This window comes from Clostridioides sp. ES-S-0006-03, from assembly GCF_020662275.1.
Classification (GTDB): Bacteria; Bacillota; Clostridia; order Peptostreptococcales; family Peptostreptococcaceae; genus Clostridioides.
The window spans coordinates 1-57,671 of record NZ_JADGMM010000015.1; the positions used below are offsets into that span (position 1 = coordinate 1).

At 27.3% G+C, this 57,671-nt stretch carries 51 protein-coding genes (1 of these 51 running past the window's edge); 8 read left to right on the top strand and 43 right to left on the bottom strand.

Going from position 1 to position 57,671, the window contains the following annotated elements; translation table 11 throughout:
• Positions 1–265 precede the first annotated feature (265 nt).
• The 18 genes from IR151_RS16605 to IR151_RS16690 form a co-directional block, all read right to left on the bottom strand.
• Positions 266–1,240, bottom strand: coding sequence for a glucosaminidase domain-containing protein (locus tag IR151_RS16605; RefSeq protein WP_227436607.1), 975 nt, complete (start codon positions 1,238–1,240; stop codon positions 266–268).
• A gap of 121 nt (positions 1,241–1,361) precedes the next feature.
• Complete coding sequence (gene wecB, locus IR151_RS16610) at positions 1,362–2,471, bottom strand: non-hydrolyzing UDP-N-acetylglucosamine 2-epimerase (RefSeq protein ID WP_227436609.1); 1,110 nt, start codon at positions 2,469–2,471, stop codon at positions 1,362–1,364.
• A 57-nt stretch (positions 2,472–2,528) separates the two neighbouring features.
• Positions 2,529–3,614, bottom strand: a complete 1,086-nt coding sequence (locus IR151_RS16615; RefSeq protein WP_227436611.1) for a glycoside hydrolase family 113 — start codon at positions 3,612–3,614, stop codon at positions 2,529–2,531.
• Positions 3,615–3,651: 37 nt separating this feature from the next.
• A complete protein-coding gene (locus IR151_RS16620) occupies positions 3,652–5,733 on the bottom strand; it encodes a cellulose biosynthesis cyclic di-GMP-binding regulatory protein BcsB (RefSeq protein WP_227436613.1) in 2,082 nt (693 codons plus the stop codon).
• Between the two features lie 22 nt (positions 5,734–5,755).
• Complete coding sequence (locus IR151_RS16625; protein WP_227436615.1) at positions 5,756–7,012, bottom strand: glycosyltransferase; 1,257 nt, start codon at positions 7,010–7,012, stop codon at positions 5,756–5,758.
• 49 nt (positions 7,013–7,061) lie between these two features.
• Positions 7,062–8,726 (bottom strand): polysaccharide deacetylase family protein, encoded by a 1,665-nt coding sequence (locus IR151_RS16630; RefSeq protein ID WP_227436617.1) that lies wholly within the window; start codon positions 8,724–8,726, stop codon positions 7,062–7,064.
• Positions 8,716–9,564, bottom strand: coding sequence for a diguanylate cyclase domain-containing protein (locus tag IR151_RS16635; protein ID WP_227436619.1), 849 nt, complete (start codon positions 9,562–9,564; stop codon positions 8,716–8,718). Before IR151_RS16635 ends, IR151_RS16630 begins: the two co-directional genes overlap by 11 nt.
• 342 nt (positions 9,565–9,906) lie before the next feature.
• Positions 9,907–10,959 (bottom strand): spermidine/putrescine ABC transporter substrate-binding protein, encoded by a 1,053-nt coding sequence (locus IR151_RS16640; protein WP_227436621.1) that lies wholly within the window; start codon positions 10,957–10,959, stop codon positions 9,907–9,909.
• Positions 10,959–11,633 carry an ABC transporter permease gene (locus IR151_RS16645; RefSeq protein ID WP_227436781.1) on the bottom strand — a complete coding sequence of 225 codons (675 nt, stop codon included), beginning with the start codon at positions 11,631–11,633 and terminating at the stop codon, positions 10,959–10,961. Before IR151_RS16645 ends, IR151_RS16640 begins: the two co-directional genes overlap by 1 nt.
• Before the next feature lie 104 nt (positions 11,634–11,737).
• Entirely contained in the window at positions 11,738–12,574 is an 837-nt protein-coding gene (locus IR151_RS16650) for an ABC transporter permease (RefSeq protein ID WP_227436623.1), read from the bottom strand.
• Position 12,575: 1 nt separating this feature from the next.
• The gene (potA, locus tag IR151_RS16655) at positions 12,576–13,619 is read right to left on the bottom strand and encodes a spermidine/putrescine ABC transporter ATP-binding protein (protein WP_227436625.1); all 1,044 of its coding nucleotides are present in this window, start codon (positions 13,617–13,619) and stop codon (positions 12,576–12,578) included.
• Positions 13,620–13,637: 18 nt separating this feature from the next.
• Positions 13,638–14,177, bottom strand: a complete 540-nt coding sequence (locus IR151_RS16660) for a helix-turn-helix domain-containing protein (protein WP_021383760.1) — start codon at positions 14,175–14,177, stop codon at positions 13,638–13,640.
• A gap of 430 nt (positions 14,178–14,607) precedes the next feature.
• A complete protein-coding gene (locus tag IR151_RS16665) occupies positions 14,608–15,297 on the bottom strand; it encodes a YczE/YyaS/YitT family protein (RefSeq protein WP_227436626.1) in 690 nt (229 codons plus the stop codon).
• 306 nt (positions 15,298–15,603) lie between these two features.
• Positions 15,604–15,894, bottom strand: a complete 291-nt coding sequence (locus IR151_RS16670) for an ABC transporter permease subunit (protein WP_413927372.1) — start codon at positions 15,892–15,894, stop codon at positions 15,604–15,606.
• 386 nt (positions 15,895–16,280) lie between these two features.
• Positions 16,281–18,161 carry a CotH kinase family protein gene (locus IR151_RS16675; protein WP_227436628.1) on the bottom strand — a complete coding sequence of 627 codons (1,881 nt, stop codon included), beginning with the start codon at positions 18,159–18,161 and terminating at the stop codon, positions 16,281–16,283.
• Between the two features lie 16 nt (positions 18,162–18,177).
• Positions 18,178–18,852, bottom strand: a complete 675-nt coding sequence (locus IR151_RS16680; protein ID WP_407812130.1) for a DUF4956 domain-containing protein — start codon at positions 18,850–18,852, stop codon at positions 18,178–18,180.
• 77 nt (positions 18,853–18,929) lie between these two features.
• Positions 18,930–19,619: a polyphosphate polymerase domain-containing protein gene (locus IR151_RS16685; protein ID WP_227436630.1), complete on the bottom strand. Its 690-nt coding sequence runs from the start codon at positions 19,617–19,619 to the stop codon at positions 18,930–18,932.
• A gap of 344 nt (positions 19,620–19,963) precedes the next feature.
• Positions 19,964–20,551, bottom strand: coding sequence for a LysE family transporter (locus tag IR151_RS16690; protein WP_227436633.1), 588 nt, complete (start codon positions 20,549–20,551; stop codon positions 19,964–19,966).
• 106 nt (positions 20,552–20,657) lie between these two features.
• Between IR151_RS16690 and IR151_RS16695 the strand changes: the two genes are divergently transcribed.
• Positions 20,658–21,545 (top strand): LysR family transcriptional regulator, encoded by an 888-nt coding sequence (locus IR151_RS16695; RefSeq protein ID WP_227436635.1) that lies wholly within the window; start codon positions 20,658–20,660, stop codon positions 21,543–21,545.
• Between the two features lie 53 nt (positions 21,546–21,598).
• Here the strand turns inward: IR151_RS16695 and IR151_RS16700 are convergent, their stop codons facing one another.
• Together IR151_RS16700 and IR151_RS16705 are read right to left on the bottom strand one after the other, a co-directional pair.
• Positions 21,599–23,461: an ABC transporter ATP-binding protein gene (locus IR151_RS16700; RefSeq protein WP_227436637.1), complete on the bottom strand. Its 1,863-nt coding sequence runs from the start codon at positions 23,459–23,461 to the stop codon at positions 21,599–21,601.
• Between the two features lie 35 nt (positions 23,462–23,496).
• Positions 23,497–25,224 (bottom strand): ABC transporter ATP-binding protein, encoded by a 1,728-nt coding sequence (locus tag IR151_RS16705; protein ID WP_227436639.1) that lies wholly within the window; start codon positions 25,222–25,224, stop codon positions 23,497–23,499.
• 72 nt (positions 25,225–25,296) lie between these two features.
• On the opposite strand from IR151_RS16705, the gene IR151_RS16710 reads away from it, so the two are divergent.
• Complete coding sequence (locus IR151_RS16710; protein WP_227436641.1) at positions 25,297–26,127, top strand: MerR family transcriptional regulator; 831 nt, start codon at positions 25,297–25,299, stop codon at positions 26,125–26,127.
• 161 nt (positions 26,128–26,288) lie between these two features.
• Here IR151_RS16710 and IR151_RS16715 read toward each other — a convergent pair whose 3' ends face one another.
• A complete protein-coding gene (locus IR151_RS16715) occupies positions 26,289–26,912 on the bottom strand; it encodes a hypothetical protein (protein ID WP_227436643.1) in 624 nt (207 codons plus the stop codon).
• Between the two features lie 54 nt (positions 26,913–26,966).
• Entirely contained in the window at positions 26,967–28,046 is a 1,080-nt protein-coding gene (locus IR151_RS16720; RefSeq protein ID WP_227436645.1) for an amidohydrolase family protein, read from the bottom strand.
• Between the two features lie 206 nt (positions 28,047–28,252).
• Here IR151_RS16720 and IR151_RS16725 point away from each other — a divergent pair, with 206 nt between their 5' ends.
• From IR151_RS16725 to IR151_RS16740, 4 genes are all read left to right on the top strand, one after another.
• Complete coding sequence (locus IR151_RS16725) at positions 28,253–29,818, top strand: PucR family transcriptional regulator (RefSeq protein ID WP_227436647.1); 1,566 nt, start codon at positions 28,253–28,255, stop codon at positions 29,816–29,818.
• Between the two features lie 97 nt (positions 29,819–29,915).
• Positions 29,916–30,323, top strand: coding sequence for a helix-turn-helix domain-containing protein (locus tag IR151_RS16730; RefSeq protein ID WP_227436649.1), 408 nt, complete (start codon positions 29,916–29,918; stop codon positions 30,321–30,323).
• A 14-nt stretch (positions 30,324–30,337) separates the two neighbouring features.
• Complete coding sequence (locus IR151_RS16735; RefSeq protein WP_227436650.1) at positions 30,338–30,670, top strand: hypothetical protein; 333 nt, start codon at positions 30,338–30,340, stop codon at positions 30,668–30,670.
• Positions 30,671–30,679: 9 nt separating this feature from the next.
• Positions 30,680–31,084, top strand: coding sequence for a DUF2185 domain-containing protein (locus tag IR151_RS16740; RefSeq protein WP_227436652.1), 405 nt, complete (start codon positions 30,680–30,682; stop codon positions 31,082–31,084).
• 187 nt (positions 31,085–31,271) lie between these two features.
• Here the strand turns inward: IR151_RS16740 and IR151_RS16745 are convergent, their stop codons facing one another.
• The 3 genes from IR151_RS16745 to IR151_RS16755 form a co-directional block, all read right to left on the bottom strand.
• Positions 31,272–32,885 carry a sensor domain-containing diguanylate cyclase gene (locus tag IR151_RS16745; RefSeq protein WP_227436655.1) on the bottom strand — a complete coding sequence of 538 codons (1,614 nt, stop codon included), beginning with the start codon at positions 32,883–32,885 and terminating at the stop codon, positions 31,272–31,274.
• 216 nt (positions 32,886–33,101) lie between these two features.
• Entirely contained in the window at positions 33,102–34,589 is a 1,488-nt protein-coding gene (locus tag IR151_RS16750; protein ID WP_227436656.1) for a sensor histidine kinase, read from the bottom strand.
• Positions 34,579–35,295, bottom strand: a complete 717-nt coding sequence (locus IR151_RS16755; protein ID WP_227436658.1) for a response regulator transcription factor — start codon at positions 35,293–35,295, stop codon at positions 34,579–34,581. Before IR151_RS16755 ends, IR151_RS16750 begins: the two co-directional genes overlap by 11 nt.
• A gap of 480 nt (positions 35,296–35,775) precedes the next feature.
• Between IR151_RS16755 and IR151_RS16760 the strand changes: the two genes are divergently transcribed.
• A complete protein-coding gene (locus tag IR151_RS16760) occupies positions 35,776–36,195 on the top strand; it encodes a hypothetical protein (RefSeq protein ID WP_227436660.1) in 420 nt (139 codons plus the stop codon).
• Between the two features lie 89 nt (positions 36,196–36,284).
• On the opposite strand, the gene nagB is transcribed toward IR151_RS16760, so the two are convergent.
• The 3 genes from nagB to IR151_RS16775 form a co-directional block, all read right to left on the bottom strand.
• On the bottom strand, positions 36,285–37,034 hold the full coding sequence (nagB, locus tag IR151_RS16765; RefSeq protein WP_227436662.1) for a glucosamine-6-phosphate deaminase: 750 nt from the start codon (positions 37,032–37,034) through the stop codon (positions 36,285–36,287).
• Positions 37,035–37,136: 102 nt separating this feature from the next.
• Positions 37,137–38,270 (bottom strand): N-acetylglucosamine-6-phosphate deacetylase, encoded by a 1,134-nt coding sequence (gene nagA, locus IR151_RS16770; RefSeq protein ID WP_227436664.1) that lies wholly within the window; start codon positions 38,268–38,270, stop codon positions 37,137–37,139.
• Between the two features lie 9 nt (positions 38,271–38,279).
• On the bottom strand, positions 38,280–39,014 hold the full coding sequence (locus tag IR151_RS16775) for a GntR family transcriptional regulator (protein WP_227436666.1): 735 nt from the start codon (positions 39,012–39,014) through the stop codon (positions 38,280–38,282).
• A 292-nt stretch (positions 39,015–39,306) separates the two neighbouring features.
• Between IR151_RS16775 and IR151_RS16780 the strand changes: the two genes are divergently transcribed.
• Positions 39,307–40,149 carry a S1-like domain-containing RNA-binding protein gene (locus IR151_RS16780; RefSeq protein ID WP_227436668.1) on the top strand — a complete coding sequence of 281 codons (843 nt, stop codon included), beginning with the start codon at positions 39,307–39,309 and terminating at the stop codon, positions 40,147–40,149.
• 88 nt (positions 40,150–40,237) lie between these two features.
• On the opposite strand, the gene IR151_RS16785 is transcribed toward IR151_RS16780, so the two are convergent.
• From IR151_RS16785 to IR151_RS16855, 15 genes are all read right to left on the bottom strand, one after another.
• The gene (locus tag IR151_RS16785; protein ID WP_227436669.1) at positions 40,238–41,053 is read right to left on the bottom strand and encodes an ABC transporter permease; all 816 of its coding nucleotides are present in this window, start codon (positions 41,051–41,053) and stop codon (positions 40,238–40,240) included.
• An 11-nt stretch (positions 41,054–41,064) separates the two neighbouring features.
• Positions 41,065–41,751, bottom strand: a complete 687-nt coding sequence (locus IR151_RS16790) for a response regulator transcription factor (RefSeq protein ID WP_227436672.1) — start codon at positions 41,749–41,751, stop codon at positions 41,065–41,067.
• Positions 41,752–41,918: 167 nt separating this feature from the next.
• Positions 41,919–42,350, bottom strand: coding sequence for a hypothetical protein (locus IR151_RS16795; RefSeq protein WP_227436674.1), 432 nt, complete (start codon positions 42,348–42,350; stop codon positions 41,919–41,921).
• Between the two features lie 116 nt (positions 42,351–42,466).
• Positions 42,467–42,730 (bottom strand): zinc ribbon domain-containing protein, encoded by a 264-nt coding sequence (locus tag IR151_RS16800; RefSeq protein WP_227436676.1) that lies wholly within the window; start codon positions 42,728–42,730, stop codon positions 42,467–42,469.
• 182 nt (positions 42,731–42,912) lie between these two features.
• Positions 42,913–44,094 carry an NADP-dependent malic enzyme gene (locus IR151_RS16805; RefSeq protein WP_227436677.1) on the bottom strand — a complete coding sequence of 394 codons (1,182 nt, stop codon included), beginning with the start codon at positions 44,092–44,094 and terminating at the stop codon, positions 42,913–42,915.
• A gap of 71 nt (positions 44,095–44,165) precedes the next feature.
• Positions 44,166–44,714 (bottom strand): Fe-S-containing hydro-lyase, encoded by a 549-nt coding sequence (locus IR151_RS16810; RefSeq protein WP_227436679.1) that lies wholly within the window; start codon positions 44,712–44,714, stop codon positions 44,166–44,168.
• 13 nt (positions 44,715–44,727) lie between these two features.
• Positions 44,728–45,567 carry a fumarate hydratase gene (locus tag IR151_RS16815; RefSeq protein WP_227436681.1) on the bottom strand — a complete coding sequence of 280 codons (840 nt, stop codon included), beginning with the start codon at positions 45,565–45,567 and terminating at the stop codon, positions 44,728–44,730.
• Between the two features lie 183 nt (positions 45,568–45,750).
• On the bottom strand, positions 45,751–46,230 hold the full coding sequence (gene ybaK, locus IR151_RS16820) for a Cys-tRNA(Pro) deacylase (protein ID WP_227436683.1): 480 nt from the start codon (positions 46,228–46,230) through the stop codon (positions 45,751–45,753).
• A 120-nt stretch (positions 46,231–46,350) separates the two neighbouring features.
• Complete coding sequence (locus IR151_RS16825) at positions 46,351–47,049, bottom strand: ABC transporter ATP-binding protein (protein ID WP_227436685.1); 699 nt, start codon at positions 47,047–47,049, stop codon at positions 46,351–46,353.
• Positions 47,037–47,822, bottom strand: coding sequence for an ABC transporter permease (locus IR151_RS16830; RefSeq protein ID WP_227436688.1), 786 nt, complete (start codon positions 47,820–47,822; stop codon positions 47,037–47,039). Before IR151_RS16830 ends, IR151_RS16825 begins: the two co-directional genes overlap by 13 nt.
• A complete protein-coding gene (locus IR151_RS16835) occupies positions 47,794–48,789 on the bottom strand; it encodes an ABC transporter substrate-binding protein (RefSeq protein ID WP_227436690.1) in 996 nt (331 codons plus the stop codon). The genes IR151_RS16830 and IR151_RS16835 overlap by 29 nt, the downstream gene beginning before the upstream one ends.
• A gap of 122 nt (positions 48,790–48,911) precedes the next feature.
• On the bottom strand, positions 48,912–50,846 hold the full coding sequence (locus tag IR151_RS16840; RefSeq protein ID WP_227436692.1) for a YgiQ family radical SAM protein: 1,935 nt from the start codon (positions 50,844–50,846) through the stop codon (positions 48,912–48,914).
• Positions 50,847–51,079: 233 nt separating this feature from the next.
• Positions 51,080–54,628, bottom strand: a complete 3,549-nt coding sequence (locus IR151_RS16845) for a diguanylate cyclase domain-containing protein (protein ID WP_227436695.1) — start codon at positions 54,626–54,628, stop codon at positions 51,080–51,082.
• An 879-nt stretch (positions 54,629–55,507) separates the two neighbouring features.
• The gene (locus IR151_RS16850) at positions 55,508–56,758 is read right to left on the bottom strand and encodes a DUF1015 domain-containing protein (protein WP_227436697.1); all 1,251 of its coding nucleotides are present in this window, start codon (positions 56,756–56,758) and stop codon (positions 55,508–55,510) included.
• A gap of 31 nt (positions 56,759–56,789) precedes the next feature.
• Positions 56,790–57,671, bottom strand: partial view of a D-2-hydroxyacid dehydrogenase gene (locus tag IR151_RS16855; protein WP_227436698.1) — the 3' portion only. The gene runs 60 nt beyond the window's last position; the window shows 882 of its 942 coding nt (coding positions 61–942); its start codon lies off the right edge, out of view; it ends in the stop codon at positions 56,790–56,792.

Below are 57,671 nucleotides of genomic sequence, written 5' to 3' on the forward strand. Positions count from 1 at the left end.
AGCCAGGATCAAACTCTCAAATAAAAGTTTATCAGGCTCAGATACTATTGTTATCTAAATATCTGGCTTTATGGTTTGTTTCTTGTTTTATAAATTAACCTACTGTTTAATTTTCAAAGTTCATTTTGTTCTCTTTCGAGTACAGTAATAATAATATCACCTTTCAAATAACAAGTCAATACATTTTTTTATGTTTTTTTACATTTTTTCTATTCTTTTGTATAAAACAAATTTATCTTGTTACACTTTCATGTAGAATTAATCCTTATTTTGTTTCCACTTTATTATCTATTAATTGTAAGTTATAGCTTCTAATAACCTCTATTAGTAGTTCTGCATATATACGATTCCCACTTTTATCTTCAGCTGTACTATATCCAGCATCTTCTAATGCTTGTGCCTGACTAATATAGTCTTTTGCTTCAAACAATCCATTTTTTCTATACCTTTTATTATTTACTAAAAATAAACCATGGTCTTTTACAGAGTCCTCTAATGAACCATATGACCTAAAACTTGCTACAATTTTTTCATTATAATGTTCAGAAGTTGAAATTGCTACACTTTTTCCCTTCCACGCTTTATCTGCCTTTATACCAAATAAATTATTACTTTGCTTTGTAAGTTTAGAATTGCCCCACCCAGATTCTAATATTGCTTGTCCAATTGTTATAGATGGTAATATACCATAATCGATATACTCTCTTATAGCTGAGTCTTCTAATTTCTTTATAAACTTAATTTTTTCATCACTATCTTTTAGTTCCTTATTTCCAAGATATGTGTATTCTAAATCCTTCATGTATTTTTTTGCTCTACTTTTTTGAGAAGCGTCAAATTTCAATTCATTCAATACTTTCTTAAACTTTTTTACCTTGTATACTTTTTCTCCTTTATCATTTTTGTCTTCTACTATAAATTTTTCACCAACATTTAATGTATCTTTCTTTTTTATATTACTTAAATCTTCATCATAAATTACCATATCTATAGCAAGTAACTCCTTCCAGCTTAATTGAACTTTTCCGCCCCCTGCTTCATCAGCTACATCCATATAGTATTCAATTTTAGTAGTTTTTATATCTCTTACCTTATATAAGTCTTCAAAATATTTTGTTATATTAAAAACAGCTATTATACTTGCTATTATAAACACAGTAATAAATACCTTCTTAAATACAAGCTTTAACCTTCTTACAGCTTTATTTTTGCCTAAATTTTTTATACATTTTCTAGCCATATTATTCCCCCTTGCTAATTGTATTCCTTATCTTATCATAATTTTTATATTAAGTCGTTATATTTTAATTCTGTCTTATATAAAATTTAAATTAAGCTAACAAAAGCTAATTTAAGTATCTTCAATTAAATTTTTTTACTATTATATCCACTATATACTTGCTTGCATTTCCATCCCCATATGGATTTGAAGCTTTACTCATTTGAATATAATTATTTCTATTTGTTAATAATTGTTTTACAGAATTATATATATTTTCTTCATTTGTACCTATTAATTTAAGTGTTTTTGCTTCAATACCTTCTATTCTTTCTGTCTTTTTTCTTAACACAAGTACTGGTTTCCCTAGCGATGGAGCCTCTTCTTGTATTCCACCACTATCAGTCATTATCATATATGATTTGTTTAAAAAATTGTGAAAATCAACTACCTCCAAAGGCTCTATAATGTGAATTTTTTTAGTGTTTTTCCCAAATACTTCACTGGCTATACTACGTATTTCAGGATTTAAATGTATAGGATATACTACCTGTACATCTTCAAATTCATCTACTATTCGCTTTACAGCTCTAAATATATTTCTCATAGGTTCTCCTAAGTTTTCCCTCCTATGAGAAGTCAATAAAATCATTCTGTCATCACCAAGCTTATCCATTATAGGGTGAGTATAATTTTCTCTTATTGTCATCTTTAATGCATCAATTGCAGTATTGCCTGTTACAAATATATTGTCTTCAGACTTTCCTTCTGAAATTAGGTTTTGTTTTGCCAAATTAGTAGGAGCAAAGTGTATATCAGCAATAATTCCTGTAAGTTGTCTATTTAGTTCTTCTGGAAATGGAGAATATTTATCATAAGTTCTAAGTCCTGCTTCTATATGACCTACTAGAACTTTACTATAAAATGCAGTTAAACTAGTAGCTAGAGTTGTCGTTGTATCTCCATGTACTAAGATTACGTCTGGCTTTTCTTTATCTATAATCATGGGAAGTTCATTTAAAACTTTACATGTTATATCATTTAAACTTTGCCCTTTTTTCATTATGTCTAAATCATAGTCTACATTTATATTGAAAGTTTCTATAACCTGGTCAAGCATTTCTCTATGTTGTGCTGTCACACACACAATACTTTTTATATGCTCTCTTTTTTCAAGTTCCTTAATTAAAGGAGCTACTTTGATAGCTTCAGGTCTAGTTCCAAATACAGTCATAACCTTGATGTCATCCATTTATATCTCTCCTAATCAACTATTTATATACTATAATTGTCTATTTATATAACAAATTTATTTATACCAAGATTTAATAATCTTTATACTCTCTTTTGATGGATAAAAGTTTTTTTCTTCATCAATTTTACCTACACAAAACACAGAAAAACCATTTATCCAATCCTCTTTTTCAAAAACTCTCCTATATGCTTCAAAGCATCTCGCTTGTTCTTCATCATTTATAATTTCTGAAGGAACATGATTCCATGGTTGAGAACTTGCATTTTCTCTATTTGAAAAGCCTAATTCTCCAAAAAATATCGGTTTACGATGAACCTTATAAAGATTATATAGTTCTTCTTTTATATTTTGTCCTCTATTATTCACAGTAGATGAATGTAAAGCAGAAACCAATTCATCAACTGTATTGACAGATTTATCACTTAACTCAAAATACGCTGCTATGGATATAAAGTCTAACTTATCAAAAAAATTATTATTTAGTTTTTGTTCATAAGATAATTTACTATTTAAATCACCTTTTCTTGTATACCACCAATTAGTTCTATATGTTACAAGACCATCAAATTTTGATTGTACAAAATCTATTATTTCACCCCAATTTTGTTGATATTCTTCTAGGTATACAAAATTAGAGCCTACATTTAAAACCTTTACATCCAATGGATTTGCTACATCTTCTATAAGTTCATTTAATACAGTATTTTGCCAGTTATAAAAAAATCTTTTTTTATTCATAGGATTCCAATCTGTCTCATACAACTCTCCATTTTTTATCCATGGATATGCTTCCAATATTGTGGAAATACCCTGCTTGTTTAATTTTTTTATTAGTTTGATTGCCTTTTTTTTGCTATTAGTATCTATTGACATGATATCAGAATTAATATCATCTACAGTTATAACTATAGGTACATTTATTGTATTCAATCCTAGCTTATCTATATCCTTCATAACTTGATTTATTTCATAATCTATAGATAAATTGGCTGATTTAATCTTGCCCTCATACTGGCTATCTACTAAACTTCTATTTTTTAATTCAATATTTACAAAATAAATTATAAATACAAAAGTTAAAATAATTCCTAAGATTAAAATATTTTTCTTAAATTTAAATTTGTTTATATTTTTATTCAAATCATATACCTCATTTTAAAATAATAAGTTTACTGTATTATCTTCTTTTATATTTCTTGATAAATAATATTGATAGAATTATAGCTACAGTTATAACAATAAAAGAAACAACAAAAAAAACTTTAGCTGTTTTACTTATATTCAATTCTCTACTTGAATCTTTTATTTCTTTATTTATTTTTGTATTGTAATTTAAATCTTTTACTTCTCCATATTCATCAATTGTTAGTGTATCTCCTTTTAAATCATTGCCTTGACTTTTATTTAATAAATAATCCATTCCTAAATATAAATTTTTTTCATCTATTGAGCTGATTACCATAATATTTCTTTGATTATTGTAAGGTGATTTTATCAATTGTATTGATGAAATGTTTTTACCATAATCGTCAATAAAGCTTATCTTATCATTTGATAAAAAGTTAGAATAGTTTTTATTGAACTTTACATTTAAGTTGCTATTTATCATCTTTATAACAGAGTTGTTAAGTGGTACTCCAAAAACTATAATATTCGCATCTTTATATTTATTGATAAACTCTTTTCCTCTAATTACATTTATGTTTCCTTCATGTGAACTAATATTTGCACCTAAATTAACACCTAGTCTGGACATCCATGTCATTGCTTGAGACCCAGAATAATCTGGCATTATTACAGTTAAATCATTAAACCTATCATTTTTAACAAATGGATATGGATAACTTTCAAAATTCAGTGACTGATTTTCTTTTGTCGATAATTCCAAATAAGAACTATTTGATACGTATGCCCAAGGATTATTACTTTCTCTTGTAACACAATTTAAATTTTTTATATTTAAATTAAACACCAACTTAACTTGATAGTAGTTTTTATTATCTATATCTTTAGGTATTTTTAATTCTAGCTTGTCATTGTCTGAATATGCTCTATCTAATTTTTTACTTCCTACAACAACATCATTTATATATACTGTAACTAATGACTTGTCAAAATCCAAATTATCAGAATATCTTAAATTTAAAACAATCTTTGAACCATTATTTAACTTTCTACCTTTTGGTATTCTAACATCAAATAAAGCTTGTTGACTAAATGCACCTTCCAATAAAATATCTGCATATCCTAGTTCTTCTAAGGTCATATGTCCTAAATTTAATTCTTGTTCACCATCAATCTTTATATTAGTATCTTTATTTACAAGTATTGATGATGATAGAATTTGATTAGAAAGTCTATTATCTATCAATACTTTAGATGCTTTTATTAAATCTTCTTCATTACTACCTATTACCACCAGCATCTTCTTATTATTGTTATATGGAGAATTTATCTGTTTAATTATACAATTTGAAGATAATAAAGTTTGTTCCTTTGCACTTAGAATATTCAAAATTTCTTCTGCTGTATTTTCGGGTTTACCAATGTATATAATGTTATCATCTGACCAGTTCTTCATTTCTGAATATAATTTAACGTCAAACTGTAACTTATCGTTCTGTGTTATTTTTCCAAATTCTGATGCTAAATTAAACACAGCTGTAGATTCACCTCTACTCATATTATCTGGAACTACTAAAGTTGTATCTAGCTTAAAATTTTCTTCAATTTCTATATATGGATATGGATACTCATTTATTGAATTGCCCAATTTTTTCTGCTTATATCTAATTGATGTATAAGATTCCTTATGAATAACCATCCAGTTTCCAGTGTTAGAATCATCCTGACATATTTTGTCAGATATTGTTTTATATGCTTTTACTTTTATTTCATTATATCCTTGTATTATATAATCTTTAGGTATTGATACTTTTAATGTATCTTTATAATCTTTTTTGGCATTTAGTTTAATCGATTTTATTGGTACATTATTTATTAAGATAGTTAAACTTGAAACATCTCCATTTAATATTTGACTCTTACTAAAATTAAGATTAAATAACACTTCCTCAACATCCCAATTTTTGTTTACTTCAAAAAAAGTACTATTGCTACCTATAACTCCATCAATAGTTACATCTCTTTCAAACTTATAATTTTTGACTTTGGTTTCATCAGCTTTTACTTCATCTACAAATGCGATATTTGAAAAAAACAATACTAAAGATACAATTAATACAACAAATTTTTTCATGTTAATACCTCCTGTACATGAATTAAAATCTTTCCGTTTTATACCATTTAACTTCTCTTTTAAAAATTATATCTTTTAAATACTCTACCATTCCTTTTATAGCAACAAATAGCCATAGTTGAGAATATGTAAAATACATAAGTGCTACTATAAATATATTCTCAATTGTAGCCTCACCTTTTTCTATAGTTAAGCTTATACTCACTTCTATGATAAATAAAATGTATGATAGTATCCATATTATAATAAAGTTGATTGGAATAGAAATCTCTATTAATTTAAATACACTTAAAACAAATAAAATATCTGAGATAATAACAGATGTTAAAAATAGAAAATATACAGAAAAAAAGTAGGCTATATCAAATACAATTTTATTTTTACCTTGTTTAAATATATTTTTTATATATTTCATTAAAACGTATATATTCCCTTTTGCCCATCTGGTCCTTTGCTTTATCCAAACTTTAATAGTTTCTGGTTCCTGTTCCCATGTTATCGACTGTGGCACAAGCTTTATTTTATATCCTAACTTATATATTCTAAAGCTAATTTCTGTATCTTCTGCAATTGCTTTGCTATCCCATCCCCCAATTTCTTCTATAATACTTTTTCTCAATATAAAGTTAGTTCCTGGTATTGTACATAAATTAAATAATTGCCATCTACCAGCTTGAGACATCCATTGAAAGCTTAAGGTTTCAATATTTATAAATTTCGTCAATAGATTTTTACTTTTATTTCTAGTTCTAAACTTTCCAATAACAGCACCTAATTCATCATCTAGAACTATTGTTTGTATTAAATACCTAAGTGCATCTCTATCTGGGGTGTTATCTGCATCATATACTGCTATAAACTCTCCTTTTGAAATTTTATATCCAATATTTAATGCATTTGATTTTCCCTTACCTCCAGTCATGCTATCTGTATTTATAATAGTAAAATTATAGTTTTTGTATTTACTCTTTATGCTTTCTAAAATTTCTCTACTATTATCAGAAGAGTTGTCATTTATCACAATAAGTTCCATTTTATCTTTAGGATAATTAAGTAGTAATAAAGATTCCACAGTCCTACCTATCACCTTTGCTTCATTATGAGCAGGAACAAGTATTGATACCACTGGATATCTATCAATTTTTTTTATTTTTTTATCAAAGTTCTTAAAATAAAATAGATATCCCCCCATAGCTAAAACTATATTTATAAGTAGTAAAGACCATATACTAAATAAACTAAATATAAATAGATACTCTGATACATTTAATCCTCTCATAAAATTCACCTAAAATCTTTTTAAATATTAGCACTTCATATAAACTTTTTTATTTTAAAAATTTCTTTTTATCTATTTTTTTAAAATATATAAATATAATTACAAAAACTAAAACACTTATAGATACTATTGATATTAAAATTTTGCTGATTTTAGATATAGATTTAAACCTAGTTTCATCTTCTTTATTTTTTTCTAAATTTCTATCATAGTTGACTTTAATTTCATTACCATTATTTCTTATTTGTATCTCATCAACCTTTACCCAATTATCAAAATCTCTTAAATCCAAAAACTCTATATTTTGTTTTTCTAGGTACTCTATTGTATCTTTCAAATATTTTATATCTAAATACGAATGAAAGAAAAAACCACCACTAAAACCTCTGACAATAGATAATGTATCTAAATTTTCTTTTATGTTTTGAAAAGTAAGTTTATCTTCTGGGTCTATATATCCCAAATTTTCAGGAATGAATATGTTAAATTCTTCTGTATCTCTAATTACATATGGATACGTATTTGTGCTAAATTTTTTATCATTATTTTGATGTTGCCCTACATAAGTAGAAAAATATTTTTTTAATTCTTTATATCCTTCAGATTCTATTGCATAATGAGGAGCTTCAAATGCAAGAGGATAAATTCCATTTTCTATACATATTCTAAGCCCTTTTAAAACCCTATCTTTCACAAAAATTGTCATATTTTCTTTTAATGGCTCATCTTTTTCCCCATCCCAAAATTCATATCCTTCTCCAGAAACTTCTTCATTTTTATATTTATGTGTGTATCCATGTAATATAACTGTACCACCCTTATCTTGCATATATTTTACTGCTTTAACAATCTCAGGGCTTTCTGATAAAGTCGTTATCTTATGATTTTTAGGATTTACATAAGCTGGTATCAAAGCAATTGTAAATGGTATATTCTTATTGCTTAAATAATCAGCTATTTTTATTAATTCTTTTGGTTCTCTAAATGCATGTACATCTTCTATTCTTACGAATATACGACCTTTATTGAAAGTTTTAACATTAAACACATCATTTAGTGAATCACAAAATATATAAAATAAAACACCATCTAAATCCAACTTTGACACATAGAAAAGATTTTTATCATTTACAATATACGGATATTCATTTACTGTATCACTAATAGTTCCTATAATTTTATTGTTTTTATCTGTTGATTTTACAATATTAAATAAATAGTGTTCCTCCAAGTTATACTCTTTACCTTTATAGGTTACACTGTTTATATTATTTGTTTTTTTTACATATTCTAAGTTATATTTCTTATATTCCAACAGATTTTCTATACCATGCCCTAACCAGCAGATGACTCCTTTATAGGAATCTAATGAATTAATTAAGGTGTTAGTTTTTTCATCATTACTATATGAATTTTCATTTATTCCTATAATAAATATATGACTATAATAAGTTTCATTTATCTCATTATCATAGTTGCTTAATTTTAATAACTCTATATTTGAGCTAAATCTACCTAATAGAGTCCTCACAATTTTCAAGATATCTCGATTGTAAGATGTTTCTTTCTTAGAATCATAAATAACCAATACCTTATTTGTATTAGAATAAGTCTCTACCGCATATGAGCATATATTAAAATTTGACATTATCAATACTATTAAAAACACAATTAACACTTTAGATAAATTTTTATTGTAAGTTTTAAACATCATACTGCAATTCCTCTTCAACCATATTCTTAAAATTTATACTGTCTCCAAAAGTATCTTTATACTCTAAAATTGCAATTTTCACATCTATATTTACATATCTTCCTTTATTATTTAAATCTAAGTTTAACTCTTTTATCCTCTTCTTTATTCTATCTCTAACAACTTTTGAGCCTTCTAATGCTGTGTTTGGCATCAGTATTCCTATCATATCTTTTTGTAAACTGTATATTATATCTTCATTTCTTGTACATTCCACAATATTTGAACTAATATATTTTACTATTTTGTTAGTTTTACTTTCACCAAATATAGTCTGTAGGTTTTCATAATATGGTAATTTTACTATCATAAGAGAAAAAGTAGTAGTATATCTGACTGACTTACTTATTTCCATATCTACATCATTATAAAAAATTTTTAAGTTTCTAAGCCCAGTTTCATTATCTATAGTTACTAGTTCCTTATATTGTTCAGTTAATTTTATATTTGTAAGTTGTAATTCATTTATGTTTTTATTTATGTTCCCCATTATAATTGAAGATATTGGTATTGCTATTATCCATATATATGATATAAACTCAACATCTATATTGTGAGTAATATTGTTATATAAAATATAGGATGTATATATAAATATAGTTATTGAACTTGTTATTAAACCAACTACTGAGTTTGATAAATAAGTTAACATTATTATAAAAAAAATAACTGATAACATTATAAATACATTCAGTTTATTTTCTGTTCTAATAGATAGTATTACTATCCCAACAATTAAAAATATAAAAACAAACAAACTTAACATTAATAAATCTATCTTTTTATTTGTCCCATTCATTTTTTATAAATTTACACCTCCAATTATTTTATTAAGTTGCCCATTTTTTCTAATTATTATTAAAATCAATATGTAAATAATTTTTTAACTTAATAAAAATAAATTAAATTATATATATATAAATAAATAATAAAAAAACAAACAAATATTTAAGATTAATGCTATCTATTTGCTTATCTTTAAAATAATTATCATGTATGTATTTATAGTAAATAAATTATATATATCTATAACATACACATATTTATGTATAAGCAAAAAAATAAAACTGTTCAATAATTAGAAAATAATTTCTAAATAAGAACAGTTTTATTAAGTAAATATTATTAAATAAATAATACTCTATTTTGATTTTAACTCTATCCAAGCCTTATCGTATAACTTGATGTTTTCACCAATATCTTCAAAAGTTTCACATTTAGCAAGTACATCCTTAGATGGATATGCAACAGGATTGCTAGTTATTTCTGGGTCCAATAACTTTAGTGCTCCTGTATTAGGTGTTGAATATCCAATATACTCAGCATTTACTTTTGCATTTTCTGGGTCTAGCAAGAAGTTTATAAATAACTCAGCTTCTTTTTTATTTTGTGCTGTTGTAGGTACACACATAGCATCCACCCACTTGTTTGTACCTTCTTTAGGTATAGCATAATCAAGGTCAGGATTTTGATCCATCAATGTAACTGCATCTCCAGAATACAACATCCCCATTGCAACTTCTCCACCTAATAATCTATCTTTTCCTTCGTCGTTTACATATGCTAAGACCAAATCCTTTTGCTTTATTAAAAGATTTTTTGCTTCATTTATTTCTTTTGGATTTACACTATTCATACTATATCCTAATTTTTTAAGGGTTATCCCTATAGTATCTCTAACAGAGTCAAACATCATCATGTTTCCTTTATATTTTGGATTCCAAAGTATATTCCAACTATCTATAGGCTCTTTAACTTCTTTTTTATTATATAAGATTCCAAGAGTACCCCACATATATGCAACACTATATTCATTAGTGTCATCATATACAGGATTTAAAAAACTCTTATCTAAATACTTCATATTAGGTATATTTTTAAAATCTATTTTTTCCAAAAGACCTTCATTTTTCATTTTTTCCACCATATAATCTGATGGAAAAACTAAATCATAATGAGTGCTACCACTCTTAACCTTTTGATACATCATTTCATTAGTATCATAAGTTGAATACTGAACTTCTATTCCTGTTTCTTTTTCAAACTTATCTATAAGAGATTCATCTATATAATCACCAACATTATATACATTTAGAACCTTTGTAGAATCTGTTGATTTATTACATCCTGTAAATAAAGTTGCTGTAATCATACCTACAGTTATAAGGGATATTATTTTCTTAAACTTAATCATTATTTAGTCCCCCTTACTATAGATTCTTTTTTATTAGCCAATAGAAGTAATCCTAAAACCACCGCAAACATTATCGTTGATAATGCATTTATTTCAGGCTTTATACCTCTTCGAGCCATTCCATAGATTTCTATAGAAAGATTACTTACACCATTTCCAGCATTAAAGAAACTTATTATAAAGTCATCTATTGACATAGTAAATGCAATCAAAAATCCAGAAACTATACCTGGTTTTATTTGTGGTAAAATTACTTTTCTAAGAGCATACATAGGTGTTGCTCCTAAGTCCATAGCTGCATCTTCTATATTATCAGGTAATTGCTTCATTTTTGGTAAAACTGAAAGTATAACATATGGCAAACAAAACATTATATGTGCTAATAACATTGTTGTAAAACCAAATTCCATTTTTACAAATACAAATAGACTCATAAGGGCTACTGCTGTAACTATTTCTGTATTTAAAATAGGAAGGTAGTTTACATTCAGTATTAATTTTTTACTCTTCCCTCTCATCTTATGTATCCCTATAGCACTTATAGTTCCTACTATTGTTGATATTACAGATGCTAATATAGCTATAACAACAGTGTAATATAAAGCACTCATTATACTTTCATTTTGAAGTAATTGACCATACCATTTCCACGTAAATCCATTCCATCTTGCCATTGATTTTGAATCATTAAAAGAAAATAGTACCAATGCAAATATGGGTGCATACAAAAATAAGAATACTAATGCTAAATATATATTAGAAGTTATTTTCTTTAATTTTAAAATAGTAACCCACCACCTTCTTTGTCAGATTCATCTCCAAATTTTGACATTATCGACATGGATATTAATATTACTATCATCATAAATATCGATATAGCTGAGCCAAAGTTCCAATCTCCAACAACTGTGAATTGTTGTTCAATTAAATCTCCAACTAACATTATTTTACCTCCACCTAGCAGTCTTGATATTGCAAAAGTAGTAACTGCTGGCATAAATACCATAGTTATTCCAGACATTACTCCAGGCAAACTCAAAGGAAATATAATTTTTCTAAATACTGTCATGTTATTTGCACCTAAATCATGAGCAGCATTTATTAAATCATTATCCATCTTTGAAAGTGCTGTATATATTGGAAGAACCATAAATGGTAAAAAGTTATATACCATACCTAAAAGTATAGCAACATTAGTATACAAAATTGCTAATGGCTGTATTCCAAACCATCCTAAAAATGTATTTAAAAGTCCATTTTTTCCTAATATAGCTACCCATGCATATGTTCTTAAAAGAAAATTCATCCACATAGGAAGAATAAACAACAGTATTAATGAACCTCTTCTACTTACATGAGCTTTTGAAATTATATATGCCACTGGATAACCAACTACAAGACATATCAATGTAGCTACTCCTGCTAAAAGAATAGAACGAGCAAATACTTTAATATATATAGGGTCTATTACTTCTTTATAATTCTCAAGTGTAAATGCATAACCTGTACTTGAGTCTTTTGTAAAACTGAAAAATACTACTAGTATTAAAGGAATTATTACAAATATCGCACTCCAAACTACATATGGATATGCTAAAAAAGATTTCTTCTTCATATTAGTTACTCTCTTTTCTCATTATATGGATGTCTTCTGGATATATGTCCATGCCTAGTTCTACTCCAACTTCAGCATTTTTAGTATTATGAAGTATCCACAATCTTCCATTTTCATTTAATTCTATTTCATAGTGCACTCCTTTAAATACTGTAGATGTAACTTTCCCCTTTAACATTCCTTCTTCTGGCTTTACCATTTTTATATCTTCTGGTCTTATTACTACTTCTATATTTTCATTTTTTTCAAATCCTTTATCTACGCACTCAAACTCTCTATTACAGAAATTTACTTTATAATCTTCCATCATAATTCCATCAAATATATTACTTTCACCTATAAACTTTGCTACAAATGAATTTTTAGGTTCATTGTATATATCTTGAGGTGTTCCCATTTGTTGTATTTTACCTTTATACATTACAACAATAGTATCTGACATAGTAAGAGCCTCTTCTTGATCATGAGTTACAAACACAAATGTTATTCCTAATTTTTTTTGAATTCTTTTTAATTCTATTTGCATTTCTTGTCTTAATTTTAAATCTAATGCTCCAAGTGGCTCGTCTAGTAACAATACTTTTGGTTCATTAACTAAAGCTCTTGCTATTGCAATCCTCTGTTGTTGTCCTCCACTTAATGAGTCAACTTGTCGTCTTTCAAAGCCTTCTAGTGCAACAAGTTTTAAAACCTCTTTCACTTTAGCATCTATTACATCTTTTGGAGTCTTTTTAATTTTTAGTCCAAAAGCTACATTTTCATATACATCCATATGTGGAAATAAAGCATATTTTTGAAACACTGTATTTACTTGTCTTTCATATGGTGGCAAATTATTTATCTCTTTACTTTCAAATAAAACTTTACCATCATCAGCATACTCAAAACCTGCTATTATTTTTAATGTAGTAGTTTTTCCACATCCACTTGGTCCAAGTAAAGTTAAAAACTCATTTTTCTTTATATCTAAATTGAAATTATCTAAAACAGTAAGTTCCTCATAATGCTTAGATATATCTCTTAATTCTATTATATTTTCTACCACTTATTAAACACCTCTATTCTAAAATGATGGTGGCGTACTTACCCAAATCACTTTTGCTGTCGTTTTACCTTCGTTTGATATATAGTGATTTGCTCTTGGTCTAAAGTAAAAGCTTTCTCCTTTTTTTACCTTATTTTTCTTTTCGCCTATATGAACATATATTGAACCTGCTAATACATATCCAAATTCTTCACCTTCATGTGGCTTTTCTTCTTTATATTGTCCACCTGGATACAATGTTATTATTATTGGCTCCATTTCATTTTTTTGTGAATTTGGAATTAACCACTTTAATTTATATTTTAAATCTTCATCTTCAGTTTCAAACATGTCTTCTTTTGTAAAACTAATTCTTTCGTCATCTATTTCATTAAAAAATTCCCTTAAATTTGTACCTAATATCTCAAGTATATCTATAAGGGTAGCTATGGATGGTGATGTTAAGTTATTTTCTAGTTGAGAAATAAATCCTTTTGACAATTCACATCTATTAGCTAACTCTTCCTGGGTCAGTTGTTTTTCTGTTCTTAATCTTTTTATCTTTTCACCTATATCCATGTTGCACCTCCTAATTTTTGTTTTATTTTACTAAACATTTTGTTTACTAAACATTGAGTTTAAAATTTGTAAACAACATAGGTAATTATATATAAAATTTAGATATAATACAAGACTTTTTTGCTAATTTTTTTATTTTTTTAGTTAGAATAAATACAAGTATTTTAAAGGCTTTAAAAATACACAATTTGAATGTGTTTATATTAATATATATAAAGTTTAGTATCTCTAATTATAAATAAATCAATTCATATAACATATATAAAAGCTTTTAAAGTCTTAGAATATGTTAAGTAAATAAAAAATTGCTAAAAATCTATATTTTATAGTTTTTTAGCAATCCATATCTTTTAATATTTGAAATTTTATATATTTACAAGAAAATTTTTATTTATAATTACTATATACTTCTAATTAATTCTTTATAGAGCTATTTAGCCATATTTTGAGTAGCAGGTTTTTTATCTCCGCTCACATACAATTTTATAAATTTTATATCATCTATTATAAATCTATGTTTGATTTTACTACAATCTAATTTAAACAAATTGAATAATATTTGTGTAAGATATCCTAGACCAAATGCACTTATTATAGTTCCTATGCCAACTTTTCCACCTAAGAAAAATCCAACTATTAATGCACCAACTTCTATAGTTCCTCTTATTAAGTTAAGTGATTTTCCTGTTTTCTTTTGAAGAGCAACCATCAAACCATCTCTGGGTCCACTTCCTAGACCACTTCCCATGTAAAATACCATTCCAAGAGCTACAAGCCCCAAACCTAAAATTAACATAATTATTCCTATTAATACACTATCCGTCTTTGGAATTAAGTTAGTATATAGAAGTAAGTCCATAAAAAAGCCAATTAATAACATATTGAATACAGTTCCCCATCCTACATTTTCGCCTAGAATAACATCAGCTATAACTACTATAGAGCCTACAATTATAGAGGCAGTCCCTATAGTTATTCCTACATGATTTGAAAGACCTTGATGAAACACATCCCAAGGAGATAAACCTAGGTTACAATTTATCGTCAATACTATACCAATTGAACATATAAATAGACCTAAAACCAGCTTTGAAAATTTCCATAATACTTTTTGTAACAAAATCTACCCCTCCTAAACATAATTTAACTACTCACCTTAAATACCAAAAGTCAGCAGTTTTCGTGCAAAAATCCTATCTTATAAATTTTATAATCTAACTCTATGATACATCATTTTATGCTAAATAACTACCATTTTATTACAATTTGGTTACAAATTTTCAGATTATTTTTTTGAAGAAATAATTTATGTTTTCTACAATTAAACACTATATTTTCAATTTTATTTATAATTAAATAATAAAAGCTATTTAAACATATTTTATTATATTTAAATAGCTTTTATTTTATTATGGTAATATTATTGTTAGTATGCAGCATTTAGTTTTTCTTCTATTTTCTTTTGAATAAATCCAAATACAAATAATATGAACCAATACACAAATCCTGCTACTAAGAAAGCTTCTAGATATTTATATTTACTACCGCCATTATAATTTGCTGTTGCCATTATTTCTATTACCCCTATAGTAAAAGCTAGTGATGAACCCTTAATTAAATCTACAAAGTGATTAGATAATGCAGGTATAGCTACTCTTATAGCCTGTGGCATAACTATTCTTCTAAATATTTGTACATTACTTGATGATATTTTTATTTACATGAATTTAAACTTTATTTATATACTATAATTTAGTTTTATAATTTTTAAACTTACACATCACTCTTTACTTTAATATAAGTTAAATTTAAAACATTCATTTTTATGGATATTTCTACAAAATATAAATTTATTTTCCATTTACCCCAAAATAATCGTATTATACTTTTCATACTTTGTCTAATCGTTTTTTTCTATGTACTTTTTTAATAGAATTAAATTTTACTATATCATTGTAAAATTATAAATGTACGAAATTACAACGATTATTAATCTAACACTAATAAGAAAATACTTTTTATTAAAAACAAAGATATTAAAATAAAAAAAATACTGTTAAGTAGATATTTACTTAACAGTATCAATATTATTTGTATCTAAATCTATTTTGACTTTATAAATCTTCTTCGGTTTATCTTTGATACACCTACTAGCATAACTGACATGATTATCATTGAAACTCCACCTAAAATTAATTTAGAGTATGTTGTTGTTTTATTCATAGAGTCGCCTCCTTTATTACCAAAACCCCCAGCTTCCTTTGGATTACCTTGACTTCTATCTATATTCATATCTCCATTTTTACCATTCATATCACCCTTATCCATATTTCCCATTCCTGGTGGTGTTTTACCATCCATGCCTTCAGGTGGCTCTGGCATGCCACTCATCTTATCATCAGAATTTTCTGTGTCTTTACTTTCACTTGAACTATTATCATCAGAAGTTTCCTTAGTTGAAGAAGATTCTCCACTTAATTGAGCTTTTATAGTTTTACTCATATTTTCTGCAACTTCTAAAACTCCTGGTATTGACTTTCCACCTTTACCCATAGGCCCTCCTGACTTTTCATTAGTATCATCACCACTTTTATTGGTATTTGTATTATTCTCATTTTCACTATTATCTGTAGTGTTATTTTGAGTATCATTATCCGTATTAGTTTTGGCTTTGCTTAATGTTAATTCAGCATTAACTTCTTTTTCATTACTTTTGTTTTCAAAATTCTTATTTTTATTGTTAGAATCTTTATTATTAGATTCTTTATCACCAAATCCCTTATTATCACTAGAGTCTTCAATTGAAGATGTTATATTTTTTTCAAATTCTTCATAAGTATAAAATGCTGTTGGGTCTTCTTTTACATATGATGCTATCAAGTCATGTAATTTTGTTGTCATATTTTCCAGATAATCTGAATCCAAGTACTTGGTTACTATTTCTTCTAGATATTCATGATACTTAGCTTTATATGTATCATTTTTTAATAATGCAGATATTAAAGGTCTCTCTTCCAAATTACCTGTTGTAGGTTCATCAATAGCTATAGATTGACTACCTCCACCAAAACCACTAAATCCACCAAATGACATATTAAAGTCCCATGGCAACATAGAAAACACTCCATCTTGTTCATATAAATAGTAATTATGAGCGAAACTACCTTGATAACTATCAAGATTTAATAAAGCTGTACTTATTGCTATATTTTTGAGGACAGAATCTACATCAAGATATTTTTCAACATCCTCACCTGTATCTAAAGATTTTAGTAGTTTTGTAACTTTAGACCAATCAGCAGTTTTCTTGTCACTTTCAACGATTAGATTTGAGTAACTATCTGGGTCATCACCCTCATATTGTAATGAGGCTCCTTCATCTGATTTGTATAAGTCTCCAGTTACATCTCCAAAATTATTTTCAAGATAAGATTCTTTTAACCCTTCTACTGCCAAATATAATCCATGATATTCACCATTTATAGAAACTTTAGCATATGCAAATTCTGGAGTAGCTAATCCCATCTCCTCACAGACACTATAAGTTAAAAATTCTCTCATATAAGATGGGTCAGAATAACAGTTATTAAGGTTTAATTGAGTAAGACCTTCCATACTTTGACTAGTATTATATTTATCGAAATTAATCTTATAGCTATATCTATCACTATCACTATTTGCTACAGATGTAAGACTTGAATTTCCTTTAGTTCTTATACCAACGTTTCCATATGTGTCTCCATTTACAGTTACTTTTGCAACTTTAAATTCTTCTTTTATAGCATTTTCATTCATATCTTCCAAGTCACTTTCATCTATTTCTATATTAACTTCCATAACCTTGTCTCTGTCAAAATATTTTTCAATATATACATTGCTATATAAATCAACATTTTTATTACCATATGTACTGTAAACTCCAACTACTGCACATAAAAATATAACCATAATTGAGATAAGAAGGGTAAATTTTTTATCTTTCATAAAAGATTACTCCTCTCTATGCTACATAGTCACCATTATAACTTACAAGAACTGCATTAGTAACTCCATCGACTTGGCTTAAGTCATTTATAAGACTTGTTTCTCCGTCTTTCATTCTTACTTCAAATACCAATTCTATACCTTTTTCTGGTGTAACACTTTTTGATTTTATTTGATATTTAGAAAATACTTTTTTAATTTTGTCAGTTGCAATATCTTCTGAATTCTCATTATTACAATTTACCATCAGTATATATGGTGTTTCAGATATTGTTTTGTTTGAAAAGAATATTAGAATCAATCCCATGATTATTGAACCCATAACAGCTAATGGAATCAAACCTGCACCTAAAACTATGCCTGAGCCTAATGACCAAAATAGAAATACCAAATCCATTGGGTCTTTAATTGCTGTTCTAAATCTTACTATAGATAAAGCACCAACCATACCTAGAGATAAAACTACATTTGATGTAACTGCCAATATTACGAAAGTTGTAAGCATTGTAAGTGCTACAAGTGACACATTAAATGGTCGAGAATACATAATACCCATATAGGTTTTTTTGTAAATCATATATATAAACAAACCTACTAAAAATGCTGAACCTAGAGCTAAAGCACTATCTACAAATGAAAAACCTGATACATTTTCTATAAAACTTGATTTAAAAATATCGTTAAACGTCATAACTAAAATCATCCTTCCTATTTTTTAATTTTTTTATTTTATTTGGACGCTCTTTACCTAAAATTTGAATTTAAATCCTATATATACAATCTACTTGATGCATACTTTGAAACTGCTGTAGAAGTAGTTTTATTAATCTGAACCAAATCTTTTATAAAATCTGGTATAAACTCATCATATTTAACTTCTAATACAGTCATATTTTCATCAATAACTGATACTGTTGGCAATTCTTTATTGAATAAATTGACTGAATTTACAGAAGTCTTAATATTGCTATCGATTGTAACTCTTACATTTCCAAGTGGATAGACAAAAGCTTCTCTATCATAATCAACTATACTTTTTGCCTCCAATCTTTCACATTTTATTTTTAAATAAAATTCTCTTAATAAGCAGTTTGTCGATTCTTTTAAAAACTCAATGTCATTTTTTAATATCTTCTCTACTTCTTTTTTAGTTAAACTAGCTGACAGTTTTGATGTCATATTATAATGTTTTATTTTCTTCTCCAATTTTATATAAGAAAGGTCATTATTATAAAATCTTATTCTAAACTTTTCTCTCATTGCAACTCCATTTAACTTATCTAAAAGTGCTTTATCTTCAGGAGTGTCAAAATATAAACTTCTGATAAGATACTTTCCATCTTTTGATGCATTTCTATCTTTTTTCATTATTGGATAAAGCCTTGATTTTAAAGCTAGGACATCAGCTTCAGTTATTTTGTGTTTCATCTCAAATCTATAGTTTAACTTCTTATCCATTATTATCACCTCTCAATTCATTTAACTATGTTTGATTTATTTTATATTTAGAGTATACTTCACTTGACTTTGTTAAATCTCCGTAAAATAAGTGCATCTTTATGGCATATATGTGGCAAACAAGATTAAGCTGATGAGATTTCTATAAATTTATTAAATTTTATATGGTATTAGATTCTGTATAGTCAGTGAATAGTTGTTTTAGAGATAAAAAAAAAGAAGATGTCATTTATAGATAAATTAAATATTTCAAATAAAAAATCAAGTTTCTTATTCAAAATGATATAATCCATAATTCCATCTTCTAAATTTATAATACCAAATAATTAAATTTATATGCTTAATTATGTTAAAATTAGTTTTACTGCACTCCAAACAAGTACTAGTGCCATAATAATATTAATTACTTTATAATGCTTGTTTATATATTTTTGTAAAATACCTCCTGCTAGAGCCCATGTCAAAGTCCCAGATATGCCTACAATACTATTACAAACTGCTGCTGATAATAAATATTCAACTGACTGTGACACAGGTATTACATACCCTGTATATACAGTAATAGCAAATATTATAATTTTTACATTGACAAACTGCAAAATAAATCCAGTCCAAAAGGATTCTTTCTTCACATCACTATCATTGTTTGGTTTGCTCTTAGCTACTTGTATTGCTAACCAAATAATATAAAGTGCTCCTATGTACTTCATAATACCAGTAATCATTGGTATAAACTTTGATAATTCAAGGCATCCAAGAGCACATATAAACATAATACATATAAATCCCATACTAATTCCTATAACCACTGACTTTCCTTTTTTCCATCCATTATTACTAATTGTGTTTAATGCAAGAATATTATTAGGTCCTGGTGTAAAACCTGTAACAAATGCGTATGGTAAAAAAGACAATAAAACTTCACTCAACACTTGTAATCACTCTCCTTTTATATTATAATACTATAAATCAAACAATAAAAAAAATCGAAATATTTAAATCTATACTTCAATTATATTGAATGAAATGAGGATGAGCATGTATTTTAAATACCTACAAACTTTTAAAACCATAATAGAAGAAGGTAGTTTTTCTAAAGCAGCAAATAAACTCAATTACACACAATCAACAATAACATTCCAAGTGCAACAGTTAGAACAAGAGCTATCTACACACTTATTTGAAAAGATAGGAAGAAAAATGGTTCTAACTAAAGCTGGCAAAAATCTAATACCTTATGTGGATGACGTTCTATGTTCTGTTGATAAAATGAAGAATTTTGGTACTGACTTGTCTGAGTTACGTGGTGATTTACATATCGCAATGGGAGAAACTCTTATTTGTTATAAAATACCTCCTATTTTAAAACGTTTTCATGAAATGGCACCAAATGCAAGGCTATTTCTTCGCTCAATGAATTGCTATGATATTAGAAATTCTTTGCTTGCAGGAAGCATTGATTTAGGAATATTTTATAAAGATATTGGAGGCTTGGGAAATTCTATTTCTACCTATACTGTTGGAGAATCACCTTTGACACTAGTTGCATCTCCAAAAGTAAAAAAACAATTCCCTGATTTTATTACTCCAAACCAAGAATTAGATATACCTTTCATAATAGATGAGCCAGCATGTATTTTTAGACAAATGTTTGAATCATATTTAAATGAAAAAAATATTACTCTAGACCATACGATTGAACTCTGGAGTATACCTACTATTAAAAATTTAGTAAAAAATGATATGGGAGTGTCATACCTTCCTACGTTTGCAGTAGAAGATGATTTGAAGACAGGAGAACTATGTGCAATAGATACAGAGTTAGATGATAGAAGCATTGTAGCAGTATGTGGCCATCATAAAAATAAGTGGATTAGTCCCCTTATGCAATTATTTATTGATTTAGTTGTTTCAAATGAAAAATAGATAGACTTATTTAAAATAAGTCTATCTATTTCTTATCATATTAATTATTTTAATTACACAACTTCTTCGTCATATTCACTTGAAAATTGGCTATTATAAAGTTCTTCATAAAATCCTTTATTTTCAATAAGTTCTTTGTGATTTCCTTGTTCAATAATAGTACCTTCTTTCATTACTAATATTAAATCCGCATCACGAATAGTGGATAATCTATGTGCAATAACGAAGCTAGTTCTTCCCTTCATTAAGTTATTCATTGCCTTTTGAATCTCAACCTCTGTTCTAGTATCTACGCTAGAGGTTGCCTCATCAAGAATTAACACTGATGGGTCTGAAAGTATTGCCCTGGCAATTGTTAAAAGTTGTTTCTGACCTTGAGATAGATTAGAAGCGTCCTCAGTCAATACGGTATCATAACCTTGAGGTAAAGTTCTTATAAAGTGGTCTACTCTTGCTGATTTTGCTGCATTTACAATCTCATCCATTGTAGCATCTGACTTACTATAAGCAATATTTTCTTTTATACTACCATTAAATAGCCATGTATCTTGTAGAACCATTCCAAACATAGTTCTAAGTTCTCCACGTTTTAAGTCTTTTATATTAACTCCATCAATAGTAATTCTTCCACCTTGTATCTCATAAAACCTCATAAGTAAATTTACAAGAGTTGTCTTCCCAGCTCCTGTAGGTCCAACAATTGCAATCTTATCTCCTGCATTCAATTTAATATTAATATCTTTCATAAGAATAGAATCATCACTATATCCAAATTTAACATGTTCAAATTCCACTTTACCTTTAGGCATATTGATAACTTTTGAATCTTCTTTGTCCTTTATTTCTTCAACTTCATCCATAACTTTAAAAACTCTCTCTGCAGATGCAATTGCAGCTTGAAGCATATTTACAATATAAGATATCTCTGTAGTAGGCTCTGATGCTTGATTTACATATTGTATAAACGCCTGTATACTACCAAGAGTCATTGCTCCAGTTGATGCAAATACACCTCCCACAACTGCTATAATAACATACCCAATTTGATTTATAAATCTAATAATTGGAGATATAGCATATGATGAGAATTGAGCTTTTCTACTAGCATTATAAAGATTTTGATTTAATTCTTTGAAGTTTTTTATAGTATCTTTTTCTTTACTAAATGCCTTGACTACTATTTGACCAGTAAACATCTCTTCTATATTGCTATTTAATTCTCCCAATGCTTTTTGATTTTCTGAAAATCTATTTTGTGATTTTCTTGCAATTATAACAGTAATACCTAAGGAAACAAGCAATGTTACAGCTGATACTATTGTAAGTGGTATACTTATGCTTATCATCATTACAATAGAACCAATCACTGTGACCACTGCCGTAATAAGTTGCATTAACCCTTCTTGTAAACTATCTGCTACCTTCTCTAAATCATTTGTTACGATACTAAGTGTTTCCCCTTTTTTGTGGGAATCATAGTACTTAAGAGGAAGCTTATTTAATTTATCACTTAAATCTTTTCTCATGTTAAGAACTAAATTTTGTGCAACCCCTGACATAATATATTGTTGTATATATATGAATACTGCACTAATCAAATATAACCCTAGAAGTATTGATATTATACCTCCCATAGTACTAAAATTCACACTGAACTTTGTACCTGTTTGAACTGCAGTCTTAATCCCATTAAATAATTGGTCAATAGCTTTTCCCATAACCATTGGTGCTAAAACTGTAAGAGCTGAACTTACTAATACTGAAATAAAAATCATTAATAACTTAAATTTTTGTTTTTTCATATATTCCAATAATCTTTTAGTAGTCTTTTTTGCATTTTTAGCTTTTTCTGCTGACATACCATCCTCAAAACTAAGTACATCTACATCTTGTTTTTCTGTTATTTTTTCACTCATATTACACCTCCAAATACACAGATTGATTCTTCACTCTATGCAAGTTCTTCTTTACTAAGCTGTGAATCTGCGATTTGCTTATAAACTTCACAATTTTCAAGTAACTCTTTATGTTTTCCTATACCTACAATTTCTCCATCATTCAAAACTATAATCTGATTAGCATCCATAATTGTACTTATACGCTGTGCTATAATTATGGCTGATGAATCTTTAATTTCATTCTTCAATGCTTTTCTAAGCCTTTTATCTGTATTGAAATCTAATGCAGAAAAGCTATCATCAAAAACATATACTTCTGGTTTTCTAACTAATGCCCTTGCAATAGATATTCTCTGTTTCTGGCCACCAGATAAGTTATTTCCTCCTTGTGCTACGAACGAATCATACTTATCTTCCATATCAGAAATAAATTCATCAGCTTGGGCTACATTTGCAGCATGTTTTACTTCTTCAATACTTGCATCTTCTTTTCCATATCTTATATTTTCTTCTATTGTCCCACTAAATAAAAAGGCTTTTTGTGGTACAAATCCAATCTTGTCTCTAAGCTCTTTTTGAGGCATATTCTTAATATCTTGACCATTTATAGATATTTCTCCAGATTGAATTTCAAAAAAACGTGGTATTATATTTGCAATAGTAGATTTACCAGAACCAGTGCTTCCTATAATTGCAGTTACTTCTCCAGATTTTGCTTCAAATGTTATATTGTTTAAAACAGGTTCCTCCGACTGGGAATATGAAAAAGTTACGTTTTTAAATACTAAATGACCTCTTTCTGAAGTAATATCTTTATATCCATTTCCATCTACAATTTCAGGTTCTATGTCTAAGATTTGGTTTACTCTATCTGCACAAGCTCCTGCTCTAGGTATGTACATAAATACCATTACTCCCATAATTAAATAAAATAATATTAAGATACAATACTCAACCAGTGCCATTATATGACCTATCTCCATATTTCCATTACTTACTCTCATACCACCAAACCAAATTATACTCACTATACCTAAGTTCATTATTAACATTACAACAGGCATAAGTACTGCAAATATTTTATTTATTGAAATTGCTGTTTCAGAATAATCTATTGCAGTTCTATCAAATCTCTTTTTTTCAAAACGACTTCTATCAAAAGCTCTTATAACTCTTACTCCAGTTACTACTTCACGTAATACTCTATTCATATTATCCATCTTTATTTGCATCATTTTAAACAATCTGATAACTTTTTTACCAACCAAAAACGCAGATAACATGAATAGAAACATTACTGTAACAATAATAATTGTCATTACTTTATCTATAGAATATGCTAAGAATAAACCAGAAACTGTTATGATTGGTGCTGGTAATACCAACTGAATAAACATAAACAAAGATTGACCTATTAAAGTAATATCACTAGTACTCCTAGTAATCATTGAAGCTGTTCCTATTTTATTAAAATCATTTATTGATAAATCTTGTGATTTTATAAATACTGCTTCTCTAATATCTCTACAAAATCCAGATGAGAGATTTGATGATACTTTGCAAACTAAAACAGCTGATAAAGCTGTTATACCTGCTGCTATCAACATAATTAAACCTGTCTTTACAATATAATCTACATCCCCCTTTACTACACCATTATTTACTATACTTGCTGTAAGTGTTGGTATATATAAAGTTCCAAGAGTTTGTAAAAATGTAAACATCAGCACTGTAACAATTAAAACTCTATATGGTTTTAAAAAACGAATTAATTTTTTCATACAATCACACTCCTTTATAGAATATTATGATAAACTATACTGTAACAGGATAGTCAAGGAGGAATTTTAATTATGAGTCAAATTTCGAAAAATTATTTCACAACTGGAGAATTTGCAAAGATTTGTGGAGTCAATAAAAAGACGCTTTTTCATTATGATGATATAGGTCTTTTCTCTCCAGAGTTAAAGAAGGAAAACGGATATAGATACTACTCATACCATCAACTCAGTATTTTTGGTATAATTTCTTCTCTTAAGGAAATTAAAATGCCTTTAAAAGAAATTAAAGCTTACATAGATAAACGAACTCCGAGTTTACTAATTGAACTTTTAGAAAAGAAAACTCTTGATATTAACAATGAAATTGAAAAATTGAATAATATTAAGGCTTTAATGGAGTCTACTATTTCATTTACTAAAAAAGCATGTAATATAGATGCAAATACGATTACTTTAGAAGAACATGAGGAAGAGTATTTAGTCAAAACGCCTCTTACTTATAAAGAACCCTTTCTTGGAGATGATGATGAAAACTTTTTATATGAATGTATTAACTTTATGGATAACTATGATTTAGGTGATGATGGTATGATTGGTTCAATCATTAAAGGCGAAGATATAATGAATAGAGATTTTGAGTCATATTCATATTTATTTACAAAAGTTAATAAAGACTATAAGAAATATCCTACATCAATCAAACCAAAAGGGCTTTATGTAACTGCTTATCATAAAGGAAGTTATGAAACTATTAATAAAACTTATGAAAAACTATTAGAATTTTTCAATCAAAATAATTTATATATGGGAGATTTTGTTTATGAAGAATATCTCCTATATGATATAAGTGTAAGAGATTCTAATGAATATCTAACTCAAATATCAGCAGAAGTTAAAATGTAAAAGGAGATACTAAAGAATACAAAAATGAATGTAAAGATTAATAATGAGTATAGCAAATTAAATAAATTTTATAATAGTATTATCTAAAGCATACAGAAGTTTATTTAAAAAGATGTAGGTGATTTTATATAAAATCACCTACATCTTTATTTATATTTAAACTAATTTCTAGAGTTATCTAATAGCCATTTTTCTGCATCTTTATAAAGTCTATCAACCTTCTCTGGTCTATCTATTCCGGGGAGTTCTTGATTTATTTTATATCCATCTGTACTAAGCATATAAGAAAGACTTGCATATGAAGGTCTATAATCCTTTATATCTTCCTTAGAAATTTTGACATCCCCATCCTGATAAACAGGTAAAATTATATCTTTTTCATATATAGCATCCATAGATATTATATACCACATATCGTCTATCTTTTGAGTCTTATACAGAAACTTGACATCTGACTGAAGTTCAACTAAATTTCCATCTATTTCATTTCTAATATGGATAGCTCCCATTGTAATTGATACTGCCTTATCTTTATTTACCCAAACTAATGTATCACAAATTTTATGTGGCGCATAAGATTTCATCTTACTTGATTCTTCTACGAACCCCTCTCCACTACCTTGATACCAAGATATTAAAACAGTAGATTCCTTTGCAAAACATTTTTTCATTTCATCCCATAACGCATTATCTCTACAAAACCTTTCAAATTCTATAAGCTCTTTTACACTATTTTTATCCACTATATCTTCTATAGAATTTTTTCCTGGTCTACTTAATAACATGTTCTCAATCTCCTTTAACATAAACTTCTTTTATTTTTAACAATACTCCATTCATTATCTTACTTTATTACCCTTTATCCATACACCTTTTATATTTCTAGTTGCTGCTATATCTTTAATTGGGTCACCTTCAACCATTACTAAATCAGCTCTTTTTCCCTCTTTTATTACTCCACGGTCATTAAGACCTAATAATTTTGCTGGTAAACTTGTTGCACTCTCAAGTACTTCAATTGTATTAAGACCTGCCTTAACTAATAATTCAAATTCACGATGAAGAGATTCCCCATGTTTCACTATACTAATAGAATTTTCATCATTATTTGCATCAGTTCCAGCTAATATCATCACTCCAGCTTTTTTCAATGTAGCTGTATTTTCTATTGCTGTTTCTAACCTAACATCTTCTCTTCCTGTAGCTTTTTTTATATTTGATACTATACTTTCCATCATAACTATAGTTGGAATTGATATAAGATTTTTCTCTTTTATCCTTTTGGCTACATCATCAGATAATTTACCTATAAAAGGAATATGATTTATTACATCAACATTTGCTTTTTCTGCATATTCATAAGCTATAGTTGTAGGTGCATGAGCAAATACTTTTTTACCATGTTCATGAGATATTTCAACTACTCTTTTTATTGTCTCAAAATCAAAAGCCGTTTTAGATGTTTTAGGGTCTTCTATTATGATTTTTGCAAAATCTGCTCCTTGTTTAATTTGTTTCTTAGCAAAATTTTCAGCATCTTCAATAGTGTGTATTTTACTATCTTTAAACCCCATTCCCATAAGATGAGGGTGCGATTCTGGTGCAACAGGTTCATATACACTACGAATATCAGTTAATCCGTCTAAATTTCTTAAAGATTCTACTACATCTTTACTATTAGTTGCCATATCAAGCATAGTAGTTATACCCCAATCAGTTGCGTCCTCCAAGTTTTTTAAACTATCCAAATGTATATGAGAATCAATAAATCCTGGAAGTAAAGTGCATCCTTCTCCATCTATAGTAATATCAGATATTGTTTTTGATGATATCACACCATCTTCTATTACAACACTCCTTTGTTCTGAAAGTTTTTCTCCATCAAATATTTTAACATTAGTAATTTTAGTTATTGCCATACTTCACACTCCCTTTATTTTTATTTATTAAAAATTTAATTCTTATTTAATTAAAAATTTCTTACTTTGATATTTTCTTAATTTATATAACTAATTATATATAAATTAATTTACCTAAACTATGTGTTATAATCTAAACTTTAATGTAAAATATACTATATTGATTGTGCTATAGTACAATCAAATATAATTAGAGGAGGTTTAGCATGAAATTAACAGATTTAATGAAAGATATATCTCAATATATCTCAGTATTAAAGCCATTTCCAGATGAATATATAGACATTACTAGCTTGAATATTTATAAGAATAATCAAACTGAATTTACTACTGGATGTTTATATTTAGGAAATATATCAGATATTACTGTGGATTTGAACAATATAAATTTTTTAGGTATATTTATACAAAATGAAGTTAACATTGATTTAGAAAGATATAATTTAAACTCAGATATTTGTATCATAAAATCAAAAAAAGAAAAATATGACCTTTTTAGTGAATTGTTAAATATTATGAATCAAGAAATACGTCTTAGTTTATGTTCTCAAAGGTTTTTTGATGTGGTTTCTGAGAATAAAGGCATACAATATTTAATTGATATAGCACATGAAGAATTTGGCTATCCCATGATAATTCGTGACTCTACCTTCAAAGTTTTAGCTCATTCTTATGATGTTAGTGATATATTGCAACTTACTGAAGATTCTAATGGAGATAAATATTTAGACGAAGAAACAATAAATTACATAAAATATCAAAATATACATAAAAAAATACATTATAATAAATCTATTAAAGAAGAAAATAAACCAGACAGCTGGCTTGGTACATTAATCTCATCCGTGTGTGTAGAAGAAATTGAAATAGCTCATATAGCTATCTGTGAATGGAAAATTCCATTTAATGAATTTCACTTCAAATTATTAGAATCACTTAATAAAGCTTTATCTCTAGAATTGCAAAAAAATAATCTGTTTAATATAGATAAAAAACTTATTCCTAATTATATACTTTCTGATTTGTTGGAAAAAAAGTATCTAGATGATGATACTATAAGCAGAAGATTTCATTATCTAAATTGGACTAAGTCAAATTCATTAAACATAATGGTAATAGTAAACAAAGATAATAATTACTTTGACAGTAAAGTTCCTTTTATTATGCAGTCTTTAAGTGCATTTATACCATCTAATAATTGTGTAGTATACAAGTCTACTTTAGTTGTTTTTATTAATGATTCTTTAATTCATAATTTAATTGAGCATGAAAATAAAGAATTTATTAATTACTTAAAACTAAATTCACTTTATGCTGGAATAAGCCCAAGATTTTCAAAGCTATCTGATAGTTGGAAGTATTATATTCAAGCCAAAAAAGCTAGTGAAATTGCTCAAAAATATGACATAAACTTTTCTCCATTTGGGAAAAGCATACCATATATCCTCTACGAGCTACTTAGTACCAACTATGATTTATATGACCTCAATCATCCTGCTGTAACCAAACTAATTGAAGAAGATAAAAAAAATGGTTCTAATTTTTTAGAGACCTTAAAGCAATATATCTACTTTAATAATTCACCAAGCAAAGCAGCTGAAGTTTTAAATATCCATAGAAATACTCTGTTTTATAGAATTAATAAAATAAAAGAAATTACAGGTATTACACTAGATTATGCTGATGAAATACTTCAGATTTATATTTCTATAAAAATGATTGAAATTAACTCAAGAAATAAGACCTGTTTCAACACATATACAGGCATGTAAAAATATTTTGACACACTTAAATCACTATTGTAAAAGATATTTGATAGATTTTACCCTCTCAATATGACAAAATAATTATGAAAGGAGCGATAGCTACATGGAAATTGGAAAGAAACTGAAAAATGCTCGTATAAATTCTGGATTGACACAGGAAAAAGTTGCAGAAAAAATTAATGTATCACGACAAACAATTTCAAATTGGGAAAATGAGAAATCTTATCCAGATATTATAAGCGTCATCAAACTAAGTGATTTGTATTCCATTAGCTTAGATGAATTATTGAAAGGAGATAATAAAATGATTGAACATTTAAAAGAAAGTACAAATCTAGTTAATAGTAATAAAAAGTTAATAACTGCAATTATTATCAATATTATATTACTTATTTTATTTGTGCTATTTAATAGCTTTATACCAGACAACTACTACTTTATGGTTAGTGTATTTTGTACAGCAATAATAAGTTCATCAGCATTGTTCTACCAAATTATAAGAAAATTTTAGGAGGTGTACTCATTATGGAAGTGAATAAAACTATGCTTATTTTGATATGTTTTGCTGTAGCTCTTGTGGGTTCAGTTGGTGTTGTATATCAAATTTATCATATGACTGTGATTGATGCAAAAGCTCGTGGATTAAAACATCCTAAATTGTGGGGATTATTTGCTATGAATGGTAATAATTCGAGTGGTTTAATAATATACTTAATAGGTAGACGAAAATACCCTATTATAGATATGTCTAAAGAAGATTGTAAAGAAATTGAATCTAGAAAAAAATCAGTTGGAGTTGGATTGATTTTTTTGGCTATCAGCGCTATAGGTTTGGTAATATGTATTACATTATTTTGAGTTAAGAAAATGCTAATTGCTTTTGGAGATACAGATACACAAGAGTATATTGATAATCCTAAAAACATGACAATTGTAGATTTTAATACTCTTGTTAATATTGAACCAACTACTTTAAATATTTTTTATATGCCTATAGTAACAGACCTAGAATTTCGCTCTGATAAAAGTGGAAAATATTTTATTGACACAAACACAAGGAAAGAAATTAGAGAACTAGTTAAACATCCTGCACAAATAGCATTTGAAAAGAATCTAAAATTTTTAAATCAGGAAAATTATCCAGTAGAATTCTTTCAAAACTTGTTTCAGAAAAGCGACAAACTTGAACCCTTCATTGTGGGAGAGACAGATTTTCCAAGTGGAGAAGTCACAGAACTTACAATACCATTTATGAATCCTACATATTTTTAAACTATAAAACTTATTGACAATTTGGTTTTAATAAATAGAATTCTTTTAAAATACATAGTTCTTAATTAGACATGAAAATAAGGCTATGCTTTTTATGGTCATAGCCTTTAACAAATACTTACAAATTCACTACATGAGTCAACTTTTTTAATAATTTAACTATATACTCAAACTATATCTTCTAAATTCACTGTATATATAATTCTTCTTCAAATAAACAGTAAGAATTTTTTCCAGAGGCCTTTACATTATAAAGAGCTCTATCTGCATTTTTAAACAATTCTAAAAATGAATTTCCATTTTGAGGATGTCTTGCAATACCTATACTAACAGAAGCCTCAAAGCTAAAACTTAAATCATTGTAGTTCTCATAAAGTACTCTATTTAATTCTTTAGCTTTTTTATGCAAATTTACTTCTGAATGATAATCTTGCATATATACTACAAATTCATCTCCACCAATTCTTCCAACTAAATCTTCATTCCCAAAACTATCTTGTATCTTCTCAGCAAAAGTTTTTAATACAAAATCACCAAATGGATGCCCAAAATTATCATTTATTTCCTTAAAATCGTCCAAATCAATAATGAATAATGCATCTTTTTTATTGCTTTTATTTGTAGATATAACTTCTTCTACTAATTTTTCAAAGGTACCTTTATTGTATATATTTGTCAATGAGTCACTTTCTGCTCTAGTTTTCAACTCTTCGTATTTTTTTATATCACTATCTACATCTACAATTACGCCTACAACCTTCAAAAGTTCATTTTCATCATTAAAAATCTTTGTTACTGATGTTCTACACCAAAGGTATTCGCCATTAGATTTTTTTAAACGATAGATTACCTGATTATGTTTGTTATTTTCTTTAATACACTTAAGAAACTCTTCAAATCCACTATAATCTTCCTGATGAACTAATTCTTTATCCATAATCTCTTTTAAAAGATTGTCACATTTACTACTATATCCAAATTTTTCATTCCATGCTTGAGATACAAATGATTTATTTTCTTTAGCATTCCATTCAAAGACAACAGAGTCAGTCTGTTCAACAATAATTTTATAACGTTCATTACTGAGCCTTAATTCTTCCTTATGAATTATTTCTTGCTCAAGTATTTCATACTTCATAGATAATTTAGTTTTATCTATAATAGATTTAAATAGATAAAACACGATAAAATTAATATATAAAATACCAACACTTGATATTAAGTTTAGAAATTTTAAACTTTCAGAACTAAAAAAATTATTTACATCAAAGATAGAAATAGTCAGAAATAAGCTGAACAAAGGTATTGCAAGTAAAATAACCCAATACTTTATTGGCATATCTGAATGTACATCTTTTTTAAATAAACAAACTATCTTGCATATAAATAAAAAAACTATCTTAGATAAAATTGTGGCTGGTACTCTTATAGTATTGTTTTCAAACATTATTTCGAAGCCTTCTTTTATAAATAAAACAAAAATACTTGTTACCACAATTTCTGATAATATAAAGAATACATTTAATAAAACAGTCGCAAACAATCGTGTCTTTGTATTTCCTTCATATAAAAATGATGATGAAAAAATAAGGATGAAAATTAAAGGTGTTGTGATTACAGGATTTAAAGTTATTAAATTACAGACTCCTAAACATATTATAAAACCCAATCTAGCATATCTTACAGTTCTTGTATATCCTTCTTTCTGACCTAAAAAATCTGATAAAAACATATGGACAACAAAAGCTTCAAAGATAACTGTTACTAAATTTGTAATATCAAAAAGCAGTTGTTCTTTCATACATATTTTTTATAAAATAAGAAGCTTACTTAAGCTAAATACACTTCAGATTTTACTTTTCCTTTCTGCATGTATATTTAAGCATCTACTTTAATTGTCAACCATTATAATATATGTCAGCTTAATATTGTTCTTTTTTCAACAGTATACAATAGATATATGTAAAAAACAACTTCAAATATTGACATATTTCTTTAATATATATCAATATTATCTTTATAACTTAAATACTATAGTAAACTTAGCTCCTTTTTTACCATTTTCCGCATATATACGTCCACAATGTTTATTTACAATAGATTTAACTATTGATAATCCAATTCCATGATTTCCCCCAACTCCCTTATAAAATCGTTCAAAAATATGAGGTAAATCGTCTTTATTAATCCCAATCCCATCATCTTCAACTACAACAACTATATTTTTTTGATTATATTTACATACTATTTTAATTTCACTCTTAGCATACCTTAAAGCATTTTCTATAAGATTCATAAATGCTTTGGATACATTTTTTTCATCACATTCAAATAGAACCATTTCTTCATCAAACTCATAAATAAATTTTATACCTTTATTTGCCGCTCTTACATTTTGTCTAGAACCACAGTTTGAAAGTACTTCCCTTAAATCACATTCTACAAGGTCATAATCTTTAGTTATATTATCAATTTTAGAAATATATAACAAATCTTCAACCATATCACTCAACCTATCACTTTCTTCAAGTATTATATCACTTGCATGTTTGCTATCTATTACATTATACTTTATGGCTTCTGCATAACCTTTAATGGACATAAGTGGAGTCCTAAGTTCATGAGAAGCATTTTGAAAAAATATTTTTTGTTCATTATCATACTTATCAAGATATTCAGCACTCTTATTCATAATATTTGAAAGTTCTACTAATTCCTTATCTGAAAAGTCAAAGTAAGTTCTTTTAAAATCTCCTTGACCCATTTTTTTTGCAAAACCACATAACTCTTTTATCGGCTTAGCAATTTTTTCAGATAAAACTACTGCTGTAAATATTGCTAATATCCCAGCAAAACACATTACAAATATCAATACAATATTTATCTTTTGAACTAGATTTAAAGTCTTTGATATATCTATAAAAAGAATCAAATATTTATCTTGTTCTCCATATATACTAGTAATTTTTACAGTCGAAATATAATAATCTTTACTTCCAGTGGATATACGTGTGTTTTCATCTGAGTTTAAGTCGAGTTTTTCATTTTGGATACACTTTTTAATCGATTCCATCTCATCAATATTCTTTAAGAAATCATCCTCTCTTGTTGGAAATATCAAGTTATACTTTGAATCAACCACCATAGCATCAGCATCTGATTGTGTTTCTGCCATCCTAACTTTATCTTGTACATTTCTCATAAAATTAGATAATGCTTTTGGAGGAAGCTTTCCATCATCTTGAGGAGGCTTAATAGGTCTAAAATTGCTATCCATATGTTCTACTATTTCTGTAGATTTTGTTAGTTCTTCATTTGCAGTCGTTTTTATGTACGTATCAAGCAATATATTAAAAGATACTAATATTATCATAAAGACTACAATTATTAAACACAATATGCTCAATAAAATTCTAGTTTTTATGCTTATATTTTTCTTTGAAAATTTTAATTTAAATATGGATTTAATCTTATTTTCTCTCTTTTTATCATTTTTATTTTCCATCTGAATTTTTCTCCTTTAATCTAAACCCAAAACCCCAGACAGTTTCTATCAAAATATTTGTATCTAAAATTTTTTTACGTAGTCTCTTTACCGTATCGTCAGCAGCTCTTGTCTCAACTTCTATATCATATCCCCATATTTTATTTAATAATTCATCTCTAGAAACTGCTCTGTCTCTATTTTCAAACAAATAAGTTAATAAGTTGTATTCATTTGGTGTTAAGTCTATATTGTCACTTTTATTTGTAACGATTTTATTTTTTTTATTTATTGTTATATCACCAAATTTCAATTCCATATCTACAGAATAACCATACTTATCATAAATTTGTTTCTTTTCAAATTCTATCCTTCTAAATATCGACTTTACTCTCATAACTAAAGACATTGGGCTAAATGGCTTTGTAAAATAATCATCACTACCCAAAGTTATCCCTGTAATATAATCTATATCTGTATCTCTTGCAGTAAGCATTATTATTGGAACAGTACTCTTCTCACGAAGTTTCGTACATACATCAAAACCACTTAAACCAGGCATCATTATATCTAGGATTACTAAGTCACACTCTTTTTTATTAAATTGCTCTAAAAGTTCGTCACCTGTTTTAAAATCCATAACATCATGGCCTTCATTTTTTAAGAATGTCTTTACCAAATTTCTTATATTATCTTCGTCATCTGCTATATAAATTAACTTATTCATACACTCACTCCTTAATAAACTCTTAATTTAAATTAAATAGTATAAATACATTGATTAAACAATAAAACCCCAATCTATAAGATAAATAATATTTTTTACTATATTTAAATTATATCAGCTTTTTATGGTACATTAGTTTTAAAATTGTTTAGATTTTAAGGCAATTTTAAGGCAAAAACAAATTATTATAGAATTTATCAGACTCAATACAAAATGTTATAAAATAATAATCCAACTTCTAACTATATTTATTCATTTTCTACCAAAACTGATATTTCTCAGACTTTTTATTGAATATTCAAACAATTAATATTATAGTTATATTAAGTAATACAGTTTACTTCAAGCATAAAAAACATTTATTCATATATCATACTTATTCCATTCTCAATTAATTTTATGGATTTCTTAAACTCATTGACAAAATTATATTTCAACAAAATAAAACTAGGTAAAGTATCTCTGAAGGGAGAATTTAAAATGAAAAAAACGCTTACATATCTTTTATTTTTAATTATTCTATTAAGTATGTATTTTTTAGCTGTTAAATTGAATTTTGACTTCTATCGTAAATTTGGCACTGGTTTTATGCAAGACTTTAAAAAATTTATTTTTATTAATTTAATCTCCTCTGGTGGCATTGGTTTATTGTTAGGAACTGAATTATTTATTAAGGAGTATAAAAAAACTGGCAATTGGTATATTGATATTCCAAGATTAATCCTTCTCTGTCTTCCATCTTTTTTACTAACATTAATGCCTGTATTAATATTTATGTTTCCAGTTGGCAAAATTCCAATTATAGGTAGTTTTATTATGCTTGACCGAATACCACTTAATATAATAATTTTTAATATATTATTTGGATACTTCTTGATAACGAGTTTTCGTAAAAAATAATAACTAAATAACTTAAATAAAAATAGCTATCTTTAAATAAATTTTATTATTTAAAGATAGCTATTTTTTACTTAAACCCAATTATATTCTTATACTAATTTATAATCTTTTGGATTCAGTTTACTTGCTGCTGCTTCATCTACTATAACTATAGTATCTTTGTGAAGTTGAAGTATAGAACCAGGAACTTCTGGAGTTATATCCCCATAAACAGTTTTATATACTGCATCAGCTTTTTCTTCTCCTGAAGCTAAAAGTAATATTTTTTTAGATTTTAAAATTGAACCAATTCCCATACTTACAGCTTTTTTAGGAACATCTTCTCTTGATTCAAAGAATCTTGCATTAGCTTCTATTGTAGATTCTGTTAATTCAACTACATGAGTTCTTTTTGCAAATTTATTATCAGGTTCATTAAAACCTATATGAGCATTACGACCTATTCCAAGTACTTGTACATCTATACCACCTGCTCTATCAATAGAAGCTTCGTAATTTATACATTCTTTTTCAATATCATCAGCCATTCCATTTGGTAAATGAGTATTTTCTGACTTAATGTTTACATGATTAAACAGATTTTCTTTCATAAAATAATCATAACTTTGGTCATTAGATATTGGCAACTTATAGTATTCATCTAAATTAAAGCTTATTACATCTGAAAAATCTACTATATTTTCATTATATTTCTTAACTAAATCTCTATACATACCTATTGGCGTACTTCCCGTAGCTAATCCTAATATTGAATTTGGCTTTAAAACTATTTGAGCTGCTATCATTTCAGCTGCTTTTTTACTCATTCCATCATAATCTTTACATACTAATACTCTCATTTTGTTCCTCCTAAATTTTAGCTAATACTTTAATTGATATAAGTTTAATTTATTACTATTTTTATATAACTTTTATTTTATTTAAAGCTTATTTTTTACATTCTACATATTTTTGTATACTACTTCACCCAAGCATAGAGTCATCTTGCAGTCCAAGTTTTCATCAAACACAGCTATATCTGCATCTTTACCTATATCTAGACTTCCTTTTTTATCATTTATGCCTAAAGATGTTGCTGGGTTCAAGGATGCTAAATTAATTGCTTCATTTACTCTAAGGTTTGTATTATTTAAAAAGTTAAGTACCATTTTATTTAAAGATAATACACTACCAGCTAATGCACCATTTTCAAGTCTTGCTTCATTGCCTTTTACTATAACTTTTTGACCTCCAAGAGCATAATTTCCATCTTCAAGCCCACCCGCTTCAATAGAATCCGTTATTAAAATCAATTTTTCTCTACCTTTGTTGTTCAATATAAATTGAAATAAATCTTTATTTATATGGATTGTATCTGCTATTAACTCACTATATACATCAGTTGTAAGTGCTGCACCAACAACACCAGGATCTCTATGGTTTAATCCAGTCATTGCATTAAACATATGAGTTATATTTGTTACACCTAAGTTTATAGCTTCTTTAGCTTGCTCATAACTTGCATTACTGTGACCTATAGATAAAACTATATTTGTACATCTTTTGATTTCTCTAGTAAAGTCAAAGTCTATATCCTTTTCTGGAGCATAAGTTATTACCTTGATAACATTCTTGTATTCTTTGATAAATTCATATTTTGAATTTATTATAAATTTTTCATTTTGTGCCCCCTTATAATTTTCATTTATAAAAGGTCCTTCTAAATGTGCTCCTAATACTTGAGCTCCTCCAAGTTTTCTACTTTTAGCTTTTTTGATAACTTCAAGTGCATCATAAACATGCTCTTTATCCATTGTCATTGTAGTTGGAAGAAAAGATGTTACACCATGTCTCATTATTGATTTTGAAATTGTCTCTATAGATTCATCAGTTGAATCCATTGTGTCTTTTCCCATGTTTCCATGTATATGAATATCAATAAGACCTGGAGAGATATATTTACCACCAACATCTATAACTTCACAATCATTTGGTATCTCATCAGATATATCAATTATTTTTTCATCAAATACTAGTACTTTGTTTTCTAAAATTTGATTCTTTAATATTATTTTCCCATTAATTAAACATTTCACCTTATTCACCTACTCACTCAATACTATTTCATATTGATATTTATCTGTTCTAAATATCGATATGGTATACTCTATAGGATTACCTTCTTTATTATAAGAATTCCTATGAAGTTTAAGGGCTAAAGAACCTTCTTCTGTTTCAAGTAGCTTACTTTCTTCATCTGAAAGTATAATTGGCTCCATTACTTGCTCAGCTTTTTGTATCTTATAGCCATATTTCTCATTCAAAACTCTATATAATGAAGAATTATCTAATATTCCTTTTGTAAGACCTTTACACATTTCTTCTGATAGATACACTATTTCTAATCCAAATGGCTCTCCATCTGTATATCTAAGTCTAATAATTTTATATATATTTGTTGTATTATCACTTATTCCAAGCTTTCTTTTTACTAAATCGTCTGGTAGTTCCATCTCAAAGGATAATATATCAGTTCTTATGTTTACTCCTTTTTCTTTCATTACATCAGTAAAACCTTTTACATTTGAAAACTGATACTTCTTTTTTTGCTTTGCGACGAATGTACCCTTTCCTTGTACCCTATAAAGAAGACCTTCTGTAACTAAGCCAACAATAGTTTTATTCACTGTCATGCGACTTACATTTTGTATATTACAAAGTTCTCTTTCTGGTATTATTGCATCACCTTCTTTAAGTTCACCAGTTTCTATCATCTCTCTTATTATGGCACTTAGTTGAGTATGCAATGGTATATTACTAGATTTATCCACTATTTTCATAAAATCACCACTTTTCAATATGGTATATACCAATTTTGGTATATACCAATTATACTTTAAAAGAAAATTTATTTCAATACTTTTAACTTATTTTGTAAAAATTTTAGGGAAATCTAAAGACAAAAAAGAAATTGGAGTTTATACTATATAAGAAGCTAAATAATTGAAAATGCATGAATAATTACATTATTTATTATAAATTTCACTAATACTAATATATATACTGTGAAACACTACTACATAAGAGTAGTATAACTAAATTGTAAATATAAAATGAGAGGATGATTTTAATTTGATAAAAATAGGTGATTTTAATAAACTTATAGTAAAAAGAAAAACAGAATTTGGATATTTCCTAGATGGACAAACTAATAACACCAAGGATGATGTGCTTCTTCACAATAGATTAATAGGAAAAAATGAAATAAATATAGGCGATGAAGTAAATGCTTTCATATTTAAAGATTCTGATGACAGAACTGCTGCAACTTTAATACCTCCTTTAGCTAAAGTTGGAGATGTTGCTTATCTAAAAGTGGTTGATAACACTGACATTGGTACTTTTATAGATATGGGGCTTACAAAAGACATACTAGTTCCTTTTAAATCTAAGACCTATCCATTGTTTAGAGATGAAAAATATTTATTTTATATATATTTGGATAAAAGCGGAAGAATCGCTGCTACTACAGACATAGATTCATATTTAGAAACAGACCATACTTACAATGTAGGAGATATGGTAAATGGAGTTGTATATGGGTTCCAAACCAATAACTCTGCTATGATATGTGTTGACAATAAATATGCTGGTGTAATCCTTCATAATGAATACTTTACAGAATTAAAAGCTGGAGATGTTCTTGAAAATTTACATGTTATAAAAATATATGATGATGGTAAATTAGGGCTTTCTCCTAGAGGAAACAGAAAAGATGAACTTGATACCTTAGAAAATAAAATTTTAAGCTATTTAGAAGGTTCAGATGGATATATGAGATTTAATGATAAATCTGACCCTAAAGATATTTCTATCTTATTTAATTCAAGTAAGAAAAATTTCAAACGTGCTCTTGGAGTACTTATGAAGAAAGATTTAATTTATCAAGATGAAGATGGAACTTATTTAAAATAAATTATATAACACAAAAATCGAAGTAAAAATGAAAGATATTTTCTATTTCATATTTACTTCGATTTTTTATTTAGGTTACTACCTATATTTATTGTGCATTTACTACATCTATTATGTCTAGTTCACAAATCTTTTTAATTGGTTTTCTTACTGAAAGTAAAGTTATTATTATCATAGTTACCACAATGATAAACAGCAAATCAAAAGGTATTTGCCACTCTATATGAAACTTTAATGTTACTAAAGATACAAATATATACCTATGTAATATTAATCCAAGTACACTCCCCAGTAAACAACCACTTAAAGCATATGTACTTGACTCTACTATTACCATTTTTCTTAATTGCTTATTGGACATGCCTATTGCACGCATAATTCCATAGTAATTTATTCTACTTGTAACACTTATATTCATACTGTTTATGATATTAAACATACTTATAATGGCAATTATAAATACAAACCCATATACAAAAATTGCCATAGTGTAAAATGAATTTCTAGCTTCTAAGTTACCTTGTCGCTTATCTCGAACCTCTAAATTATCATCTAGTACACTTCTTATATTTTGAATTAAATTTCCAGGAGCATCTTCATCAACTTGAGTATCAATTATTACATAGTCTTTCATACCTGTTACATTTGTAAAAGTATTTTCAGATGTTATAATATTTCCAATATATTTATCTTTATTAGTAGTGAATACTACTGGTATTTTTGATTTATCAACACCCATACTATGTAAGTATCCAGCTATATTATAATCATATTCTACCAATGCTCTTTTATAATCATTGGTTATATTTACAACTACTATTTGACCTACTACTATAAACATTAATAAAACGGATATAATCACCAAAAAAAATATTTTTATGTCTTTATTAGAAAATATCTTCATATTTAACACCCTCACTTTATAACATTCCATTTGTAACCCATTCTTCTAACTGTTAATAGAAATTTTGGATTTTCAGGATTATCTTCAATCTTATTTCTAAGCCTTCTTACATATACTGACAGAGTGTTATCATCTACAAAACTACCATTTCCATCCCATAACTTGTCCAATATATTTTTTCTTGTAAGTATGATATTTTTATTTTTCATAAATAGGCACAATAATTTATATTCTGCTGTAGTAAGCTCCAGCTCAATTTCATTTTTAAAAACACGATTTTCAAGTAATTTAACAGTAATACTATTTGACTTTAGTTCAGTTACATTTTCATTTGTAAAATTATAACGCCTAAGTAAAGCTTTTATTCTTGAAATTAACTCATTTAATTTAAAAGGTTTTGTTATGTAATCATCTCCACCCATATCAAGCCCCATCACTACATTTACTTCTTCATCAGAAGCAGTTAAAAATATAATTGGCACATTAGAAACTTCTCTTACCTTTTTACAAATATCAAAACCATTACCATCAGGTAAGGATACATCCAAAATCAGTAAATCATAATTTTTTTCTTTGTACATTCGCAATGCTTCTTTTACTGTTCTTGCTATATCAACACTAAAGCCACTCTTTTGTATAGAAAATTCTAATCCATATATCAAGCTTAAATCATCTTCAACCAACAATATACTACTCATCTCAATCACTTCCATTTTATTTATTTTTATTTTTCATTTATTATATACTTAACTTATTATATTTTTACTCTTTTAAAAATACAATACCTTGAAATCCTAATAATTAAAAAAGCTTAAAATACACTAAGTATTCTAAGCTTTTTTTAATCATATTTTATCTATTTGTATTATTTATTTTTTAAAATACTATTTTCAATACTGACTTTATCAAACATTTCACTATCTTTACTATTATCTATAAAAATATCACTTATATTTCTAATATTTGTTGAATAGTTACCACTAAGTCCCATCTTATCGAAATTCATATTCCCTAGCTTTTGTATCACAAATCCCATTGATGCAAGTAAAATAGCAAATATTATATACTGACTAAAGTTACTCATATAATAATTTATAATAGTATATTCATTTCCTGTGAATGCCAACTGTTTTGTAGATAGCATAGTATATATGTATTCAGTACAATTTATAAATACATATATACCATAAATAACCAACATGACAGATAAACAATACATTGTAATTGAAACCTTTGATATTTTTTTTAATTGTTTAACTCTAAAAGCTTTTTTCAACTTCTCAATAAAATCTTTCATTTTAACTCCTCCAATACATTATTTAATAAAATATAATAATATTAGTATATAGAGTTAATGTGTTTATAGTATTAAGTTTTCATGAAGTTTATATTAGTTATTGATTTTGTATAAGCTTATTTCCAGCGTTTTAATTTTGGAAAGAAATTATTCATCATACTCCTTGCTTCATCTTCAGTCATACCTTTATTACTTTGAACCATAGGAGGTATACAGATTTCTATCATCTCTTCCATACTTATATCAGCAGTAAATTCACCATCTTTAAAACAATAACTACAGTAATCATCACTTTTACTTCCATCTTTATTTGTTCCATACAATTCATTAGTACATCCCATTGGCATGCCACAACATTGACAAAATCTAGTTTCTTCCATATATAATCACTCCTTGTATATTTTTCTTTGGCTCTTGACCATATTTAAATTATAGCAATATTAATATGACATGATTATGTCATATTAACAATAAAAAGACTAATAAAATTATATATTAATATATAAATTCTATTAGTCTATATTTTATTTACTCACTTAAGTTTTGGATTCTTAAATAAAAATTATATTCTATTTACTTTAGTCTTTATTGCTGCTTCTTTAACTGCTTCAGCAACATTTTTTACTACATTTTTGTTAAATACATCTGGTAATATATACTCTGGACATATTTCTTCATCAGTTATTGTATTAGCAATTGCATATGCAGCCGCTATTTTCATTTCTTCATTTATTTCTTTAGCTTTCACATCAAGTGCCCCTCTAAATATTCCTGGAAATGCTAAAACATTATTAACTTGATTAGGGAAATCTGAACGACCAGTTCCCATTATAAACGCTCCACCTAGTTTTGCTTCCTCTGGCATTATTTCTGGAGTAGGATTTGCCATTGCTAGTATTATTGGTTTTTCAGACATACTTTCAACCATTTCTTTTGTTACAGTTTTTGGACCTGAAACACCTATGAATACATCTTTACCTTTTATAACATCTTTCAAAGAACCTTTTTCATTTCTTATATTAGTTACATCTAACATTTCTTTTTGAACCAAATTTAATCTTTCCATGTTGGCTTCCAGTGCACCACTTCTGTTACATAATACTATATTTTTAACATTCATTTTAAGTAATATTTTTGCTATTGCTATACCTGCAGCACCTGCTCCATTTATAACTATTTCTAAATCTTCTATTTTTTTGTTTTCAATTAACTTTATTGCATTTATTATTGCTGCTGCCACTACTATTGCAGTACCATGTTGGTCATCATGAAAAACAGGTATACTCAAAGATTTTTTTAATCTATCCTCTATTTCAAAACATCTTGGAGAAGATATATCCTCTAAATTTATTCCTCCAAATACTGGTTCCATTAATTCCACAGACTTAACTATTTCATCTACATCATTAGTCTTTAAACATATTGGAAAAGCATCTACATCTCCAAATTGCTTAAATAATATAGATTTACCTTCCATAACAGGTATAGCTGCTTCAGCACCAATATTGCCTAATCCAAGTACAGCACTTCCATCACTAACTACTGCTACTAAATTACCTTTAGAAGTATATCTATAAACATCCTCTTGATTTTCATGTATTTTTAGACAAGGCTCTGCAACACCTGGCGTATATGCTGTTGATAAATCATCCTTAGTTTTAACTTCTACCTTACTTTCTACATTTATTTTCCCTTTATTAATTTCATGCATTTCTAATGCCAATTTTGCATAATCCTTAGACATCAATCTTCCTCCTTAAAATGTTTACAATTAAATTGTTTTGTATATTTAGTATTTATATAAATTTTCAAAATTTATTTACATTCATAAATTGCTCTTCCTTGTTCATAGATATTATTTCCATAACTATCTATAGCTACTGTAAGTTTAAGGTCTTCTACTACAATCTTTCTTATAGCTTCAGGTCCTAAGTCTTCATATGCAATAATTTCACATGATTTTATAGAATTTGAAATGTATGCACCAGCTCCTCCTATTGCTGCAAGGTAAACTGCTCCATACTTCTCCATACCTTGTATAACTTCTTCACTTCTTTTTCCTTTACCTATCATCAATCTAAGACCTCTCTCTAAAAGAGGTATCGTCAAATCATCCATTCTATAGCTCGTCGTTGGACCTGCTGCTCCTATAACTTCTCCTGGTTTTGTTGGAGTAGGACCTACATAGTATATACCTTGACCATTTACATCGAATGGTAACTCTTCACCTTTATTTATACAATCTATCAATCTTTTATGAGCTGCATCTCTTGCTGTATAAAGTATACCACTTAGACTAATTGTATCTCCACAATTTAACTTAGCTATATCAATCTCACTTACAGGTGTAGTTATCTTTATCATTTTATTTTTCCTCCTAAATTACTACCTTTTTATGTCTTGATGCATGGCAGTTTATATTTACAACAACAGGAAGACCTGCTATATGTGTAGGAAAAGTCTCTATATTTAAACCTAAAGCTGTTGTAGTTCCTCCTAACCCCTGAGGTCCTATCCCCAATTTATTAATAGAGGCTAATAATTCACTTTCTAATTTTGCAATATTTTCATCTTCATTAAATTCGCCTAGTTCTCTAAAAAGTGCTTTTTTAGCTATTTGAGCACATTTATCTACAGTTCCACCTATACCAACTCCAATTACCATAGGAGGGCATGGATTAGGTCCAGCTTCTGAAACTGTATCAATAATAAATTTTTTAATTCCTTCTAATCCATCTGATGGCTTTAACATCTTCATTTTACTCATATTTTCGCTTCCAAATCCCTTAGCAGCAAACTCTATTTTAATTTCATCGCCTTTTACCATTTCATAATGAATAATGGCAGGAGTATTATCCTTTGTATTTATTCTACTAATTGGACTTACAACAGATTTTCTCAAATATCCTTCCTCGTACCCTTGTCTTACGCCCTCATTTATAGCATCAGTAATTGTATCTCCTTCAACTAAAACCTCTTGTCCTATTTCAACAAAAAATATAGCCATACCAGTATCTTGGCATATTGGTATATTTTTTTCCTTTGCTATTTCAGCATTTTCAACTAATATATTTAATATGTTTTTTCCCACTTCACTTTTTTCAGTTTTAGCTTTCTCTTTTATACAGCTTAAGACATCATCTCCTAAGTATAAACTAGCTTCTATGCAAAGTTTTTTTACTTGTTCAACAATTTGTTCAGATTTTATCTTCCTCAAGCGAACATCCCTCCATTACTTTATAAAAAATATTCGTAATCATATTTACACTTTACCATCATTTTTAAAATTTCTCAATATTTTTATATCAATTACATAATAGTAGTTAAATGTTTATTTTTAAGTCATTATTTATTTTATTAATCATATAATTTTTTGTCATCAATTTTTTATCTGAAATATCTATTTTTTTATTACATCTGTAAACTCTACTTTTATAAGTTTCTGTAAATCAAGTGGTGATAATTCTATTTGGTATCCTATTTTTCCAGCACTTACTATAATTGTATCTAATTGTTTTGCACTTTCATTTACAAAAGTCTTATAAAGCTTCTTCATCCCTACAGGAGAACAACCACCTCTAATATATCCTGTAAGCTTATTTATATCTTTTACATGAATCATATCCACACTTTTTTCTTTAGCTACTTTTGCAGCTTTTTTTAAGTCTAAATTTTCATGTACTGGTATTACATATACATAAATACTCTTACTAACTCCTTGAGTTACTAGAGTCTTATATACTTCATTTACATCTCTTCCTATATCATGTGCTACCTCTACACCATCTACATGTTCACTTTTGACTTCATAAGATAGTACCTTATAATCAATTTTGTTTGAATCTAAAATTCTCATAGCATTAGTTTTTACTTTAATCATACATTCACTTCCTTTTTATAAAATACGAACATTATCCATATTTTCGAATATTCTGTACTATTTTAATAGAGTATTATAGTTAAAATAATTATATTTTAAAACAACAATATTATTATAACTCTATATTAACTTCAAAACTTCATTTTTTTCCAATTCACTAGAATTTTTTAGTTCTTTTTTTATTCTCATAGGAGAATCTCCTAAAATAAAGATATTATCTGCTAAAAATAATGCTTCTTCAATATCATGAGTTACAAATAAAACAGTTCTTTTTTCTTTTTTAAGTATGTCTTTAAAATTATCCATTATTATTTGTTTATTCTTTGCATCAATAGATTTAAAAGGTTCATCCATTATAATAGTCTTTGATGGATAGATAAATGCTCTAGCAATATTGACTCTTTGCCTAAGCCCTCCACTAAGCATCTGAGGATAAAAATTTTTATATTTAATAATTCCAACCAAATCTAAATATTCATCACAAATTTTATCTAATTGAGTTTTACTGTAGTATTTATTTACAACTATCTTTATATTTTCTTCTACAGTTAGCCAATCTATTAGCCTATCTTCTTGAAATATATAACTTACATCTAGCTTACTCCCAATTTTATTTGAACTTTCTTTAATATTTAAATTACAAGTATCATTTTCTATAATACCACTTATTATATTTAAGAGAGTAGTTTTTCCACATCCAGATTTCCCAAGTATACAGTTAACATTATCTATATAAAAATCAATATTAAAATTTTTAAATATAATATGATTATCATATTTTTTATTTATATTCTCAATACTTAACCTTATCTTTTCCATAAAAAAGCTCTCCTTGACAAAAATTTTTGAGCTACTTGTAAAATGACTGATATTAAAACTATTATAATTATCCATGCAAATATCCCAGATGTATTAAAATTAATTTTTTCAGTTTGTATCATAGTCCCAATACCATATGTAGGTTGACTATATACCTCTCCTGCTATAGCGACTTTTAAGCTTAATGAAAATGTCGATACTAATATAGATATAATTTGAAATTTTATAGCTGGTAAATAGATTTTCAACACCTTATCTATAAACCTTATCTTATACACGCTTGCCATTTCTAATAAATTTTTATCAATATTCAATATTGCTCCTAAAACACTCTCGTATAAGATTGGAAAAACTATAGTAAACCCAACTATAAAAGGTGTAGTATCTTTTTTAAACCAAATTAGTGCAAGTATTACTAATATCATCGTTGGTATTGAACGTGCTAGAGCATTAATTGGCTTTAATAAATTTCTAAAAATCCTGCTTAAGTATGCTACTATAGACAATATGATAGCAAAAATCAAAGCAAATAAAAAACTAAAAAAACATCTACCTATTGAGTAAAGTATGTCTATATAGAAATTAGAATTCAATGCTATTTCTTTGATACTACTAGAGACTTGATTTATAGTTGGCAAGAATATATCATTGTTAATTTTTAAAGCAATAATTTGCCACAAAAATAAGAGGATAACACAAGAAAGTGTTACCTCTAATTTGTCTATAAATTGTTCTTTAATTTTCTTATTTTTCAACAAAGTATATTGCTTCATCTGGCACTTTGCCTCCTACTGTCTTATCATCAAAATTAGCTAATTTTTCATAGTAGTTTTTGTAATCATTAATCATATCTTTAACTGGAATATACTTTAAATTAGCTCTTTCAAGAGCTTTGCCTATTATTTTAGGTTCAGTAGATATTTCTATCTCCTCAGAATATTTACCTAATTCCTCAGGATTTTTATTTGCCCAATCTACACTATTTGATAATTGTCCTAAGAAAGAATCTACAAATTCTTTATTATCTCTTAAAAAATCAGATTTGATAATTAATGTAGATTGAGGATATCCATCCTTTGAACCACTTACTTCTTTCCATGAATCATTTAAACTTTTTATAATTTTTATATTTGGATTTTTGGACATTAAAGCACTAAGTGCAGGTTCTGGAACAATCCCTGTTGTAATTTTTCCTGTAGCCAATAATGGTACTAATTCACTTGCAGAGTTTACATAATTAAAATTTATATCTGCTGGATTTATATCCTTTTGTGATAAAAGACTTCTTATTGTTATATCTGGAGTAAGACCTTTCCCTGTACATCCAACTTCTTTCCCAATTAAATCAGAATAATCCTTTATATCATCTGTTGATACTAAATAAAGAGACCCCATACCTACAGTACCAACTATATTATAACTTGAAGTTTTATTATATGCTATTGCAGCCATATTTGATGGAACTATAGCTATATCTACATCTTTTTTCATTACTCTAGTAGAAATTGCCTCTGGTGTTTTCTCAATGCTATAAATTGTTTCATATCCATCTTTAATTGCTGGATTTTCATTTGCTAATTTCGCTACTGCTACCGCTGGCAATCCATCTGGAACAGCTACCTTTACTTCTTTAACAACTGCTGGTTCTTCTTTTGGCTTTTCATTTTGTCCTTGTGAACACCCCACTAAAAAAATTACACTTAATGCTGCTGATAACATTATATAAATATACTTTTTCATCTCTTCCTCCCGAAACTAACTTTTTATAAAATAATTATATTTATTTATATTAATTTCTGTTAATTTATCGAATAATCCTTCTTATTTAAATAATTTTATTTACTATTTACCTACACTCTATTTTAATATTTTTTCTTTCTCTTACTTGGACTTTTTTGTTGTTTTTTATTGTTTCTATTATTTGCATTATATTTTTTATTTTCAGTAGAAGACTTAGACTTATTTTTATTAGAATTATTTCTATTAAAATAAGGTTTCTCATCCTTTGGTTTTATTAGACATCTATGTCCAAAACCTATCAAATCCTCTCTTCCAGCTTCAACTAGTGCAGAATATACCAAGTCATAGTTTCTAGGTGCTCTATACTGTAATAAAGCTCTTTGCATTGCTTTGTCTCGTTTTGATTTTGGGACATAAACTGGCTTCATTGTAAGTGGGTCTATTCCTGTATAAAACATTGTAGTTGACAGTGTCCCAGGAGTTGGATAAAAATCTTGAACTTGCTCTGGTTGATAATGAGTATCCCTCAAATATTCAGCTAACTCTATGGCACTATTTAGTGTAGACCCTGGATGACTAGACATTAAATATGGTATCAAATATTGTTTTTTACCTAATTCTTCATTTATAGCAAAAAATTTCTGTCTAAACTTATCATAAGTTTTTCCTGCTGGCTTTTGCATATATTCTAAAACTTCTTCTGATATATGTTCTGGAGCCACCTTCAGTTGACCACTTACATGATGTTCTATTAGCTCTCTAAGAAACTTATTATTTTTATCTGCCATTACATAATCATACCTAATACCAGAGCGTACAAAAACCTTTTTTATGTTAGGTAATTTTCTTACAGCTCTAAGTAAATGTAGATACTCACTATGGTCTGCATCTAAGTTTTTACATGGTGATGGTGATAAACATTGTCTATTTTTACATGCACCTTTAGTAATTTGTTTGTTACATGCTGGTCTTCTAAAATTAGCTGTTGGACCTCCAACATCATGTATATATCCTTTAAAATCATTTAATTTTGTTATTCCTACTGCTTCATCAATAATTGATTTCTCACTTCTACTTTGAACAGCTCTTCCCTGATGAAAGGTTATTGCACAAAATGAACAACTACCAAAACACCCTCTTGAACTTACTATGCTAAATTTCACTTCTTCTATAGCTGGTATACCACCAGATTTCTCATATACAGGATGATATGTTTTTTGATATGGTAATCCATAAACTTCATCCAATTCTTCTCTATTTAGAGGTTTCTCTGGCTTATTTTGAACTAAATACTTACTTCCATGAGGTTGAACAATTATGTTTCCTCTAAATGGGTCTTGTTCATCATATTGAATTTTAAAAGCCTCTACATATTTCATTTTATCTTCACATATTTCTTTATATGATGGAATCAATATATAGTTATCGTATATTTCTTCTAGTGTATCTGCAACATAACATGTCCCATCAATATGTCTAATATATTTGGGGGCATATCCATCATTAAGTGCATTAGCTACATCCACAATCTGCTTTTCACTCATTCCATAAACTAATAAATCTGCTCCACTATCTATCAACATTGACTTTCTAACCTTATCACTCCAATAATCATAATGGGCAAATCTTCTTAAACTAGCTTCAATTCCTCCTATTACTATTGCAACATCGCTATATGCTTCTCTTATTTTATTACAATAGACTATTGTAGCTCTATCTGGTCTATAACCCATTTTTCCACCAGGAGAATACATATCCTTATCTCTATGCTTCTTACTCACTGAATAGTGATTCACCATTGAATCCATATTCCCTGCATTAACCAAAAATCCAAGTCTAGGCTTTCCTAATTTCATAAAATCATCTGTCGTCTTCCAATTTGGTTGTGCTATTATACCTACCTTATATCCAGCATTTTCTAAAACTCTAGATATTATTGCTGTACCAAAACTATGATGGTCTACATATGCATCACCTGTAACCAACACAAAGTCTAGCTCTTCCCATCCTCTATCTATCATATCTTGTTTACTTATTGGTAAAAACCTATTTTCCATATCATCACCTGCTCAATGTATATTTAACAAATACTTTCTTAAAATTAAAAGTATCTTTTAATTTTGTTCTTAACGCTTAATTATAACACAAAAAATACTTAAAACCACAACTTAAATAATTTATATGAACGTTTTAGGTTCAATAAATCAAAATTGTGATTTTAAGTAAATCTATAATACAGTAGTTTAAACGTTTTATTCAATTAGTTAGGAAATCTTTACAAGAAGCTCATTTAAATATTTGCTTCAGACTCAACACTATTTACTTCACTACCAAATATTAAACATGCATCTTTACCATCAAACCATTTTAAAGCTGTTGCCGTTATATTTACATTTACACCAAACTTTTTGTTACGCATAAATGATTTACAAGTATCAGTTCCATCTTTTAAACAACTCATAGGGCATTTTCTACATTGTTTATTCTGATTGTTCCATAATACTTTATAACATAAATCACCTACATGTGTATCTGGGGCTGACTCAAGCATCTTTTTATTGATAAATAACAGTTCATATGTGTTTCTGTCAACAACATAAGCCCATATGTCCATGTTATCCATTACAGACTTTTGAACTTCTAAAGATTCTTCTAGCTTACTTTGGATACGCATTTTTAATAAAAACACACTAAGCGTCTTGGAAATAAATGTAAGTGTATCCACTTCATCACTGGTCCACATACGATTATATGAACATTCATCAAATCCTACAAATCCTCTAAATTCATTACCTTCTAAAATTTTACATTGTAATATTGAACATATCCCTTGTGCTTTAAGCAAATTTTTTAAATCGCTATTGAGATTATCAACATCATTACAATAAAATAATCCATCTGCATTAAAATTTAAAAGATAATTGCCTAAATGACCATAGTAAATATTCTTAAGATTATCAATTTCTGCTGTTATTCCTTCATTACACCATTCAAATGTATTTTTACAGTAGAGGTTATCATCTGAGTTTTCAAATATATAGACTCGACTCACATTAAAATGTTTACCCACAATATCAAGAATCAAATTTACAGCCATTTCTATATTATTTGATTCATACAATATATCAAATATATAATTTGTAATATGTTCCTTAAAAGACCTTGCTACATTGGTATTTTCATCTGTATTTCTTGTATTTGCTATATATTGTACTTTATCAATTTTTTTATCATACAAGGCATAACGATTCTTTCCTTTACCCTTAGCTGAATAAAGAGCTATGTCCGCATTTCTAAATAACTGCATGTAATCTGTTCCATCTTTTGGAAATCTAGCAATCCCTACACTCAAAGATATTTTATAATTATATCCTTTACCTACAAAAGACCTCTCAAACGTTTTGACCAATTCCTCTGCTTTGTTCATAATATCTTTTGTTTCAGAAATATCTTTCATAAAAACAATGAACTCATCTCCACCAATTCTTCCTACTATATCAGATGCTCTAAATAAATTTATTAAATCACTTGCAATTTCACTTAATACAGCATCACCATATAAATGACCTAAATTATCATTTATACCTTTAAAGTCATCAATATCAATAATCATTAAAGTACCTTGTCTGTTTTTATCCAATGTTATATATTCTTCTATAAGTGCTTGTGATGCTTTTTTATTATATAAACCTGTTAGTGGGTCTTTTTCCGCTCTCTCTTTTAATTTTTCAGCTTCTCGTTTTGATTCATCAATATCAGTTAAACTACCTACAACTTTATAAGGTATTCCATTATCATCAAACAGTGTCGTTGCTTTTATACTAAACCATGCATAAGTAGTATCTCTAACTCTAAGCCTAATCTCACACTCCTCATACTCACTTCCTGATGAAGTGAGCTTAGTTAATAAAATAAACTTATCTATATCATCATGATATATATCAACTGATTTAATTATATTTTTCGTTGCATTTTCAGTTATAGGTTCATAACCAAATTTATTATACCAATTAGGAGAAATACTCATTTGGTCTTTTTCTATATTCCATTCAACTATAATATTTTGTGTCTGCTTTATAATAATCTCATGACGTTCTTCACTCTTTTTAAGCTCTTGCTCTAATAATTTAGCAGAAGTAATATCGACAATTACACTACATAGTACTGAGTTTCCATTTTCATCAACTATTTTTCTTCCTTTTAATAAAATCCATATAATGCTACCATCTCGTTTCTCAACTCTTCGTTCACATGCAAATGTATCATTTACTTTAAGTTGCTTATTTATATCATCAATCATTCCAGCTCTATCATCTCTGAAAATCAGCTTGATTAATTTATTATCTAATTCATCTTCTAACTGTTTACGTGTGTATCCAATCATATTTAAATAACCTTCATTTAAATATATACTATCAAAATCATCATTTATCTCAGTTATCACTATTCCACCAACAATGCTATCATTGATAGTCTCTATTTCAAACCTTTTTGAGTCTAATTCTTCTTGTATTTTCTTGAGTTCTGTTATATCAGTTAAGACTCCTTGTATATATTCATTCCCTTTACTATCTTTTATAGATTTACTTCTATCTAAAACCCAAATTATACTTCCATCTTTTTTTACAATTCTATATTCAACTTCAATTTTATCTTGTCTTTTTAATTGATTTAAAACGATACTATTAACCTTGTCTACATCTTCTTTATAAATCATATTTTTAAATTTATTTTTAAAAACTACATCTAAATCCTCTTCAGAATAACCTGTAAGTTCCAAAAACCCCTGACTTACATAAGTCATAGTCATATATTTATCTTTTAAGCAGTTTTTAACACCTCCTAATATATTATCAGTAAGTGCCTTAAATTTTTCTTTTTCATTTATAATAGTCTTAGTATTGTTATTTATAATATAAGCTATATATACAACAAAAATTAATATAACTAATAATATTTCTAATGCAAATATGTATACATCATACGAAATATTATCTGACTGAATATATACTACTTCACTTGGTACAACAGAAAAAATATACCAATCATTAATTCCAAGTGGTTGATAATTTAACATAAATTTCTTATTATCTAAATTATAGTTAGAATATCCAGATTTATCATTTTTAATATTTTCTTTTATAACTTTTAAACAATTTACTTCCTCACAATTATCCTTATTAAAAAGTTTAAATACACATGATAACATTTTACTATTTTCGTTTGTATTTTGAGCAATTACATCTCCATTTTTTTTGGCAATATAAACGTGTGCTTTTTTATCAAATGCAGATAAGCCTAATAATTCATTTAATTTAGTTGAATCATAAGCTCCACTTAAAACACCTGCTACTTTTCCATCTTTATAGATAGGAGTAGCTAAAACTATTATTTCTTTCTTATCAATAATGGATTTTAAAGATTCTGATATGTTTTTTTCTCCATTTTTAGCTTTTTTAAAATAATCTCTATCTTTTAAATTAGTAATAATTCCATCATTAGAATAACTTTTTCCATCCAGTGTAGAAACAGACATTCTAATTAAAGAACTTCGCTTTACTCCAGACTCCATTAAATTAATCATCATATCATTATTTATATTATCTAAATTTCCCATAAAACTAGCAATAGATTCAAGCATGTCAAATTGACCACTAAGTTTTGTCTTAAGATTAATTATGTTATGCTCCGTAAATTCTGACAAATATGTATGCGTGGTCTCTTTCAACTTATTATCCAATTTAAACTTAAACTTAAAAATAGCCCCACAGGTTAAAATAATTATAATAATAAACAAGATACTAATACCTAAAATTTTTGGCTTTAGTCTGTTCACCATACTCACATCCTCATTACATATAATATATTATATGTTTATATTATATCTTCCTATTTTTATACATATTTTATTTCTTCCTATATTAGAATCAAACAACATATAGTTAAATTTATCTATAAAATTTTCATTTTACACTTCTTTTAATTATATATTAATTGATGTATAAAAATTATTCTCTTTTATAATACTTATATTAATAAATTCCTTATAATTCTTTTCATGCTTATAAATACCTCAATCAATTTTTTAAGTTCCTCTTAGATAAGATACTATTTAACATTGTCCCACTTTAATTTAAAGATAAAATTAAACTCAATATATCCTCATTTTCAACACTTTAATTTTAATGAATATTTTAAAAATATAACTTAATTTTCTTTTGATTTTAATAAGGCTTAATAACATAGTATATACTAATTATTATTCATTATTTTTCTAATTAATCACTATACTTTTTATATAATCAATCCTGTTTCCAAATTGAATTACCATTTTCTTAAGCTTCAACACTATAAAATAATTATAAGCTTCATACTCATCCTTGAAACTTAGTTTCCGAATAATAATTCTAGCATGTCACTTTAATATCCTTTTATTTTTCTAATTTTGCTCATATAACAATATAGTCTATAATAATAACAAATATCTTTTAACGCTTATTATAAATACTGTCTATATAAATTTCCATTCTAAATTATAACATACAATATTACTCTATTTCTGTTAAATGTAAATTTTTACCATATAAAAATCCAAAAAAAAGATAGCTTTTTAGAAAAACTATCTCTTATAATTTAAAATTACTATACTATTATTTTTAATTAAAAATTAAAGGCTAAAAAGTAGTAGAGTTTACTTTTTAGCCTTTAATTTTATTAATTATTCATTTATTTCGTGTAAGAATAGCCCACATCTTACCTTAGGTTCAAACCATGTTGACTTAGCTGGCATTATCTTGCCTGCATCTGCTACTTTTATTAAATCCTCAATACTAGTAGGATACATTGCAAACGCTACCTTCATATCTTCATTAACTCTTCTTTCTAATTCCTCAATACCTCTAATTCCACCAATAAAATCAATTCTTTTATCTACTCTAGGATTTTCAATTCCTAAAATAGCATCAATCACATAATTTTGTAGTATAGAAATATCTAATGAGTCAACTGGGTCTTCTATGTCTAATAAATTCTTATTTGCCTTCATTTTGTACCATTTATCACCTAGATACATTCCGAAAGTTCCTTTTTTGTCAGGTTTATATTTTTCTTTACCTTTCATTTGTTCTACATCAAAATTTTCTTTTATTTTATTTATAAATTCTTCTTCATTTAAACCATTTAAGTCTTTGATAACTCTATTATAATCTAAAACCATTAGATTTTCATCTGGTGCAATCATTGCTATAAAATAATTAAATTCTTCTTTTCCAGTATAGTTTGGATTTTTAGCTCTCATTTCTTTAGCTACATTTTCTGCTGAAGCTGTTCTATGATGACCATCTGCAATATATAAATAATCTAATTTTCCAAATGCATTTACTAAATTACATATTATATCATCATTATCAATCTTCCACACTGTATGCTCTATCTTGTCATCTGTTATAAAATCATATAAAGGCTCATGATTATCCATAAAATCATTTATCATATCATCTATTAATCTTTGATGTTTGTAAGTTACAAGTATAGTTCCCGTATTAGCATCACAGTATTTTATATGATTAGTTCTATCAACTTCCTTTTCTGGTCTAGTGTACTCATGTTTTTTTATTGTTCCATCTAAGCTTTCATCAACTGAAATACATGCAACTATACCAACTTGAGCTCTGCCATCCATAACTTGTTTGTATATATATATACAATCTTTTTCATCTTTTACTAGAATTTCTTGTTTTCGAAATTCGTCCAAATTTTCTCGTGCTTTTAAATAAACTTTTTCATCATATAAATTTATATTTTCATCTAAATCAATTTCTGATTTATCTATATGCAAAAATGAATATGGATTCCCTTTTGCAATTTCTCTAGCTTCTTCACTATTCATAACATCGTAAGGAAGTGCTGCTACTTTATCTACTATATATTTATTTGGTCTAATCGCCTTAAATGGTTTAATCGTTGCCATTACTAAATTCCTCCTAATTGTATAAAATATTTTATAATGCTACCCCTATTAGATTGTTGAAGTCAAGAAAGTAGTCTTGAATCACATTTACAATTTCTTCTCCAATTCTTTCTTGAGCCTCTACTGTAGATGCACCAATATGAGGTGTAGGAGAAACTCTTGGGTGATTTACTAAATCTAGATTTAATGTAGGTTCTTGCTCATAAACATCTATAGCTGCTGCTGATAATTTACCCTCATCTAATGCTTTTAGTAAATCTTTTTCGTCCACCAAACCGCCTCTTGCACAGTTTATTAAATAAGCTCCATTTTTCATCTTATTTATTTCTTTTTCAGTTATTACTGCCCCCTTATTCTTATCAAAAGGTATGTGTAAAGATAAGAAATCTGCTTTTTGTAAAACTTCTTCCATATCACAGAATCTATATTTGTTAAAGCCTTGTGCTTCACCCATTATATCAGTATATATGACATTCATTCCTAATAGTTCTGCCCTCTTTGCAACTTCTTTTGCAATTCTTCCAAAACCTATAAGTCCTAATGTTTTTCCATTAATTTCTGTACCTTTGTATTTTTTCTTTTCCCATTTTCCATCTCTCATAGTTACATTTGCAGTATTTATGAATCTTGCAAGTACAAATAATTGACCTATTGTAAGTTCTGCAACAGATATACTGCTTGCATTTGGAGTATTCATGACTTTTATTCCATTAGCTTCTGCATATTTAACATCTATATTGTCTAATCCTACCCCACCTCTTACTATCAATTTTAACTTTTTACCTTCTAATGCTTTGTCTATTACATCCTTAGTAACCTTAGTAGCTGAACGTACTACAAGCACATCAACATCTTTAAGTTTATCTCCTAAAACATCTTTTTCATAAAACTCTTCTATCACATTAAAATCTAA

Excerpts from the sequence above, each read along its gene's own strand:
- wecB (WP_227436609.1), bottom strand. The coding sequence starts at position 2,471 with ATGGATGACATCAAGGTTATGACTGTATTTGGAACTAGACCTGAAGCT.
- IR151_RS16685 (WP_227436630.1), bottom strand. The coding sequence starts at position 19,619 with ATGGATAAGAAGTTAAACTATAGATTTGAGATGAAACACAAAATAACT.
- IR151_RS16725 (WP_227436647.1), top strand. The coding sequence starts at position 28,253 with ATGAAATTAACAGATTTAATGAAAGATATATCTCAATATATCTCAGTA.
- IR151_RS16695 (WP_227436635.1), top strand. The coding sequence starts at position 20,658 with ATGTATTTTAAATACCTACAAACTTTTAAAACCATAATAGAAGAAGGT.
- IR151_RS16830 (WP_227436688.1), bottom strand. The coding sequence starts at position 47,822 with ATGAAGCAATATACTTTGTTGAAAAATAAGAAAATTAAAGAACAATTT.
- IR151_RS16825 (WP_227436685.1), bottom strand. The coding sequence starts at position 47,049 with ATGGAAAAGATAAGGTTAAGTATTGAGAATATAAATAAAAAATATGAT.
- IR151_RS16740 (WP_227436652.1), top strand. The coding sequence starts at position 30,680 with ATGCTAATTGCTTTTGGAGATACAGATACACAAGAGTATATTGATAAT.
- IR151_RS16735 (WP_227436650.1), top strand. The coding sequence starts at position 30,338 with ATGGAAGTGAATAAAACTATGCTTATTTTGATATGTTTTGCTGTAGCT.
- IR151_RS16680 (WP_407812130.1), bottom strand. The coding sequence starts at position 18,852 with ATGACGTTTAACGATATTTTTAAATCAAGTTTTATAGAAAATGTATCA.
- IR151_RS16700 (WP_227436637.1), bottom strand. The coding sequence starts at position 23,461 with ATGAGTGAAAAAATAACAGAAAAACAAGATGTAGATGTACTTAGTTTT.
- IR151_RS16710 (WP_227436641.1), top strand. The coding sequence starts at position 25,297 with ATGAGTCAAATTTCGAAAAATTATTTCACAACTGGAGAATTTGCAAAG.
- IR151_RS16810 (WP_227436679.1), bottom strand. The coding sequence starts at position 44,714 with ATGATAAAGATAACTACACCTGTAAGTGAGATTGATATAGCTAAGTTA.
- IR151_RS16625 (WP_227436615.1), bottom strand. The coding sequence starts at position 7,012 with ATGAGAGGATTAAATGTATCAGAGTATCTATTTATATTTAGTTTATTT.
- IR151_RS16645 (WP_227436781.1), bottom strand. The coding sequence starts at position 11,633 with ATGGCAAGATGGAATGGATTTACGTGGAAATGGTATGGTCAATTACTT.
- IR151_RS16720 (WP_227436645.1), bottom strand. The coding sequence starts at position 28,046 with ATGGCAATAACTAAAATTACTAATGTTAAAATATTTGATGGAGAAAAA.
- IR151_RS16750 (WP_227436656.1), bottom strand. The coding sequence starts at position 34,589 with ATGGAAAATAAAAATGATAAAAAGAGAGAAAATAAGATTAAATCCATA.
- IR151_RS16800 (WP_227436676.1), bottom strand. The coding sequence starts at position 42,730 with ATGGAAGAAACTAGATTTTGTCAATGTTGTGGCATGCCAATGGGATGT.
- IR151_RS16850 (WP_227436697.1), bottom strand. The coding sequence starts at position 56,758 with ATGGCAACGATTAAACCATTTAAGGCGATTAGACCAAATAAATATATA.
- IR151_RS16775 (WP_227436666.1), bottom strand. The coding sequence starts at position 39,014 with ATGAAAATAGTGGATAAATCTAGTAATATACCATTGCATACTCAACTA.
- IR151_RS16650 (WP_227436623.1), bottom strand. The coding sequence starts at position 12,574 with ATGAAGAAGAAATCTTTTTTAGCATATCCATATGTAGTTTGGAGTGCG.
- IR151_RS16805 (WP_227436677.1), bottom strand. The coding sequence starts at position 44,094 with ATGTCTAAGGATTATGCAAAATTGGCATTAGAAATGCATGAAATTAAT.
- IR151_RS16605 (WP_227436607.1), bottom strand. The coding sequence starts at position 1,240 with ATGGCTAGAAAATGTATAAAAAATTTAGGCAAAAATAAAGCTGTAAGA.
- nagB (WP_227436662.1), bottom strand. The coding sequence starts at position 37,034 with ATGAGAGTATTAGTATGTAAAGATTATGATGGAATGAGTAAAAAAGCA.
- ybaK (WP_227436683.1), bottom strand. The coding sequence starts at position 46,230 with ATGATTAAAGTAAAAACTAATGCTATGAGAATTTTAGATTCAAACAAA.
- IR151_RS16785 (WP_227436669.1), bottom strand. The coding sequence starts at position 41,053 with ATGAAGATATTTTCTAATAAAGACATAAAAATATTTTTTTTGGTGATT.
- IR151_RS16705 (WP_227436639.1), bottom strand. The coding sequence starts at position 25,224 with ATGAAAAAATTAATTCGTTTTTTAAAACCATATAGAGTTTTAATTGTT.
- IR151_RS16660 (WP_021383760.1), bottom strand. The coding sequence starts at position 14,177 with ATGGATATAGGTGAAAAGATAAAAAGATTAAGAACAGAAAAACAACTG.
- IR151_RS16760 (WP_227436660.1), top strand. The coding sequence starts at position 35,776 with ATGAAAAAAACGCTTACATATCTTTTATTTTTAATTATTCTATTAAGT.
- IR151_RS16640 (WP_227436621.1), bottom strand. The coding sequence starts at position 10,959 with ATGATTAAGTTTAAGAAAATAATATCCCTTATAACTGTAGGTATGATT.
- IR151_RS16675 (WP_227436628.1), bottom strand. The coding sequence starts at position 18,161 with ATGAAAGATAAAAAATTTACCCTTCTTATCTCAATTATGGTTATATTT.
- IR151_RS16630 (WP_227436617.1), bottom strand. The coding sequence starts at position 8,726 with ATGATGTTTAAAACTTACAATAAAAATTTATCTAAAGTGTTAATTGTG.
- IR151_RS16835 (WP_227436690.1), bottom strand. The coding sequence starts at position 48,789 with ATGAAAAAGTATATTTATATAATGTTATCAGCAGCATTAAGTGTAATT.
- IR151_RS16790 (WP_227436672.1), bottom strand. The coding sequence starts at position 41,751 with ATGAGTAGTATATTGTTGGTTGAAGATGATTTAAGCTTGATATATGGA.
- IR151_RS16715 (WP_227436643.1), bottom strand. The coding sequence starts at position 26,912 with ATGTTATTAAGTAGACCAGGAAAAAATTCTATAGAAGATATAGTGGAT.
- IR151_RS16745 (WP_227436655.1), bottom strand. The coding sequence starts at position 32,885 with ATGAAAGAACAACTGCTTTTTGATATTACAAATTTAGTAACAGTTATC.
- IR151_RS16730 (WP_227436649.1), top strand. The coding sequence starts at position 29,916 with ATGGAAATTGGAAAGAAACTGAAAAATGCTCGTATAAATTCTGGATTG.
- IR151_RS16840 (WP_227436692.1), bottom strand. The coding sequence starts at position 50,846 with ATGGAAAATAGGTTTTTACCAATAAGTAAACAAGATATGATAGATAGA.
- IR151_RS16845 (WP_227436695.1), bottom strand. The coding sequence starts at position 54,628 with ATGGTGAACAGACTAAAGCCAAAAATTTTAGGTATTAGTATCTTGTTT.
- IR151_RS16620 (WP_227436613.1), bottom strand. The coding sequence starts at position 5,733 with ATGAAAAAATTTGTTGTATTAATTGTATCTTTAGTATTGTTTTTTTCA.
- IR151_RS16635 (WP_227436619.1), bottom strand. The coding sequence starts at position 9,564 with ATGAATGGGACAAATAAAAAGATAGATTTATTAATGTTAAGTTTGTTT.
- IR151_RS16755 (WP_227436658.1), bottom strand. The coding sequence starts at position 35,295 with ATGAATAAGTTAATTTATATAGCAGATGACGAAGATAATATAAGAAAT.
- IR151_RS16795 (WP_227436674.1), bottom strand. The coding sequence starts at position 42,350 with ATGAAAGATTTTATTGAGAAGTTGAAAAAAGCTTTTAGAGTTAAACAA.